At 53.9% G+C, this 57,261-nt stretch carries 57 protein-coding genes, 4 tRNA genes and 1 pseudogene (1 of these 62 running past the window's edge); 29 read left to right on the plus strand and 33 right to left on the minus strand.

The features are described 5' to 3' along the window. From fabF to yceD, 8 genes are all read right to left on the minus strand, one after another. A protein-coding gene (gene fabF / locus QZQ97_RS08600; RefSeq protein WP_311993101.1) for a beta-ketoacyl-ACP synthase II crosses the window boundary here: on the minus strand, window positions 1-951 show its 5' portion. 291 nt of this gene lie to the left of the window's left edge; 951 of the gene's 1,242 nt are visible here — the first part of the coding sequence; it begins with the start codon at window positions 949-951; its stop codon lies off the left edge, out of view. Window positions 952-1,032: 81 nt separating this feature from the next. Further along, window positions 1,033-1,269 carry an acyl carrier protein gene (gene acpP, locus QZQ97_RS08605; protein WP_004719003.1) on the minus strand — a complete coding sequence of 79 codons (237 nt, stop codon included), beginning with the start codon at window positions 1,267-1,269 and terminating at the stop codon, window positions 1,033-1,035. A 154-nt stretch (window positions 1,270-1,423) separates the two neighbouring features. Further along, entirely contained in the window at window positions 1,424-2,158 is a 735-nt protein-coding gene (gene fabG, locus QZQ97_RS08610; RefSeq protein ID WP_311993102.1) for a 3-oxoacyl-ACP reductase FabG, read from the minus strand. Window positions 2,159-2,169: 11 nt separating this feature from the next. Then, window positions 2,170-3,099: an ACP S-malonyltransferase gene (fabD, locus tag QZQ97_RS08615; RefSeq protein ID WP_311993103.1), complete on the minus strand. Its 930-nt coding sequence runs from the start codon at window positions 3,097-3,099 to the stop codon at window positions 2,170-2,172. 16 nt (window positions 3,100-3,115) lie between these two features. After that, window positions 3,116-4,069, minus strand: a complete 954-nt coding sequence (locus tag QZQ97_RS08620) for a beta-ketoacyl-ACP synthase III (RefSeq protein ID WP_311993104.1) — start codon at window positions 4,067-4,069, stop codon at window positions 3,116-3,118. 6 nt (window positions 4,070-4,075) lie between these two features. Further along, window positions 4,076-5,110, minus strand: a complete 1,035-nt coding sequence (plsX, locus tag QZQ97_RS08625) for a phosphate acyltransferase PlsX (protein ID WP_311993105.1) — start codon at window positions 5,108-5,110, stop codon at window positions 4,076-4,078. A gap of 11 nt (window positions 5,111-5,121) precedes the next feature. Beyond that, window positions 5,122-5,289: a 50S ribosomal protein L32 gene (rpmF, locus tag QZQ97_RS08630; RefSeq protein WP_004943042.1), complete on the minus strand. Its 168-nt coding sequence runs from the start codon at window positions 5,287-5,289 to the stop codon at window positions 5,122-5,124. 16 nt (window positions 5,290-5,305) lie between these two features. Then, complete coding sequence (yceD, locus tag QZQ97_RS08635; RefSeq protein ID WP_006322514.1) at window positions 5,306-5,827, minus strand: 23S rRNA accumulation protein YceD; 522 nt, start codon at window positions 5,825-5,827, stop codon at window positions 5,306-5,308. Between the two features lie 142 nt (window positions 5,828-5,969). Between yceD and QZQ97_RS08640 the strand changes: the two genes are divergently transcribed. Beyond that, window positions 5,970-6,551: a Maf family protein gene (locus QZQ97_RS08640; RefSeq protein WP_311993106.1), complete on the plus strand. Its 582-nt coding sequence runs from the start codon at window positions 5,970-5,972 to the stop codon at window positions 6,549-6,551. A gap of 16 nt (window positions 6,552-6,567) precedes the next feature. On the opposite strand, the gene rluC is transcribed toward QZQ97_RS08640, so the two are convergent. Then, entirely contained in the window at window positions 6,568-7,530 is a 963-nt protein-coding gene (rluC, locus tag QZQ97_RS08645; RefSeq protein ID WP_311993107.1) for a 23S rRNA pseudouridine(955/2504/2580) synthase RluC, read from the minus strand. 552 nt (window positions 7,531-8,082) lie between these two features. Here rluC and rne point away from each other — a divergent pair. Beyond that, on the plus strand, window positions 8,083-11,466 hold the full coding sequence (rne, locus tag QZQ97_RS08650) for a ribonuclease E (protein WP_311993108.1): 3,384 nt from the start codon (window positions 8,083-8,085) through the stop codon (window positions 11,464-11,466). A 61-nt stretch (window positions 11,467-11,527) separates the two neighbouring features. Here rne and QZQ97_RS08655 read toward each other — a convergent pair whose 3' ends face one another. After that, a complete protein-coding gene (locus tag QZQ97_RS08655; RefSeq protein ID WP_311993109.1) occupies window positions 11,528-11,815 on the minus strand; it encodes a putative quinol monooxygenase in 288 nt (95 codons plus the stop codon). Window positions 11,816-12,039: 224 nt separating this feature from the next. On the opposite strand from QZQ97_RS08655, the gene pyrC reads away from it, so the two are divergent. From pyrC to QZQ97_RS08705, 10 genes are all read left to right on the plus strand, one after another. Next, window positions 12,040-13,086 (plus strand): dihydroorotase, encoded by a 1,047-nt coding sequence (pyrC, locus tag QZQ97_RS08660; protein ID WP_311993110.1) that lies wholly within the window; start codon window positions 12,040-12,042, stop codon window positions 13,084-13,086. Window positions 13,087-13,164: 78 nt separating this feature from the next. Next, window positions 13,165-13,404 carry a DNA damage-inducible protein I gene (gene dinI / locus QZQ97_RS08665; protein ID WP_126481938.1) on the plus strand — a complete coding sequence of 80 codons (240 nt, stop codon included), beginning with the start codon at window positions 13,165-13,167 and terminating at the stop codon, window positions 13,402-13,404. A gap of 137 nt (window positions 13,405-13,541) precedes the next feature. Then, window positions 13,542-13,820 (plus strand): hypothetical protein, encoded by a 279-nt coding sequence (locus tag QZQ97_RS08670; protein WP_311993111.1) that lies wholly within the window; start codon window positions 13,542-13,544, stop codon window positions 13,818-13,820. 198 nt (window positions 13,821-14,018) lie between these two features. After that, window positions 14,019-14,273: a biofilm formation regulator BssS gene (bssS, locus tag QZQ97_RS08675; protein WP_004943025.1), complete on the plus strand. Its 255-nt coding sequence runs from the start codon at window positions 14,019-14,021 to the stop codon at window positions 14,271-14,273. Window positions 14,274-14,417: 144 nt separating this feature from the next. Beyond that, on the plus strand, window positions 14,418-15,533 hold the full coding sequence (gene solA / locus QZQ97_RS08680; RefSeq protein WP_311993112.1) for an N-methyl-L-tryptophan oxidase: 1,116 nt from the start codon (window positions 14,418-14,420) through the stop codon (window positions 15,531-15,533). Between the two features lie 221 nt (window positions 15,534-15,754). Further along, window positions 15,755-16,384, plus strand: coding sequence for a LuxR C-terminal-related transcriptional regulator (locus QZQ97_RS08685; RefSeq protein ID WP_311993113.1), 630 nt, complete (start codon window positions 15,755-15,757; stop codon window positions 16,382-16,384). 111 nt (window positions 16,385-16,495) lie between these two features. Further along, on the plus strand, window positions 16,496-16,612 hold the full coding sequence (locus tag QZQ97_RS08690) for a DUF2770 family protein (protein ID WP_126481928.1): 117 nt from the start codon (window positions 16,496-16,498) through the stop codon (window positions 16,610-16,612). A gap of 66 nt (window positions 16,613-16,678) precedes the next feature. Continuing rightward, window positions 16,679-16,918: a hypothetical protein gene (locus QZQ97_RS08695; protein WP_311993114.1), complete on the plus strand. Its 240-nt coding sequence runs from the start codon at window positions 16,679-16,681 to the stop codon at window positions 16,916-16,918. A gap of 285 nt (window positions 16,919-17,203) precedes the next feature. Further along, window positions 17,204-17,758 (plus strand): cytochrome b, encoded by a 555-nt coding sequence (locus QZQ97_RS08700; RefSeq protein WP_006322539.1) that lies wholly within the window; start codon window positions 17,204-17,206, stop codon window positions 17,756-17,758. A 23-nt stretch (window positions 17,759-17,781) separates the two neighbouring features. After that, window positions 17,782-18,360, plus strand: a complete 579-nt coding sequence (locus QZQ97_RS08705; protein ID WP_043913327.1) for a YceI family protein — start codon at window positions 17,782-17,784, stop codon at window positions 18,358-18,360. Window positions 18,361-18,431: 71 nt separating this feature from the next. On the opposite strand, the gene trhO is transcribed toward QZQ97_RS08705, so the two are convergent. Continuing rightward, window positions 18,432-19,499 carry an oxygen-dependent tRNA uridine(34) hydroxylase TrhO gene (gene trhO, locus QZQ97_RS08710; RefSeq protein ID WP_311993115.1) on the minus strand — a complete coding sequence of 356 codons (1,068 nt, stop codon included), beginning with the start codon at window positions 19,497-19,499 and terminating at the stop codon, window positions 18,432-18,434. Window positions 19,500-19,708: 209 nt separating this feature from the next. On the opposite strand from trhO, the gene QZQ97_RS08715 reads away from it, so the two are divergent. Beyond that, on the plus strand, window positions 19,709-20,806 hold the full coding sequence (locus QZQ97_RS08715; protein WP_311993116.1) for an NADH:flavin oxidoreductase/NADH oxidase: 1,098 nt from the start codon (window positions 19,709-19,711) through the stop codon (window positions 20,804-20,806). 18 nt (window positions 20,807-20,824) lie between these two features. On the opposite strand, the gene QZQ97_RS08720 is transcribed toward QZQ97_RS08715, so the two are convergent. Then, a complete protein-coding gene (locus QZQ97_RS08720; protein ID WP_311993117.1) occupies window positions 20,825-20,986 on the minus strand; it encodes a histidine kinase in 162 nt (53 codons plus the stop codon). Between the two features lie 278 nt (window positions 20,987-21,264). Between QZQ97_RS08720 and QZQ97_RS08725 the strand changes: the two genes are divergently transcribed. From QZQ97_RS08725 to QZQ97_RS08740, 4 genes are all read left to right on the plus strand, one after another. After that, window positions 21,265-22,185 carry a Kdo(2)-lipid IV(A) acyltransferase gene (locus QZQ97_RS08725; protein WP_004943010.1) on the plus strand — a complete coding sequence of 307 codons (921 nt, stop codon included), beginning with the start codon at window positions 21,265-21,267 and terminating at the stop codon, window positions 22,183-22,185. Between the two features lie 112 nt (window positions 22,186-22,297). Then, the gene (locus QZQ97_RS08730; protein WP_311993118.1) at window positions 22,298-22,582 is read left to right on the plus strand and encodes a YciI family protein; all 285 of its coding nucleotides are present in this window, start codon (window positions 22,298-22,300) and stop codon (window positions 22,580-22,582) included. A gap of 245 nt (window positions 22,583-22,827) precedes the next feature. Then, window positions 22,828-24,066, plus strand: coding sequence for a multidrug efflux MFS transporter MdtG (gene mdtG / locus QZQ97_RS08735; protein ID WP_311993119.1), 1,239 nt, complete (start codon window positions 22,828-22,830; stop codon window positions 24,064-24,066). 473 nt (window positions 24,067-24,539) lie between these two features. Beyond that, window positions 24,540-26,093 carry a peptide MFS transporter gene (locus tag QZQ97_RS08740; RefSeq protein WP_311993120.1) on the plus strand — a complete coding sequence of 518 codons (1,554 nt, stop codon included), beginning with the start codon at window positions 24,540-24,542 and terminating at the stop codon, window positions 26,091-26,093. A 48-nt stretch (window positions 26,094-26,141) separates the two neighbouring features. Here the strand turns inward: QZQ97_RS08740 and QZQ97_RS08745 are convergent, their stop codons facing one another. From QZQ97_RS08745 to QZQ97_RS08760, 4 genes are read right to left on the minus strand one after another with little or no spacing between them, the layout of a single operon-like run. Then, window positions 26,142-26,540, minus strand: a complete 399-nt coding sequence (locus QZQ97_RS08745) for a VOC family protein (RefSeq protein WP_311993121.1) — start codon at window positions 26,538-26,540, stop codon at window positions 26,142-26,144. Continuing rightward, complete coding sequence (locus QZQ97_RS08750) at window positions 26,540-26,959, minus strand: YeeE/YedE family protein (RefSeq protein ID WP_311993122.1); 420 nt, start codon at window positions 26,957-26,959, stop codon at window positions 26,540-26,542. Before QZQ97_RS08750 ends, QZQ97_RS08745 begins: the two co-directional genes overlap by 1 nt. A 4-nt stretch (window positions 26,960-26,963) precedes the next feature. Continuing rightward, window positions 26,964-27,398: a YeeE/YedE family protein gene (locus tag QZQ97_RS08755; protein WP_311993123.1), complete on the minus strand. Its 435-nt coding sequence runs from the start codon at window positions 27,396-27,398 to the stop codon at window positions 26,964-26,966. After that, the gene (locus QZQ97_RS08760; protein ID WP_311993124.1) at window positions 27,395-27,706 is read right to left on the minus strand and encodes an ArsR/SmtB family transcription factor; all 312 of its coding nucleotides are present in this window, start codon (window positions 27,704-27,706) and stop codon (window positions 27,395-27,397) included. Before QZQ97_RS08760 ends, QZQ97_RS08755 begins: the two co-directional genes overlap by 4 nt. A gap of 140 nt (window positions 27,707-27,846) precedes the next feature. Here QZQ97_RS08760 and QZQ97_RS08765 point away from each other — a divergent pair, with 140 nt between their 5' ends. After that, window positions 27,847-28,608, plus strand: coding sequence for an AraC family transcriptional regulator (locus QZQ97_RS08765; protein ID WP_311993899.1), 762 nt, complete (start codon window positions 27,847-27,849; stop codon window positions 28,606-28,608). On the opposite strand, the gene leuA is transcribed toward QZQ97_RS08765, so the two are convergent. Then, window positions 28,593-30,263: a 2-isopropylmalate synthase gene (leuA, locus tag QZQ97_RS08770; protein ID WP_311993125.1), complete on the minus strand. Its 1,671-nt coding sequence runs from the start codon at window positions 30,261-30,263 to the stop codon at window positions 28,593-28,595. The two genes, QZQ97_RS08765 and leuA, sit on opposite strands and share 16 nt — an antisense overlap. A gap of 211 nt (window positions 30,264-30,474) precedes the next feature. Here leuA and QZQ97_RS08775 point away from each other — a divergent pair, with 211 nt between their 5' ends. Then, entirely contained in the window at window positions 30,475-30,852 is a 378-nt protein-coding gene (locus tag QZQ97_RS08775; protein ID WP_311993126.1) for a MysB family protein, read from the plus strand. Window positions 30,853-30,922: 70 nt separating this feature from the next. Continuing rightward, window positions 30,923-31,483 (plus strand): GNAT family N-acetyltransferase, encoded by a 561-nt coding sequence (locus QZQ97_RS08780; protein ID WP_311993127.1) that lies wholly within the window; start codon window positions 30,923-30,925, stop codon window positions 31,481-31,483. Here the strand turns inward: QZQ97_RS08780 and QZQ97_RS08785 are convergent. The 3 genes from QZQ97_RS08785 to mdoG all read right to left on the minus strand — a co-directional run bounded on the left by QZQ97_RS08785 (window position 31,474) and on the right by mdoG (window position 36,003). Then, window positions 31,474-31,671: a YceK/YidQ family lipoprotein gene (locus QZQ97_RS08785; protein ID WP_042437287.1), complete on the minus strand. Its 198-nt coding sequence runs from the start codon at window positions 31,669-31,671 to the stop codon at window positions 31,474-31,476. The genes QZQ97_RS08780 and QZQ97_RS08785 overlap by 10 nt on opposite strands. 209 nt (window positions 31,672-31,880) lie before the next feature. Beyond that, entirely contained in the window at window positions 31,881-34,442 is a 2,562-nt protein-coding gene (mdoH, locus tag QZQ97_RS08790; RefSeq protein WP_311993128.1) for a glucans biosynthesis glucosyltransferase MdoH, read from the minus strand. After that, on the minus strand, window positions 34,435-36,003 hold the full coding sequence (gene mdoG / locus QZQ97_RS08795; protein WP_193378402.1) for a glucans biosynthesis protein MdoG: 1,569 nt from the start codon (window positions 36,001-36,003) through the stop codon (window positions 34,435-34,437). The genes mdoH and mdoG overlap by 8 nt, the downstream gene beginning before the upstream one ends. 259 nt (window positions 36,004-36,262) lie before the next feature. Here mdoG and mdoC point away from each other — a divergent pair, with 259 nt between their 5' ends. The 4 genes from mdoC to QZQ97_RS08815 all read left to right on the plus strand — a co-directional run bounded on the left by mdoC (window position 36,263) and on the right by QZQ97_RS08815 (window position 40,232). Further along, entirely contained in the window at window positions 36,263-37,393 is a 1,131-nt protein-coding gene (gene mdoC, locus QZQ97_RS08800) for a glucans biosynthesis protein MdoC (RefSeq protein WP_311993129.1), read from the plus strand. Between the two features lie 311 nt (window positions 37,394-37,704). Then, on the plus strand, window positions 37,705-37,929 hold the full coding sequence (locus tag QZQ97_RS08805) for a hypothetical protein (RefSeq protein ID WP_006322571.1): 225 nt from the start codon (window positions 37,705-37,707) through the stop codon (window positions 37,927-37,929). A gap of 296 nt (window positions 37,930-38,225) precedes the next feature. Next, window positions 38,226-39,947 (plus strand): potassium/proton antiporter, encoded by a 1,722-nt coding sequence (locus QZQ97_RS08810; protein WP_311993130.1) that lies wholly within the window; start codon window positions 38,226-38,228, stop codon window positions 39,945-39,947. Between the two features lie 162 nt (window positions 39,948-40,109). Continuing rightward, window positions 40,110-40,232, plus strand: a complete 123-nt coding sequence (locus QZQ97_RS08815) for a hypothetical protein (protein ID WP_311993937.1) — start codon at window positions 40,110-40,112, stop codon at window positions 40,230-40,232. 350 nt (window positions 40,233-40,582) lie between these two features. On the opposite strand, the gene QZQ97_RS08820 is transcribed toward QZQ97_RS08815, so the two are convergent. The 5 genes from QZQ97_RS08820 to cho all read right to left on the minus strand — a co-directional run bounded on the left by QZQ97_RS08820 (window position 40,583) and on the right by cho (window position 42,919). Continuing rightward, on the minus strand, window positions 40,583-40,714 hold the full coding sequence (locus QZQ97_RS08820) for a hypothetical protein (RefSeq protein WP_004942970.1): 132 nt from the start codon (window positions 40,712-40,714) through the stop codon (window positions 40,583-40,585). Between the two features lie 69 nt (window positions 40,715-40,783). Beyond that, entirely contained in the window at window positions 40,784-41,287 is a 504-nt protein-coding gene (locus QZQ97_RS08825; protein WP_311993131.1) for a YlaC family protein, read from the minus strand. Between the two features lie 125 nt (window positions 41,288-41,412). Beyond that, window positions 41,413-41,712: a hypothetical protein gene (locus QZQ97_RS08830; protein WP_311993132.1), complete on the minus strand. Its 300-nt coding sequence runs from the start codon at window positions 41,710-41,712 to the stop codon at window positions 41,413-41,415. A gap of 174 nt (window positions 41,713-41,886) precedes the next feature. Next, window positions 41,887-41,983: transfer RNA gene (locus tag QZQ97_RS08835), tRNA-OTHER, on the minus strand. An 84-nt stretch (window positions 41,984-42,067) separates the two neighbouring features. Further along, window positions 42,068-42,919, minus strand: a complete 852-nt coding sequence (cho, locus tag QZQ97_RS08840) for an excinuclease Cho (protein WP_311993133.1) — start codon at window positions 42,917-42,919, stop codon at window positions 42,068-42,070. Window positions 42,920-43,161: 242 nt separating this feature from the next. Between cho and QZQ97_RS08845 the strand changes: the two genes are divergently transcribed. From QZQ97_RS08845 to proP, 4 genes are all read left to right on the plus strand, one after another. Then, a complete protein-coding gene (locus QZQ97_RS08845) occupies window positions 43,162-44,346 on the plus strand; it encodes an efflux RND transporter periplasmic adaptor subunit (protein ID WP_311993134.1) in 1,185 nt (394 codons plus the stop codon). Further along, complete coding sequence (locus QZQ97_RS08850; protein WP_311993135.1) at window positions 44,343-46,283, plus strand: MacB family efflux pump subunit; 1,941 nt, start codon at window positions 44,343-44,345, stop codon at window positions 46,281-46,283. The genes QZQ97_RS08845 and QZQ97_RS08850 overlap by 4 nt, the downstream gene beginning before the upstream one ends. Before the next feature lie 3 nt (window positions 46,284-46,286). Next, the gene (locus QZQ97_RS08855) at window positions 46,287-47,651 is read left to right on the plus strand and encodes a TolC family protein (protein WP_311993136.1); all 1,365 of its coding nucleotides are present in this window, start codon (window positions 46,287-46,289) and stop codon (window positions 47,649-47,651) included. A gap of 416 nt (window positions 47,652-48,067) precedes the next feature. Next, window positions 48,068-49,570 (plus strand): glycine betaine/L-proline transporter ProP, encoded by a 1,503-nt coding sequence (gene proP / locus QZQ97_RS08860; protein ID WP_004942953.1) that lies wholly within the window; start codon window positions 48,068-48,070, stop codon window positions 49,568-49,570. A gap of 206 nt (window positions 49,571-49,776) precedes the next feature. Here the strand turns inward: proP and QZQ97_RS08865 are convergent. Continuing rightward, a pseudogene (locus QZQ97_RS08865) lies at window positions 49,777-49,947 on the minus strand (30S ribosomal protein S5 alanine N-acetyltransferase); the annotation flags it as partial. A gap of 113 nt (window positions 49,948-50,060) precedes the next feature. Further along, window positions 50,061-51,713, minus strand: a complete 1,653-nt coding sequence (gene eptB / locus QZQ97_RS08870) for a kdo(2)-lipid A phosphoethanolamine 7''-transferase (RefSeq protein ID WP_311993137.1) — start codon at window positions 51,711-51,713, stop codon at window positions 50,061-50,063. 462 nt (window positions 51,714-52,175) lie between these two features. Here eptB and QZQ97_RS08875 point away from each other — a divergent pair, with 462 nt between their 5' ends. After that, window positions 52,176-52,490, plus strand: a complete 315-nt coding sequence (locus tag QZQ97_RS08875; protein WP_311993138.1) for a hypothetical protein — start codon at window positions 52,176-52,178, stop codon at window positions 52,488-52,490. Window positions 52,491-53,407: 917 nt separating this feature from the next. Here the strand turns inward: QZQ97_RS08875 and QZQ97_RS08880 are convergent. From QZQ97_RS08880 to uvrY, 6 genes are all read right to left on the minus strand, one after another. Next, window positions 53,408-53,493, minus strand: a tRNA-Leu gene (locus QZQ97_RS08880). A gap of 10 nt (window positions 53,494-53,503) precedes the next feature. Further along, window positions 53,504-53,577, minus strand: a tRNA-Cys gene (locus QZQ97_RS08885). A 57-nt stretch (window positions 53,578-53,634) separates the two neighbouring features. Beyond that, window positions 53,635-53,710, minus strand: a tRNA-Gly gene (locus QZQ97_RS08890). A 145-nt stretch (window positions 53,711-53,855) separates the two neighbouring features. Beyond that, window positions 53,856-54,404 (minus strand): CDP-diacylglycerol--glycerol-3-phosphate 3-phosphatidyltransferase, encoded by a 549-nt coding sequence (gene pgsA, locus QZQ97_RS08895; protein WP_004942945.1) that lies wholly within the window; start codon window positions 54,402-54,404, stop codon window positions 53,856-53,858. Between the two features lie 57 nt (window positions 54,405-54,461). Beyond that, entirely contained in the window at window positions 54,462-56,294 is a 1,833-nt protein-coding gene (uvrC, locus tag QZQ97_RS08900) for an excinuclease ABC subunit UvrC (RefSeq protein ID WP_311993139.1), read from the minus strand. Next, window positions 56,287-56,943, minus strand: a complete 657-nt coding sequence (uvrY, locus tag QZQ97_RS08905) for a UvrY/SirA/GacA family response regulator transcription factor (protein WP_004942941.1) — start codon at window positions 56,941-56,943, stop codon at window positions 56,287-56,289. Before uvrY ends, uvrC begins: the two co-directional genes overlap by 8 nt. Between the last annotated feature and the right edge of the window lie 318 nt (window positions 56,944-57,261).

Genomic DNA, 57,261 nt, shown 5'->3' on the forward strand with positions numbered 1-57,261 from the left:
CTGAGTTTCGGCGGTATCACCGGCCGGCGTAGAGGTGCCGTGCGCATTGATATACCCGATTTGTGACGTGGTCACACCGGCGTCAAGCAAAGCGTTTTCCATTGCCAGCGCGGCGCCCGCGCCGTTTTCCGGCGGAGACGTCATGTGATAGGCATCGCTGCTCATCCCAAAACCGACAACTTCGGCGTAAATCTTGGCACCACGTTTCTTGGCGTGCTCGTACTCTTCCAGCACCATCATGCCGGCGCCGTCGCCCAGGACGAAACCGTCACGGTCTTTATCCCATGGGCGGCTGGCCGCCTGAGGGTTTTCGTTGCGGGTCGAGAGCGCACGCGCTGCACCGAAACCGCCAACCCCCAGCGGAGTACTGGCTTTCTCTGCTCCACCGGCCAGCATAACGTCGGCATCATTGTAAGCAATGATACGCGCGGCATGGCCAATGTTATGTACACCTGACGTACAGGCGGTGGCGATCGAAATACTCGGGCCACGCATACCGAACATAATGGTCAGGTGACCTGCAATCATGTTCACGATGGTCGACGGCACAAAGAACGGACTGATTTTCCGTGGGCCACCGTTAACCAGTGAACTGTGGTTTTCTTCAATCAAACCCAGGCCGCCGATACCGGAGCCGATAGCGGCACCAATGCGGCTGGCGTTAGCCTCGGTGATATCCAGCCCCGCATCCTGCATGGCTTGCATGCCGGCAGCGATCCCGTACTGGATGAAGGCGTCCATCTTGCGCGCATCTTTGCGAGAGATGAAATCCTCTGAATTAAAGTTCTTTACCAGGCCAGCAAATTTGGTCGCATAGGCAGTGGTATCGAAATGGTCGATCAGGCTGATGCCACTCTGACCGGCAAGAAGAGCGTTCCATGTGGACTCTACAGTATTGCCGACAGGAGACAACATGCCCAGTCCGGTCACAACTACTCGACGCTTAGACACGTTTGTCCTCCAAGGAGGGAAAATATGACACTAGGGATAGAAAAAACTTAGGCGGTCGAATGACCGCCTAGATATGTTCTCTTACTGCTGGCTAGCGTTGATGAAATCAATAGCTGCCTGAACAGTAGTGATTTTCTCAGCTTCTTCGTCTGGAATCTCAGTATCGAATTCTTCTTCCAGTGCCATTACCAGTTCAACGGTGTCAAGAGAATCAGCGCCCAGATCTTCAACGAAAGAAGCGTTATTTAAAACTTCTTCCTGTTTAACACCCAGTTGCTCAACAATGATTTTCTTAACGCGTTCTTCGATAGTGCTCATACTCTTAAATTTCCTATCAAAACTCGCTTTCGCGATGGTTTTCGTAGTGTATAAAATGTTGAAAAAGATGCAACTAAATCCCGGCTGGTCAAACCACGATTTTACGCTATTTTGCGGTTTTTACCCCAAATAACGCAAATAGTTTTCGCATTTTTTAAATCATGTACATGCCGCCATTGACATGTAACGTTTCACCGGTGATGTAGCCAGCCTCATCAGAGGCTAAAAATGCAACAGCGCTGGCGATTTCTTTAGCATCCCCCAGCCGATTGGCTGGAACTGATGACAAAATGCCTGCACGTTGATCATCTGTCAACGCCCGTGTCATGTCCGTCTCAATAAAGCCAGGTGCCACGACGTTGACCGTAATGCCACGCGAAGCAACTTCACGTGCCAAAGACTTACTAAAGCCAATCAGACCGGCTTTAGCCGCCGCGTAATTAGCCTGCCCTGCGTTCCCCATGGTACCAACTACGGAACCGATGGTGATGATCCGGCCAAACCGCTTTTTCATCATAGCTCGCATTACCGCTTTTGACAGACGGAATACGGAAGTCAAATTAGTGTCCAGGATATCCTGCCACTCATCATCCTTCATGCGCATCAGCAGGTTATCACGCGTAATGCCGGCATTATTCACTAAAATGTCGATTTCGCCAAATTCAGCACGAATAGATGTCAGAACGCTGTCGATAGATTGAGCATCAACCACGTTCAGCGCAAACCCTTTGCCGTTTGCACCCAGATAGCTGCTGATAGCCTCAGCACCGCTTTCACTGGTGGCGGTGCCGATCACTTTAGCGCCACGTGCTGCAAACGACTCTGCAATAGCCCGGCCAATACCCCGGCTAGCGCCGGTGACCAGAACAACTTTACCTTCGAAGCCCATTATTTTCCTCTTTATTGTTCAAGCGCCGCTGACAGGCTGGCCGCGTCATTAACCGCTGCCGCCGTCAGGGTGTCAACAATACGTTTAGTCAGACCGGTCAGAACCTTACCCGGACCAACCTCTAGCAGCGACGTAACGCCCTGTGCTGCCATAAATTCTACGCTCTCGGTCCAGCGCACCGGGCTGTACAGCTGGCGTACCAGCGCACTGCGGATGGCTTCTGGATCGGTTTCAGTGCGCACGTCGACGTTATTCACCACCGCTACCTGCGGCGCGCTGAAGGTAATTTCCTGCAACGCGACGGCCAGTTGATCTGCCGCCGGCTTCATCAGTGCGCAATGCGAAGGTACGCTCACCGGTAACGGCAACGCACGCTTGGCGCCAGCGGCTTTACAGGCAGCGCCTGCGCGCTCAACCGCTTCTTTGTTGCCGGCGATGACAACCTGTCCCGGCGAGTTGAAGTTCACCGGAGACACGACCTGCCCTTGAGCGGACTCTTCACAGGCTTTGGCGATAGCATCGCTATCCAGGCCGATAATGGCGAACATCGCGCCAGTGCCTTCCGGCACCGCTTCTTGCATCAGTTTGCCGCGCAGCTCAACCAAACGAATCGCCGCCTGGAAATCCAGCACGCCCGCACACACCAGCGCCGAGTATTCACCCAGGCTGTGGCCCGCCATCATCGCAGGCGCTTTACCGCCCTGTTGCTGCCAGACGCGGAAAATCGCCACGGAAGCGGCCAGCAATGCCGGCTGCGTCTGCCAGGTTTTGTTCAGCTCTTCCGCCGGGCCTTGCTGCACCAACTGCCACAGGTCATAACCCAGAACGGACGAAGCCTCGCTGAAAGTTTCTTCAACGATCGGAAATTGCGCCGCCAAATCGGCCAGCATGCCAAGGGACTGAGACCCTTGACCAGGGAAAACAAAAGCAAATTGCGTCATTTTTTCTTCCTGTTAATCAGAAACGGACCAGCGCCGAGCCCCAGGTAAAGCCGCCGCCAAAGGCTTCCAGCAGCACCAGTTGGCCGCGCTGGATCCGCCCATCACGCACAGCTTCGTCGAACGCTGCCGGGACCGAAGCGGCAGAAGTGTTGCCGTGACGATCGAGCGTCACCACCACTTTCTCCATTCCCATACCCAGTTTTTTCGCCGTCGCACTGATAATGCGCAGGTTGGCCTGGTGTGGCACCAGCCAATCCAACTGCTCGCGGTCCAGATTATTGGCTTGCAGCGTTTCTTCCACAATGTGAGCCAGTTCGGTAACCGCAACCTTGAATACTTCATTGCCGGCCATGGTGACGTAGGCCGGCTTGTCTTGATCCTGACGATCCTTGAACGGCAGCGTCAACAGGCCACCGTAAGTCCCATCGGCATGCAAATGGGTAGACAGAATTCCCGGCTCTTCAGACGCGCCCAACAACACCGCACCCGCGCCATCACCGAACAGAATGATGGTGCCGCGATCTTCAGGATCCAGCGTACGCGACAGCACGTCCGCACCGATCACCAGCGCATGTTTCACAGAGCCATTCTTGACGTACTGATCGGCCACGCTCAGCGCATAGGTAAAACCGGCGCAGGCCGCCGCCAGATCGAAGGCCGCACAGTCTTTAATGCCCAGCATCTGCTGCACCTGGCAAGCAGAGCTGGGGAATGCGTGGCTCGAGGTGGTAGTCGCAACTACGATCAACCCGATGTCTTCTTTAGCCACACCTGCCATTTCCAGCGCTTTTTCAGCAGCATGGAAGCCCATCGTCGCCACGGTTTCATCGGCGGCAGCGATACGGCGTTCACGGATACCGGTACGCGTGACGATCCACTCGTCAGAAGTATCCACCATTTTTTCAAGGTCAGCGTTGGTGCGCACTTGTACGGGTAAATAACTCCCCGTACCGAGAATCTTTGTATACATGTACGATCAGTCACTCTTAGGTAATACAGCTTCAAGGCGCGCAGCAATCCTTTCAGGGACTTGCCGCTGCACCGCCTGCACAGCCTGTTCGATTGCTACTGCAAACGCGTGTGGGTTCGCAGCGCCGTGGCTCTTGATTACGGTGCTGCGCAATCCTAACAGACATGCGCCATTATACTGGTCGGGGTTCAGGTGGCCGAACCGCTTTACCACCCGTTTTTGCAACCAACGGCCTAACAACTTTAACCACCACGCCTGCTTGCCACCGTCTCCGGATGATTTCAACAGCGATAAAAATACTCTTACCACCCCTTCCATGGTCTTCAGGGTGACGTTACCCACAAAGCCGTCGCAGACCATTACATCGGTTTTACCGGTGAGCAGGTCATTACCTTCCAGGTAACCAATATAGTTGATTGCCGGAGTATTTTTCAGGACGGCGGCCGCTTCGCGAATATTATCCAGGCCTTTGGTCTCTTCTTCACCGATATTCAGCAGCGCCACACGAGGCTGCGCAATACCCACCACCTCTTCGGCCATCACCGCGCCCATTACCGCAAACTGCACCAGCATGGTGCTGTCGCATTCAACGTTGGCGCCCAGATCCAGCACTACGGTTTTGCCGCGCTGCTGGTTCGGGATCACGGTCATCAGCGCCGGACGTTCAATACCGTCCAACGGCTTAATCAGCATTTTCGCCAGGCCCATCAACGCACCGGTATTACCTGCACTGACGCAGCCCTGCGCATCACCGTTTTTGGTCAGTTCCAGCGCAATGCGCATAGACGTGCCACGGCTGGCGCGTATCGCTTGTGAGGGTTTGGCGTCGCCGGCAATGACTGATTCAGCAGGCACGACTTGCAAACGCTCCAGAAGAACCGGATCGGCTTTGGCAAGTAAAGGAGAGATGGCGTCGGGATCGCCGACCAGCAGGAGATGAAGCTGTAAATTAGAGGCCAGTGCCTGCAATGAAGCAGGCACTGTGACGCAGGGACCGAAGTCCCCGCCCATTGCATCTAACGCCAGGGTTAGACGAGTCAAGGTACCGCTACTTAGCCGATAACCTTGCGACCGCGGTAGAAACCGTCGGCAGTGATGTGGTGACGACGATGAGTTTCACCAGAAGTCGCATCAACAGACAATGTGGTGGTGGTCAGAGCATCGTGTGAACGACGCATGCCACGCTTGGAACGGGTTGGTTTATTTTGTTGTACGGCCATGGACCTTACTCCTTAATTACTTACGCTTTAAACTGGCTAATACGGCAAATGGATTCGGTTTCTCCGCCTCTGCAGGCAGTTTGCCAAATACCATGTCCGCTTCGGACACTTCACAGTGTTCAGATTCATGTAACGGGACGACAGGCAGAGAAAGAATAATTTCGTCTTCAATCATTGCCAACAGATCGACTTCGCCAAACTCATCGACTTCGATCGGTTCGTACGCTCCCGGTAATGCCTCAGCCTGCTCATCATTGACGACCGGGCTAAAACAATATGTTGTGTGGATATGACGTTCAAACGGGACGCCACAGCGTTGGCACATCAGGGTTACCTGAACGTCCGAATGCCCTGTTATCACCGCGAGGCGTTGGTTATCAATATCGAACGATAACGAAACCTCAACATCACTATCCACACTGACCACGGAGTCGGCAACACGTGTAACCTGCTCAGGCGCATAGGAACCAACATAGTCCAGGCGTTTCTGAGCGGTACGTACCGCATCAATGGTCAAGGGTAATTTTACCTTTTGCATAGGGCGCGCATATTAACTTTGTAACGACGTAGAGTCAAAGAAAAAGGCCGTAAAACGGCACCTTTCACCAATATTCGCTTCCTCAGCGGCGGACAGTTTAAAATGCTCACTCTATTTACGCTACGGTTTGCGAAAAAATATTATGCAAAGACTTCTTCTTGCCTCCACCTCGACCTATCGCCAGATGCTCTTGGAAAAGCTGCACCTGCCCTTCGTTTGCGCTGCCCCGCAGGTGGATGAAACCCCGCTGGCCGGGGAAAGCGCCGAGGCGCTGGTGTTGCGATTGGCCACAGCGAAAGCCCAGGCGCTGGCTGCCGCCTACCCCGAACATCTGATTATCGGCTCCGATCAGGTCTGCGTGATCGAGGGAAAAATCACAGGAAAACCGCACACGGAAGAGAACGCCTGCGCTCAATTGCGCCAGGCCAGTGGCCAAAGGGTCACCTTTTATACCGGATTGGCGTTGTATAACAGCCGCAGCCGGCATCTGCAGGTGTTGTGCGAACCCTTTCACGTACATTTTCGCACGCTGAGCGAGGCTGAAATTAGCGCTTACGTGCACCTTGAGCAGCCACTCAACTGCGCAGGCAGCTTTAAAAGTGAGGGATTGGGGATTGCGTTGTTCGAGAAACTGGAGGGACGGGACCCCAATGCGCTGATCGGTCTGCCGTTGATCGCACTGCTGGAAATGCTGCGGGCTGAGGGCATCAACCCGCTGGCATAGGGTAAAAAGGGCTGCGTTATTTGCCCTGTGACTGTTTGCGCAACACCAGCAGGCAGTGACGCAACTCGTCATCCATCGGCGCTTCGATACGCATCGTTTCGCCGGTACCCGGATGTTCGAAACGCAAAGCAGCCGCGTGCAGGAACAAGCGCTTGAGCCCGGTGCCTGCCAGTTGGCGATCGAACTCGCGATCGCCATAACGATCGTCAAAGGCTATCGGATGCCCCGCATGCAAAGTGTGCACACGGATCTGATGGGTGCGCCCGGTGATCGGGCTGGCTTTGACCAGCGTTGCATGCTCAAAGCGCTCTTCCACCTTGAAGCGGGTTTCCGACGGTTTACCTTCGCTGTTGACGCGAACGATGCGCTCACCGCTCTGCAGAATATTTTTCAGCAATGGCGCCTGCACCGTTTTGCAATGTGATTGCCACTGGCCGCGAACCAGCGCCAGGTAATCTTTTTGCATCCCTTTCAGGCGCAGTTGCTCGTGCAGCGAACGCAACGCAGAGCGTTTTTTCGCCACCAGCAGCACGCCTGAGGTGTCGCGGTCCAGGCGGTGAACCAGCTCCAGAAAGCGGGCTTCGGGACGAAGCGCACGCAGACCTTCGATCACGCCAAAGCTCAGGCCGCTGCCGCCATGAACTGCCGTACCTGATGGCTTGTTAAGCAGCAGCAGGTGATCGTCTTCATACAATATGCAATCTGCCAGCGCAGCCACTTTATCCAGTTTGGCGGAAACCGGCGCCTCTTCACGTTCGGCAACTCGCACCGGCGGTACGCGCACCACGTCGCCGGCAGCCAGTTTATATTCTGCCTTGATGCGTCCTTTATTAACCCGCACCTCGCCTTTACGCACGATGCGGTAAATCATGCTCTTCGGCACGCCTTTCAGGCGGGCAAGTAAAAAGTTGTCGATTCTCTGACCGGCTTCGTCGTCAGAAATCGTGATTAATTGTACTGCGGGAATGTTCGTTTTCATGGAGCGGGATTCTAAATAGAGCGAGTAAATAGCGCCACTTCTTTTTCTGTGCTTAACTGTCTCTCAGACTACAGATGAAACCCTTGCGAACAATAAGGCAGCAAGCCGATTTGAACGTTTGCGATTTCTTCCGCAGTTAAGGAAAAGTCACCTTGCTATAACGGTATCAGCAGTGGAATAATGCGTTTACTTTCCACGTTGATTCTCGTTAAACAGGGAAAACGGTGGAATTATAAAATTTGTCTGATGGCGCAAAAACGCAGCAATGGCGTAAGACGTAATGCGAAATCAAACAATTAGCGGGCTGCGGGTTGCAGCTTGGCCGGCAAACGGAATCAGATCTGTCGACGTAAATCAGAGGCTATTCCCCTAGTAAAAGTGCTGTTTTTCACAAAGAAATACAGGCTTACCGAGATAATGCGCCCCTATGCAGGCGACAACCGTGAGGTTGACGACTTTGCGAGAAGACACGGGGTTTTCGGTTTTAACCCGGCCATGAGGTTATTTTGCCCGCAGCTTTGTCGATAATGTAAAAATAACGAGTAAGTTAAGATGAAAAGAATGTTGATTAACGCAACTCAGCAGGAAGAGTTGCGTGTTGCCCTTGTAGATGGACAGCGGCTGTATGATTTGGACATTGAAAGCCCAGGTCATGAACAGAAAAAAGCGAATATTTACAAAGGCAAAATCACTCGTATTGAACCAAGTCTTGAAGCAGCGTTCGTTGATTACGGCGCAGAACGACATGGTTTCCTCCCTCTTAAAGAAATTGCCCGCGAATACTTCCCAAGTAACTACTCTTCCCATGGCCGCCCGAACATCAAAGATGTGCTGCGCGAAGGCCAGGAAGTTATCGTTCAGATTGATAAAGAAGAACGTGGTAACAAAGGCGCAGCCCTGACCACCTTCATCAGTCTGGCCGGCAGTTATCTGGTGTTGATGCCGAACAACCCGCGTGCCGGTGGCATTTCCCGCCGCATCGAGGGTGACGACCGCACCGAATTGAAAGAAGCGCTTTCCTCCCTGCAATTGCCGGACGGTATGGGCCTGATTGTTCGCACCGCGGGCGTTGGCAAATCTGCCGATGCGCTGCAGTGGGACCTGTCTTTCCGTCTGAAGCATTGGGAAGCCATCAAGAAAGCCGCCGAAGGCCGCTCTGCCCCGTTCCTGATCCACCAGGAAAGCAATGTGATCGTACGCGCATTCCGCGACTACCTTCGCCCGGACATCGGTGAAATCCTGATCGACAACCCTAAAGTTCTCGATTTGGCCAAAGAGCACATCGCTGCACTGGGTCGCCCGGATTTCAGCAGCAAAATCAAACTGTACAGCGGTGAAATCCCTCTGTTCAGCCATTACCAAATCGAATCTCAGATCGAATCCGCCTTCCAGCGTGAAGTGCGCCTGCCTTCCGGCGGCTCGATCGTTATCGACACTACCGAAGCGTTGACCGCCATCGACATCAACTCCGCGCGAGCAACCCGCGGCGGCGATATCGAAGAAACTGCGTTCAACACCAACCTGGAAGCGGCAGACGAAATCGCTCGCCAGCTGCGTTTGCGTGACCTTGGCGGCCTGATTGTTATCGACTTCATCGATATGACTCCGGTGCGCCACCAACGCGAAGTGGAAAACCGCCTGCGTGACGCAGTGCGCCAGGACCGTGCGCGTATCCAGATCGGCCGCATTTCCCGCTTTGGTCTGCTTGAGATGTCGCGTCAGCGCCTCAGCCCGTCACTGGGTGAATCCAGTCATCACGTCTGTCCGCGCTGTAATGGTACCGGCACCATCCGTGATAACGAATCGCTGGCACTTTCCATTCTGCGCCTGATCGAAGAAGAAGCGCTGAAGGAAAATACCAAAGAAGTTCACGCTATCGTGCCAGTTCAGGTTGCCTCTTACCTGCTGAACGAGAAACGTGAGTCGGTAAGCGCGATCGAAAAACGTCAGGGTGGCGTGAAAGCGATCATCGTGCCGAACGATCAGATGCAAACCCCGCACTACTCTGTGTTGCGTGTACGCAAAGGCGAAGAAACACCAACCCTGAGCTACCTGTTGCCGAAACTGCACGAAGAAGAGATGGCCCAGCCACTGGAAGATGCGCCGATGGAGCGCAAACGTCCGGAACAACCGGCTCTGGCCTCGTTCTCTCTGGCTGCTGACGCACCGCCGCCTGCCGAAGAACCTGTGGCAACACAAGCTGCAACAGCCGCTGTAGCGACCAAACCAAGCGCTGCAACCGCTGCCAAACCAGGCCTGTTGGGCCGCCTGTTCGGTGGATTGAAAGCGCTGTTCGCCAGTGAAGAACCACCTGTTGTTGAAGCCAAACCTGCCGTTGAAGCACCTAAGGCCGAAGGCAACGGTGAAAACCGCCGCCAGGATCGCCGTGGTCAACGCCGTCAGGGTACAGGCCGTAAAGAACGCGGTGAGCGTGGGGAACGCGGTGAGCGTGGGGAACGCGGTGAGCGTGGGGAACGCGGTGAGCGTAGCGATCGTCCTGAACGTGGCGAACGTAAAGAACGGGGCGAAGGCCGTGATAATCGCGAGCGCGATAACCGTGAACCACGTGAAAATCGTGAACCGCGTGACAACCGTGGTGAAGGCCGTGAAGCGCGCGATGAACAACGCCGTAACAACCGCCGCAATGCGCCGCAGGTTGCACCGGTTGCCGAGGAGCCGCAATCTGAAGAGGCAGCCAAGGCACAGCGTGAAGAGCAGCAACAGCGCCGTGACCAGCGCGCAGAACGCCAACGCCGTCGTCAGGAAGAGAAGCGTCAAGCTCAGCAGGAAGTGGCTGCACTGGAAAGTGTAAACACCAGCACCAACGTTATCAGCGATGAAGATCAGGAAGAACGCCAGCAGCAGAACATGCAGCGTCGCCAGCGTCGTCCTCTGTCGCAGAAAGTTCGCGTACTGTCCGCGGAAGAAGAACTGCATCGCGCCGCGGAAGAACTGCTGGCACCTAAAGCGCCGGTTGTGAAAACCCAAGACGTGAAGCCTGCTCTGGAAGAAGACAGCGTTAAACTGCTGCCTGAAACCCTTGATGCAGCAGTCGACGATGATGTTCAGGGCGACAACCGTAACGGTGAAAATGGCATGCCACGCCGTTCACGCCGCTCACCACGTCATCTGCGCGTGAGCGGGCAGCGCCGTCGCCGTTACCGTGATGAGCGTTACCCTGCCCAGTCACCAATGCCGCTGGCCGGGGCTTTCGCCTCGCCGGAAATGGCTTCTGGCAAGGTATGGGTGAGTTACCCTGTAACACAAGCTGCGCAAGTGACTGAAGAAGTTGACGTTCAGACTGAAGCTACCGAAATCGCTGCCGACAATGTGATGACGCAAGAAGCCGTCAGCGTAGCCGCTCCGATTATCGCTGAAGCTGCCTCACAAACCCTCGCACCGGTAGAAACTGCTGAAGTTGTCATTGCAGAAGAAGCCCAGCCGAAAGTTGAAACTGTTGAGCCGGCCATTGCAGCTCAATCTGAGGAATCGACAGTGGTACCGCAGACCGATACTCCAGTAGTTGAAGAAGCTACCTTGGTTGAAGAGACTACTGCAGTTGAAGCAGCACCGGTGGCTGAAGCAACGCCTGCTGTTGCGGAAGAGGCTGTCACTGTTGTTGTAGAGCCTGTCGCAGAACCAGCGCCAGTCATCGTTGAGGCCGCACCTGTTCAGGAAGCGGCTGCCCCGGTAGCTGTTGCAGAAAAACCGCCGGTTGTTCTGCAGCCAGCGCCGGTACAAGATACGCTCTATAAGCATATCGCCACGGCACCAATGACCAAGGCTCCTGCGCCGGCTTACGAGCCGGAAGAACAAAAACGCAGTGATTGGCAACGCCCTTCCTTCAGTTTCGAAGGTAAAGGCTCAGCGGGTGGTCATGCTGCGGTAAATCAAGCCACAGCGCCGGCAACCAAACCGCAGCCAGTTAACGAATAATTAATCTGCTCCGATAAAAAAACCCGCCAAATGGCGGGTTTTTTCTTGCCGAAAAATCGGTTCAGGCAATTTTTTTCAATTGCTTGATATCCAGCAAATCCAGCTTGCCGTCGAGCTGGCTGACAAACCGCTTAAAATGCTCGGTAGCGTTGTGTTTCTCCAGCGCTTCCGCACTTGCCCAACGCTCGAAAAACACGAAAAGACCAGGCTGTTCCAGATCGCGGTGCAGATCATACTGCAGGTTACCCAGTTCCTGGCGGCTTGGCTCTATAATCTCATGCAGCGCATCGCTTACGGCGGACACAAATTCAGGTTTCGCCTGCAGGGTGGCAATAACACGCACTTCCATTTCGTTCTCCCATTCCACTTGATAAACGTTGATTACCCGGCAGTTAGAAGGCGGGAATCGTTAAAATCCCTGTCACTATGCGCCCGATAGCCAATTGATTTCAACTTGCAGTGAACAAACAGATGCATCGGCGACGCTTTCCGCTTATCCTTACACCCCGGCGTGAATAACCCCCATTATTCGCTTTTATATAGACGTGTTTCTGACCGCCGGAGCCTTGCAACATGACCGCACAACCTCAAGCCCTGAAAATCCGCCGCCCTGACGACTGGCACATCCATCTGCGTGATGACGACATGCTGAAAACGGTTCTGCCCTATACCAGTCAGGTATTTGGCCGGGCGATTGTGATGCCTAATCTGGCTCCGCCAATCACTACCGTAGACGCTGCCCGGGCTTATCGTGACCGCATTCTGGCCGCTGTTCCTCAGGATCATGACTTCACCCCGCTGATGACCTGCTACCTGACCAACTCATTGGCCGCCGCTGAACTGGTCAACGGCTTCGAGCAGGGCGTGTTCACCGCAGCCAAGCTGTACCCTGCCAACGCGACCACCAACTCCAGCCACGGCGTCAGCGATGTGAAAGGCATTTACCCGCTCTTCGAACAAATGCAGAAAGTTGGCATGCCGCTGTTGATCCACGGTGAAGTGACTGACGCCGCCGTCGATATTTTCGATCGCGAGGCACGCTTTATTGAGCAGGTTATGGAGCCAATCCGCCAGCAGTTCCCGGAACTGAAAATCGTCTTCGAGCACATCACGACCAAAGAAGCGGCTCAATATGTGCAGGAAGGCAATCGTTTTCTTGGCGCCACTGTCACGCCACAGCACTTGATGTTTAACCGCAACCATATGCTGGTTGGCGGCATCCGCCCGCATCTTTTCTGTCTGCCGATCCTGAAACGCAATATTCACCAAGAGGCGCTGCGTAAAGCCGTCGCCAGCGGTTCGGATCGCTTCTTCCTCGGCACCGACTCAGCGCCGCATGCCAAGCATCGCAAAGAATCAAGCTGCGGGTGCGCAGGCGTATTTAACGCCCCTAATGCAATTCCGGCCTACGCCAGCGTATTCGAGCAATTGGGCGCGCTGGATCATCTGGAAGCCTTCTGCTCACTGAACGGTCCGCGCTTTTATGGCCTGCCGGTCAATGCCGATTTTATCGAACTGCAGCGTGTCCCGACGACGCAGCCGGAAGAGATCACCATCGGCCAGGAAACGGTTGTGCCGTTCCTGGCCGGAGAGAGCCTGAGCTGGTCAGTGAAAGCGTAAAATCTTTTTTAACGCAACCTCTTGCCCCTACGCGAAGTTAACTGTATAAATAACCAGTAAATCGCTTCGGGGGCAATAATGCGTGTTGAAGTCACTATAGATAAAACCAGACCGCTACCGCCAGGGGCTATCGAAGCCCTGACCGGCGAGCTGGGCAAACGGGTCAAGCGCCAATTTCCAGACGCCGTGGTTCAGGTCCGTTATGCCGGTTCCAACGGGCTTTCTGTGCTTGGCGGCCTAAAAACGGATAAAGATCTTATCGCTGAAATCCTCCAGGAAACCTGGGAAAGCGCAGACGAGTGGTTCAGCGCAGAATAACACTGCAATGCTGTTTTTGCCGGGGGTCGCTCCCCGGCTTTTTTGTCTTTGAAACCTCCCCCCTCTCTTCACAATTTTATTCTGGAAGAAAAGCCTTATCTGGTCTGTACTGAATGTTTTAACAGGAGGTGTTTGAAATGGCCCCGGACAAGATAAAGTCTGAAGAAACGATGACCTTTGGCGAGTTGCTGGCGCTGATAGGCGATCAAAAAAGGCGCTTGAGTGTACTGGAAGTCGCTTTCTCCTATCTGGCTTTTGGTCTGGATGACAAAGCCAATCAGTTGCTGATCCACAGCCTGAAACTGGAAGCGCAAAATCAGAATCGCGATGCTGAAACGCAGCAGCATTTCGCGCACCTGGCCGCCGAGCTGGAGAAACGCTTGCACGGCGCCCCGCCGCCGCTCGATAGTGAATGACTGCCACATGCCCGCCACGCTGGTTTTCTCAAGCCAGCCTGTAGAATAATGACTCAAATAAATATTTATTTTGCAAAAAAGGATGGAAAATCCCCACCATAGAAAGCATATGCGTATACTGTAATTGCTCACATGATGATGAGCCGCATTGATCCTCGTTAGTCACTCACGTTAGTTACTACTCAATAAGGGGTCTTTATGGACAGAAATGATGAAGTAATTCAGACACACCCGCTTGTTGGTTGGGATATCAGTACTGTCGACGTTTATGACGCCATGATGATACGCCTTCATTACCTGTCTTCACTAGACCAGACGCCGGAAGAAGCCCAAGTAGACAGAACGCTTTGGTTAACTACAGATGTCGCACGCCAATTAATCAATATCTTAGAAGCCGGCATTGCCAAGATTGAAGCAACGGATTACCAGGACCTTGATCGTAAAAAACACTAATTTACCGCCCCAAAAAGCCTAAGGCGCCAGCGATTATCTCTGGCGCCTTTTTCTTTGCCGGCACAGCAGCGCAACGGGTGCATTGCTGCACTCAACCTTTTATCATAGCGTGATAAGAAACGTATATCAGAGGGGTTACGGCACGTGGAATATGACTTGATTGTTGTGGGCAGCGGTTCGGTAGGGGCAGCGGCAGGTTACTATGCGACGCGATCCGGCTTGAAAGTATTAATGATCGACAGCGCGATGCCTCCACACCGCAACGGTAGCCACCACGGCGATACACGAATCATCCGCCATGCCTATGGTGAAGGCGAAAAATATGTACCACTAATTTTGCGCGCCCAGGCGCTGTGGAACGCGCTGATTCAACAAACCGGTGAAGAGCTGTTTCAGGCCTGCGGAGTACTGAACCTGGGGCCACAGCATTCCGAATTTATCAGCAATGCCCAACGCAGTGCGCAAAAATTCCGCCTTAACACGCAAAACCTCAGTGCAGAACAGATTAACCAGCGTTGGCCCGAATTCAACGCACCTGAGGGCTACATTGGCGTGTTTGAACCCGATGCCGGGTTCCTGCGCTCAGAACAGGCCGTCACCAGTCTGATCAAACTGGCTAAAGAGGCCGGTTGCAGCCAGCTGTTCAATTGCCCGGTCAGCGCAGTGGAGCCTGTCGATGGCGGTGTGGAAGTCGTCACCTCTGAAGGCCGTTTCCGGGGCCGAAAAGCGGTAGTCACCGCGGGCACCTGGGTAAAGGCCCTGCTGCCGCAGTTACCGATCGCACCTCTGCGGAAGGTGTTTTCGTGGCATCAGGCGGATGGCCGTTACAGCGTCAACAACCGCTTCCCGGCGTTTACCGTTGAGGCTCAAGACGGCAACCATTATTACGGTTTTCCTGCCGATAACGACGGGCTGAAAGTAGGTAAGCATGACGGCGGCCAGGAGATGGATGCGCCAGAGCAACGCAAACCTTTCGGCAGCTTCGCCAGTGATGGCACTGAAGTCTTCCAATTCCTGCGCCAATTTTTACCCGGTGTAGGGGTATGTTTACACGGGGAAGCCTGTAGTTACGATATGAGTCCGGATGAAGATTTTATTATCGATACCGTCCCTGGATGCGATCGACTCATGGTCATCAGTGGTTTGAGCGGCCATGGCTTCAAGTTTGCCAGCGCGTTAGGTGAGATCGCCGCCCTATTTGCCGAAGATAAGACCCCGCCGGTGGATGTCTCACCCTTTACGCTAAAGCGTTTTAACTAACCTTTTCCCATTCAGTAACCGCACCCGCTGACCCCCGCGGGCTGCGGCTTATCCCCAGTTACAATTCACACCCGCATAACCCATTAAAATTTAATATAAAAAATCTGGCAACGGAAATTTCTGACGCATGTATCCGGATTTCCGAATTGATCCCCTATGGTGTAAGTTCTATTTTACAGCTGATATGCCCAAGTAATTTTTCGATCAACAAGGACGTGACCATGAAACTGCTTGTCGTGGACGAATGCTGCTTTACCCGGGTCGGAATTGACAACTATTTTACTGACTATGTTTTTGCTCAAATCACCTGTTGTCACAGCATTGAACAGGCTATACCGCTGCTGAGCAGTTACCAGCCGAGCCACATCCTGATCAACCTGACCAAACATTGCCGCTATAACGAAGATGATGCTCGACTGCAGGCTTTTATTGAAGCCAGCCCCGCGGCACTACTGTTTATTTATCTGGACACACCCTATCCCTACAGCGAAACGCCGATGCGCATCGCTGACAACGCCTTCCTGTTCAACAAAAGCATATTGCCTGTCACCTTGCGCATGCTGAGGGAAAAGCCGGTCACTCTGATGGACAGCGGCGTCGAACACTCTCTGTTCAGCCCGCAAGAGTTGACGGTAATGAAACACTGGATGGCGGAAATGCCGAATTACCGCATCGCCAAAAAGCTGCAAATCAGCTCACATACGGTTTATGTTCACAAACGCCACATCACGGAAAAAATCAACGCCCGCAACCGGCTGGAGTTTTATTCTCTCTATAACGTGCTGCGTTATTTCTACCCGCCGAGCTCGCCATCGGTTACCCCGATGCCACTGTCTCTGCTGGCCGTATAATTTATTTAAGAGGTGAAATTCACCTCTATCTCCATACTTTACTCTTTCAAAGTATTAACACCGGCTACAAAAATACTATAATCAGCGGTCCTTACCTTTTGGCTGCTTAGAATGCTAAACAAAATACTGTCGGCGATCGTCAACAATGTACGCGAACACCTGGTGCTGTATCTCTGTCTGTGGCTGCTGGTACTGGTGCTGGATGTCTATTTCTTCTTTATGACCTGACTCATGCCGCTAACCTTCTCCGTTCGTGTTTTCGCCGTTTCGGCTACCCGGAACAGATGATCGGCCTTGAACAATCCGCCATATTCTCTCCCCCACCGACTGTTGCTGCAAAGGCGTTATGCGCCGATCACCCCTTCTGATTTGATCCCGATGCAAGGCCACATCGCTCTACCCCAGGTTTCGGGTTATAAAGGCACCGGCGAGGTTATCGATCCGGCAACCCATAGGCCAACGGGCAAACGCGCGCTGGCAGTGATGAGCCAGAACAGCAAACCATCAATCTGGTTAAAACCAAACTGGAAATAATCGACATTGTTTGCTAACGGCTTATTTGTTAAAAAAAAGCCATATTTACGCAAAATGACAAAAGCTGACGTAAATAAATAAAATGCTTTAATTTCAAATCCTAATGTGAAATCGCGTTCAAATGACGATATTCACTACGACGATTTCACTGACTAACTTTCGCTATCTTCCGCAAATTCACTGATTAATATTCTAAAGAAGTAACATAGTTAAATTTATTATTGATTTTATGTTTCTTAAAGTTTAATTATTGCATCCAGAAAATGAAGAACGTAAGGAAACAAGATGCTTTGGAAAAATACCGCCAGCCGTTTTGGTCATATTTCAGTGCTAATCCATTGGCTGGTTGCCCTGACGGTTTACGGCATGTTTGCCCTGGGCCTGTGGATGGTCACGCTGGGCTATTACGATGTCTGGTATCACCAGGCACCGGAAATTCATAAAAGCATCGGTACACTGTTGTTCATCGTCATGGTGGTTCGGGTGATCTGGCGTTTCGTTTCACCTCCGCCAAAACCGCTGGCCAGCTACAGTCGCTTTACTCGCGTCAGTGCGATACTGGCTCATATCGCGCTGTACGTCGTGTTGTTCAGCATCCTGATCAGTGGCTATCTGATTTCCACCGCCGACGGCCAGGCGATCAGCGTTTTCGGCTGGTTCGACATCCCCGCCACCGTCACCGGCATGGCTGAACAGGCCGATACCGCCGGCACTATCCACCTTTATCTGGCCTGGACCGTCGTCGTGCTCTCGCTACTGCACGGCCTGGCTGCGCTTAAACATCACTTTATTGATCGTGATGTGACTTTGAAACGGATGCTGGGTAGCAGCGCCGATTAACCTTTGGATTTATGGAGATTGCTATGTTGAAGAAAACCGTATTGGGCCTGACCGCAGGCGCACTGCTGCTGAGCGCCGGTTCCGCGCTGGCTGCCGACTACAAAATTGACAAACAGGGGCAACACGCCTTTATCGAATTCCGCATCCAGCACCTGGGTTACAGCTGGTTGTACGGCACCTTCAAAGACTTTGACGGCGGCTTCACCTTCGACGAAAAAGATCCGTCCAAGGACAAGGTTAACGTCACTATCAATACCGCCAGCGTCGACACCAATCACGCCGAACGCGACAAACACCTGCGCAGTGCAGAGTTTTTGAACGTGGAAAAGAACAAACAGGCCAAGTTTGAATCCACCGAAGTGAAAAAGAGCGGTGACGGTTATGCAGTGGTCGGTAATCTGACGCTGAACGGCGTTACCAAACCGGTCACGCTGGACGCCAAACTGATCGGCCAGGGTAATGACCCATGGGGTGGCTACCGCGCCGGCTTTGAAGCCAACGGTAAAATCAAGCTGAAGGATTTCGGCATCACTACCGATCTCGGCCCGGCGTCGCAGGATGTTGAGCTGATTATTTCTGTCGAAGGCGTACGCGCGAAGTAAGACTACGGCCTGTAAGTTGCTTGAAGGCGACGGGTATGAAGCGCGGCAAACCTGCCGCGCTTATCATTGGCTCAGCTTACCGGGCCTTCATCTTCCGGTGCAGGAATGTGCATCGTGGTCTGCAACAACCCTTTCGACTTATTGAAAATCTTGACGCCATTTTCTCGGCCGGCTCGGCGAGCGCGCTGTTCTTCACGCGGCAACTTCAGCTCTTCGCGGCAGATCTCGCTGCAACAACCTTCAAATTTGGCGGCGCAGGTCGGGCATTGAATAAACAATAAATGGCAGCCGTCATTCTTACAGTTGGTGTGAGCATCGCAGGCGGTGCCGCACTGATGGCAATGGGCGATCACATCGTCAGAAATCCGCTCGCCCATGCGCTCGTCGAACACAAAGTTCTTGCCGACAAACTTCAGCGGCAGCCCCTGTTCTTTCGCCTTGCGCGCGTACTCGATAATCCCGCCTTCCACGTGGTACACGTTTTTGAAGCCATTATGCAGCATGTAGGCGCTGGCTTTTTCACAGCGGATACCGCCAGTGCAGTACATAACAATATTTTTGTCTTTATTGTCCTGCAGCATCTCGACCGCCATCGGCAGTTGGTCGCGGAAAGTGTCCGAAGGCACTTCGATGGCGTTTTCAAAGTGGCCGACTTCATATTCGTAATGGTTACGCATATCCACAAACAGCGTATCTGGATCGTCAATCATCTGGTTGACGCGATCGGCCTGCAAATACTCACCCACATTCGCCGGGTTGAAGCTCTCATCGTCAATCCCATCGGCGACGATGCGATCGCGCACCTTAAGGCGCAGCACCCAGAAGGATTTACCGTCATCTTCCAAGGCGATATTCAGGCGCACCTGATCCAGCGCCGGATGCGAGGCAAACAGCGCGGTTTTAAACGCGTCGAACTTGTTCTGCGGCACGCTGATCTGCGCGTTGATGCCCTCTTTGGCCACATAAATGCGGCCAAACACCTTCAGCTTGTCAAACTGAACGTACAGGCTGTCGCGAAACGCTTTGGGATCGTCGATGGTGAAGTATTTATAAAAAGAAACTGTGGTGCGTGGCTCTGTTTCCGCCAGCATGCGCGCCTTCAGCTCCTCATTAGAAATTCGGTTATGTAACACTGGCATGGTGTACTTTCCTGTCTTTCGGGAGGTGGTTTGTTTTGCATGCGCGCAGGCCGCTGGCCCACGCGCGGCGCACATAATACCCGAAAATGTCGCTCAAGACAGCCCTAACCCCGCGACGACATTGAGCACTGGAAACTTGACGCCGGTCACAAACACCGATAAGCCTAATGGTAGTTTACTTTCTCTTTACCATGGATCCGGAGGACGTCATGAGTCAGTTATTTACCCCGATTTCGCTGGGGGAGCTAGATTTACCCAACCGTATTATTATCGCCCCCATGTGCCAATATTCGGCCGACGAGGGCAAAGCCACCGAATGGCATACCATGCATCTTGGTCAGTTGTCATTGTCCGGCGCAGGGTTACTGATCGTCGAAGCCACCTCAGTGGCGCCCGAAGGGCGCATCACACCCCGCGATCTCGGCCTGTGGGACGACGCTACCGAACAGGCGTTGGCGCAGGTAGTGCAGGCAGTGAGAAAACACGCCTCCATGCCATTAGGCATCCAACTCTCCCATGCCGGCCGCAAGGCCTCCTGCGCCATTCCCTGGGAGGGCGGTGGGCAACTCAACACAGCCCGCGGTGGCTGGCAAACCTGGTCCGCTTCCGCCGTGCCCTTCGCATCGCATGATGCCCTTCCCGCGGCCATGAGCCAGGCCGATATCGACCACTTGAAAGCGCAGTTTGTTGCAGCAGCAAAACGCGCCGACCGCCTGGGCTTTGAGTTAATTGAGCTGCATGGCGCACACGGTTATTTACTGCACCAGTTTCTTTCCCCCCTGTCCAACCAGCGCAACGATCAATACGGCGGTTCCTTGCAAAATCGCATGCGCCTGTTGCTGGAGATTTTCAGTGAAGTGCGCGCGGTGTTCCCGGCGAACAAAGCGCTCGGTGTGCGGATTTCAGCAAGTGATTGGGTGGAGGGCGGTTGGGATGAACGGCAGTCGGTGGCGCTGGCGAAAGCGCTGAAAGAGTTGGGTTGCGATTATATCCACGTTTCCAGCGGCGGCCTTTCACCTCAGCAGAAGATCCCCGTCGGCCCGAATTATCAGGTGCCGTTCGCAGAAGTCATCAAGCGGGAAAGTGGCCTGCCGACCATCGCCGTGGGGCTAATCACCGAGCCGGAACAGGCTGAGGCGATTGTCGCTACCGGCCAGGCAGACATGGTGGCGTTGGCACGCGGTATTTTGTACAACCCGCGCTGGCCATGGCACGCGGCCGCCAGGTTGGGTGAGAAGGTCATTGCCCCCCCACAATACTGGCGTTGCGAACCTCACGTATTGAAAGGACTGTTTAAAAACGACTGACAGACCTGGCTTGGGCGCTCAGCGCCCAAGCCGACATTCGGTAAAACCGGAAATCACCATCCCCGCCGTCAGCGAAATACCCGCAACCGCCAGCATAGGGTTAAACTGCAGGTGCGCGCCCAGACTGCCCAATAATGCCCCAAGGATCAGCAACCCGGCACTTAACCATGATGCCCACATAACTTCCCCTCTGAATAATTGCGCAGTCATAATACGCATCTCTTGTGCGCAAGCCTTATCCTTTAGAGCGATTCAGCTGAATTAATAATCATATCATGCCAAATCATCACTTAAAATTATGTATTAATGCGGTGCCTTTTCACGTTGCGCGAGAAAAATGTCACAATGGTGGTTATAAACGGCAGAAAAAGTAGGGTGAATAAAATATCCTTCTGGAGGATAAACCCTACTATTACTCTGTTATTATTGTTAAATGACTGCTTCTAAGCTGAGAACACATGACTCAAGTTCCTTCTTTTAATCGCACTTTATTGCACCCGCGTTACTGGTTGACCTGGTTCGGTATTGGCCTGCTTTATTTGCTGGTATTACTGCCTTACCCGATTATCTATCGCCTCGGGACCTCGCTGGGCCGTTTTTCCATGCGTTTTCTCAAGCATCGCGTGGCGATTGCCCGGCGTAACCTGACGCTGTGTTTCCCGGACATGCCGCAGGCCGAACGCGAAGCGCTGCTGGTGCAAAATTTTGAGTCCGTCGGCATGGGACTGTTTGAAACCGGTATGGCTTGGTTTTGGCCAAACTGGCGTATCGAACGCTGGTTCCACGTCAGCGGGCTGGAACACATTCAAAAGGCACGCGACAACCATCAGGGCGTTTTGCTGATCGGCTTGCATTTCCTTACGCTGGAACTGGGCGCACGTATCTTTGGCATTCATAACCCGGGTATCGGCGTTTACCGCCCGCACGACAACAAGCTGATGGACTGGCTGCAAACCTGGGGCCGCATGCGTTCCAACAAGTCCATGCTGGACCGTAAAGACGTGAAGGGCATGATCCGCGCGCTGAAACAAGGTGACATCATTTGGTATGCGCCGGATCACGACTACGGCCCGCGCAGCAGCGTGTTCGCCCCACTGTTTGCCGTGGAGAAGGCCGCTACCACCACCGGCAGTTACATACTGGTGCGGATGGGCAAACCGGCGATCATTCCCTTTACCCCGCGTCGTCTGCCGGATGGCAAAGGTTATGAGTTGATTATGCAGCCGGCAGTAGAAAACTTCCCACTGGACAATGAGTTCGTGGCCGCCGCGTTTATGAATAAAGTGGTGGAAAAAGAGATCCTGATGGCCCCGGATCAGTACATGTGGCTGCACCGCCGCTTCAAGACCCGCCCCGAAGGCGAGCCCTCGCTATATTGACCACAACCCGCCTTATGGCGGGTCATTTTGTGCTCTGGGGATTGAGAACCGGGGATAATGGTGAGAGGGTAATCGTCCTGATCGTCCTCACTATTTTCACCCTGGAGCCATTATGTATATCGTTAACCTGACTTACCATCGCCCGATAGAAGAAGTTGACAGCCATCTCGAGGGACATGTCGCCTGGCTGAAAAAATATTTTCAGGACGGTACCTTCATCGCCTCCGGACGTAAAAATCCGCGTACCGGCGGTGTGATTCTGGTGAAAGGCATTGACCGTGCGCAGTTGGATACCATCGTGGCACAGGATCCGTTCAATGCCGTAGCCCACTACGACATTACCGACTTCACCCCCTCCACCACCGGCAACGGTTTTGACGTGCTCGCCGGGCTGTAAATCCCGCTAAACTTTAAGTTGTCGCAAACAACGACGCAGCTAGAAACGACGGACATATTCCGCGCAGCCGGCGCGGAATACCGGCAAAGCGTTATTTTTAAAACTTTATTTCATTCTTCAGGCCGTCCTCCCACATCAATTGATGCCATCTATAATTAGGCGCATACTTACCAGGCTAACTTTCTTGCTTTGCCCCCTTGTTTTCGCCTGCGAGCAAAGCGCGCCACCTTCTGCAATGGTAATTTATGGCTTCGGCATCAGAACCAGTAAACTGGAAACGCAATCTTTTCGTCGTCTGGCTGGGGTGCTTTCTCACCGGGGCTGCCTTCAGTCTGATCATGCCCTTCCTGCCGTTATACGTAGAAACGCTCGGCGTGACCGGCCATGAAGCGCTGAACATGTGGTCCGGCCTGGTGTTCAGCATCACCTTCCTGTTCTCCGCCATTGCTTCCCCCTTCTGGGGTGGGCTAGCCGATCGCCGTGGGCGCAAACTGATGTTGCTGCGTTCAGCGTTGGGTATGTCGATTGTGATGCTACTGATGGGGATGGCACAGAATATCTGGCAGTTTTTAGCTCTGCGCGCGGTACTTGGCCTGCTCGGCGGCTTTATTCCCAACGCCAATGCGTTGATTGCCACCCAGGTACCGCGCAATCGTAGCGGTTGGGCGCTGGGCACCCTGTCCACCGGCGGCGTTAGCGGCGCATTGATTGGGCCGCTGATAGGGGGTCTGCTGGCCGACCAATATGGCCTCAGGCCGGTGTTCTACATCACCGCCGCCGTGCTGTTGCTCTGCTTTGCGTTGACGCTGTTATGCGTTAAAGAACAGTTCACCCCGGTGCAGAAAAAAGACATGCTGCACGCACGCCAGGTCTTCGCTTCACTGAAAAACCCCAAACTGATACTCAGCCTGTTCGTCACCACCATGATTATCCAGATTGCCACCGGATCAATCGCGCCAATTTTAACGCTGTATGTACGCGATTTGGCCGGCAACATCCACAATCTGGCTTTTATCAGCGGTCTGATCGCCTCTGTGCCCGGTGTTGCCGCCCTGATGAGTGCACCGCGGCTGGGCAAACTGGGGGACAGAATTGGCCCTGAGCGCATTCTGGTATTTATGCTGATTGTCTCAGTGCTGTTATTGATCCCCATGGCTTTCGTACAAACGCCGTGGCAGCTCGGCGTATTGCGCTTCCTGCTGGGTGCCGCCGACGGTGCGCTATTGCCGGCAGTACAAACGCTATTGATCTACAACTGCACCAATCAGGTCGCCGGGCGGATTTTCAGTTATAACCAATCGTTCCGCGACGTGGGGAACGTCAGCGGTCCGCTGCTGGGTGCTGCGGTCTCCGCCAGCTACGGCTTCCGGGCGGTTTTCTGCGTCACTGCCCTGGTCGTGCTGTTTAACGCCGCCTATTCCTGGTGGTGTTTGCAACGTCGGCCGGCATACATGAAGGAAGACACCTTGCAGGAAGAGCAATAACCCCATTTATCACCCACAGCTTCACTTAAGTGGGTCTACGGCCCGTTTACCTTACTTTTAGTATTGATACCCTTCGCGACTTCTTTTTCTGCGCAAACCAGAAAATTCTTAATGTAATACTCTGTTTTAAAAACAGTAATTAACTTTTTGCGCAATAAAACCGCTGTCAATAACATTCCCGCACAAACCAACATAAAAACCAAGAAAGTAGATGTTTGTCGACTTTTCATCTAAAAAATGGGATACAGGGACTAGACAAAACCACCATCCAGTTATCAAATGGTTAAATAATATCACGCCCAATGTAAATCATTGGCCAAGTGAAAAAAGGCCGACGCGCTTTCCACGGTTAACGGGCGCTACGGCTGCGGTTTTGTCGGGTAATCCGCATTGGGTGGATCACCTTCCTTAAATACACATACATACCACAGTATAAGCCGCATCAATGCGGCGCATTTTATTGGGAAGACGTTATGCAATCCTCTGTTAATAACCAAGAAAGCCGGACCTTCTTCGGCCATCCTTATCCGCTGGGATCCCTGTTCTTTACCGAAATGTGGGAGCGGTTTTCGTTTTACGGCATTCGCCCATTACTGATTCTGTTTATGGCGGCCACGGTCTACGACGGCGGCATGGGCCTGGCACGCGAAAACGCCTCGGCGATCGTCGGTATTTTCGCCGGCAGCATGTATCTGGCGGCCTTGCCGGGCGGCTGGCTGGCGGATAACTGGCTCGGTCAACAAAAGGCGGTGTGGTACGGCTCCATTCTGATCGCACTCGGCCACCTGTCGATCGCGTTGTCTGCCATCATGGGCAACAATCTGTTCTTCATCGGCCTGATGTTTATCGTGCTGGGTTCCGGCCTGTTCAAAACCTGTATCTCGGTAATGGTCGGCACCTTGTACAAGAAGGGCGACAACCGTCGTGACGGCGGTTTCTCGCTGTTCTATATGGGCATCAACATGGGTTCATTCATCGCCCCGCTGATCTCTGGCTGGCTGATCCGCTCTCACGGCTGGCACTGGGGCTTCGGCATCGGCGGTATCGGGATGTTGGTGGCGCTGGTGATCTTCAGGGTATTTGCCGTTCCGGCAATGAAACGCTATGACAGTGAAGTCGGTCTCGATTCCACCTGGAACAGCCCGGTCGCCAAGAAAAAGGGCGTCGGTGCCTGGTTAATCGCATTGGCCGTCGGCGTGGCGGTGATCGTCACCCTGATTGCACAAGGCGTGATCGTGATTAATCCGGTAGCGGTGGCCAGCATGCTGGTTTACGTGATTGCCGCCTCGGTGACCCTGTACTTTATTTACCTGTTTGCCTTTGCCGGCCTGAGCCGCAAAGAGCGCGCTCGCCTGCTGGTGTGCTTTATCCTGTTGGTCTCCGCCGCCTTCTTCTGGTCTGCGTTCGAACAAAAACCTACCTCGTTCAACCTGTTTGCCAACGACTACACCAACCGTATGATTGGCGGCTTCGAAATCCCGGCGGTATGGTTCCAATCAATCAACGCCCTGTTCATTATCCTGCTGGCGCCGGTATTCAGCTGGGCCTGGCCGGCTCTGGCACGTAACAAAGTGCGCCTGAGCAGCATCACCAAGTTTGTGATCGGTATTCTCTTTGCCGCAGCGGGCTTTGGCTTGATGATGCTGGCAGCGCAGAACGTACTGGGCAACGGCGGCGCGGGCGTGTCCCCGCTGTGGCTGGTGGGTAGCATTCTGATGTTGACGTTGGGTGAGCTGTGCCTGAGCCCAATCGGTCTGGCGACCATGACTCTGCTGGCGCCCGAAAGAATGCGTGGTCAGATGATGGGCCTCTGGTTCTGCGCCAGCGCATTGGGCAATCTGGCCGCCGGTCTGATTGGTGGCCATGTGAAGGCCGATCAGTTAGAAATGCTGCCGAACCTGTTCGCTCGCTGCTCGATTGCGTTGCTGATCTGCGCCGCAGTACTGACGCTGTTGATCGTACCTATCCGTCGCATGATGGAAAACACCCAGGGTAAAAGCGAACAGAAACCGGCCACCAACGCCTGATCACCGTTCCGCTTTGCCCTTCAGCCAGCGCCCGGTGCGCTGGCTTTTTTATTCTCCCCACGCCTGCCGTTGCAGCACCACGCGGTAACCGTCCAGGTCTTCGAAGGTCTGCCCGCAGTTATCCCAATAAGGGTTGTAAGAAGGCACGTGCCGAAAGCCGGCGGCCAGCATACGTCGACATCCTGCAAGCCAGTCCCCCTCCTGCGGCAGATAAAACACCAGCAGGTGATCCTGCGTTGGCGCCAGCCCCACCCTTACGCCGCGATGGTGGGTAAACTCCAGGTGGTAGCCGTGCTGCGGATGCCCGACCATTACGCCGTCAAAACCCTGGTGATCGGCAAATTCACCCAACCGTTCGAACCCTAATCCCTGGCAATACATCGCAGCAATTTCCTGCAGACGATCGGTCGGGCGCGCAATACGCAGCACCGCGTTGGCTATCGGCATTATTTTCTCCGTATCATGATGAACTCATACAGCGCCATGCCCGCCAGCATCGCCGCCACGAACACCCCGCCTGGTAACGAGCCCGCCCCCGCGAGCACCCACGCCGGCCCGGGGCAGATACCCGCCATGCCCCAGCCAATGCCGAACAGCGCGCTACCCGCCAGTAAACGGCGATCCAGACGACGATTCGTGGGAATGAGCAACGTCTCGCCCAACAGCGTTCTCTGCCGACGCCGGGCCCACAAAAAAGCCGGCGCCGCTACCGCAATCGCTCCCACCATGACCAGCGCCAACGACGGATCCCAATGGCCGGTAATATCGAGAAAGGCCACCACTTTAGCCGGGTTGGCCATGCCTGCGATAATCAGACCCAAACCGAAAATGACCCCGCTCAGCAGCGCAAATAAAATCCTGAACATGGTTTTAGCCTCCCGCCAGATGACGAACAACCCAGACGGTGATAAATCCCAGCAACATAAATACCGCCGTGGCGACCAGTGAACGCGGTGCCAGCCTCGCCATGCCGCATACGCCGTGGCCGCTGGTGCATCCGCTCCCCAGCCGTGTCCCCAGACCGACCAGCAACCCGGCCGCCATCAACCACAGGCTACCGCCGCTGACCGTCATTTCCGGTAACGGGCCGGCAATACGATACAACCAGGGGGAAATCAGCAACCCGACAAGAAATGCGCCGCGCCACGCTTTTTCTGTACCGCCCGGCGTCAACAACCCGCCGGTGATACCGCTGATGCCGGCGATGCGGCCGTTAAACACCAGCAACAGCGCCACCGCAATGCCGATAATACCCCCGCCGGCCAGTGCGGAAAGCGGCGTGAAATGCAGCCAGTCGATGGTCATAGTATCGCTCCCGGTGCCGGACAATAAAGTTGATATAAGGTGCTGAGGACCGTCAGCGCTTTTTCATCGCTGACGGCATAGTAAATCTGCTTGCCCGCACGCCGTGTTGACACCAGTCCTTCCTGGCGCAATACGCCCAATTGCTGGGAAAGCGTCGGTTGACGGATCCCCAGCGTCTGCGCCAGTTCACCCACCGACATCTCATGCTGGCTGAGCTGGCACAACAACAGCAAGCGATCCTCGTTGCCCAGCGCCCGCAACAGCGCCCCGGCTTGCGCCGCGGCCTGCCGCATACTGTCGATATCCATAGAGCCCTCAAAACAATTCATAAAATTATATATTGTATTCTTATAGACTATAATCCGGCATCACACCATAGGCTGGTGTGAAATGTGCCGGCGTGGCATGCTGCATTACGCCGTTCCACCGCGCGGGGATACCGCTACAGATGCTGCTTTGCCATGACTTAATGCCAATCAACCGGTCGATTGTGCCGATCGCCAAAGATTATCAACACGGCGATTTCGAGCCCCTTCACCACCATAACTGTGCTCAACTGATCCACAGCCTTAGCGGCGTGGTGCAGGTAAACACTCGTCTGGGCAGTTGGGTGGTACCGCCTGGCCGCGGGGTCTGGTTGCCGGCACGGGTGGAGCATAGCCTGCGCATCACCGGTAAGGTGGCGGCCAGAGCGCTGTTTGTCGATCCGTTGGCACGTGCCGATCTGCCTGCGCAATGCGAGGTGGTGCAAATCTCACCGCTGTTGCGCGAGCTGATTATCTGCGCGATGGACATTAAGGTGGATTACCCGCCAGGCGGACGTGAAGAGCGGATAATGGAACTGATCCTTGACGAGCTGCGCGTCTTGCCTATTCTGCCGCTGCATTTGCCGGAGCCACGCGACGAAGCCCTGCTGACGCTGTGCCGGCATATTCAGCAATCGCTGGCGCAGCCCTGGGAGTTGGAGCAGGCAGCCGGTTATATCAGCGTCAGCGGCCGCACTTTGTCGCGCCGCTTTCAACGTGAAACCGGGCTGCGCTTTGGCGACTGGGTCCGCCGCGCCCGGCTGCTGGCGGCGCTGAATGCTCTGGCGGCCGGCCACTCGGTGCTGGAAGTGGCGCTGGACCTGGGCTATGACAGTCCCAGCGCCTTCAGCGCCATGTTCCGCCGCCTGCTGGGCGTCGCCCCGAGCGTTTATTTCGCCAGATAGCGCCCGGCGACGTTAAACAGCGCCTGCAGCGAGGCGCTGGCGGAATCGACATCGATTCCAACGCCATAAGCCGCCTCACCGTGTGCCAGAGTGCAGCGTATGTAAGCCACGGCGCGGCTGTGGCTCTGATGGCCCAGGGTATGTTCGTGATAATCCTCAATCGCCAACGTCAGGCCAAAACGCTGACGCAAAGCATCTACCGCGCTGGACAGCAAACCGTTCCCTACCCCCATCAGCCTCTGTTGTTGCTCTTCGAACAGTACCCGGGCGCCGAAACTGTAAGCCTCAACGCCATGGCTCTCGGTCTGATAACTCAGCAATTGCAGGCTCGGCTGTTCAACCAGCCCGTAAGTCGTGCGGAACAGCCGCCACAACTCGGCGGTGGTCATCTCTTTACCGCTGCCGTCAGTCGCCTGTTGCACCACCTTGCTGAAATCGATCTGCAGCCCGCGCGGCAACGACAGGCCGTGATTCTGTTCCAGCAGCCAGGCCGCGCCACTTTTGCCTGACTGGCTGTTAACCCGGATCACTGCCTCATAGCTGCAGCCGACATCACCCGGGTCGAGCGGTAAGTAAGGCACCTGCCACAAACCGTCCTGTCGCTGCTGTTGGGCAGCGAAACCTTTCTTGATGGCATCCTGGTGCGAACCGGAAAAGGCGGTGAAAACCAGTTCACCGGCGTAAGGATGGCGCGGATGCACCGGCAGCTGGTTGCACTGTTCAACCACCTCAACCACCTGTTTCAACTGGCTGAAATCCAGCCCCGGCGCAACGCCCTGGGTGTACAGATTGAGCGCCAGCGTCACCAAATCGACATTACCGGTACGCTCGCCGTTGCCGAACAGGCACCCTTCCACCCGATCGGCGCCGGCCAGCAACGCCAGTTCGGCGCAGGCCACCCCGGTACCGCGATCGTTATGCGGATGTACACTGATCGTCACCTGTTTGCGCTGGCTGAAGCGCCGGCAAAACCATTCGATCTGATCGGCATAAACGTTCGGCGTACTGACCTCCACCGTTGCTGGCAGGTTGATGATCATCGGCCGCCCCGGTCCAGGCTGCCAGACATCGGCCACCGCTTCGCAAATCTCCAGCGCGAACTCCAACTCGGTAAAGCAGAAGGTTTCCGGCGAGTACTCGAAGGTCCAGGCCGTTTCCGGCTGCAATTCGCACTGCTGACGGATGCGCAACGCGCCATTAACCGCCAAGGCTACCGTCGCCGCTTTGTCCTGTCTGAAGACAATCTCGCGGAACATGGGGGCGGTGGCATTGTACAAATGCACGATAGCGCGAGGGGCCCCGCGCAGCGATTCGAAGGTGCGATCGATCAGGTCGTCACGCGACTGAGTCAATACCTGAATGCTGACATCGTCCGGGATCAACTGTTCCTCAATCAGCGAGCGCACAAAATCAAAATCCGTTTGCGACGCCGAGGGGAACGCCACCTCAATCTCTTTAAACCCGCACTGCAGCAACAACTGGTAAAACTGGCGTTTACGAGCGTTATCCATCGGCTCTGCCAGCGCCTGGTTGCCGTCACGCAGATCGCTGGAGCACCAACGCGGCGCCTGCTCCAGGGTGCGGCCGGGCCATTGGCGATCCGGTAACGCCACCGGCGGGAACGGGCGATATTTGCTTGAAGGGTTGGTTAACATGGCGATCTCCTGGGATGGTCGTAAACAATGCCTTATTATTTCCCGCCACGTTATTCGTTGCTCCCGCTTAGCGGACAATCGTCGTCGCAAAACGGACAACAAAAAAATTTGCATCCTGCGCCAACGAGACAACAATTACTTCTGACGTATGTCATGACACTTTGGCGCTGCCAAAGCCCTTTCATTAACCTCACTGTGACTGGAGACGGACATGAGCCTGTATGCAACCCTGGAAGAAGCTATCGAAGCCGCGCGCGAGGAGTTTATTGAATCCGCCGAAGGCGGCAATGACGATGAAACGCCGGTACCGCAACAGTTCAATCTGCAAAAATACGTGATGTTGGACGGTGATATCATGTGGCAGGCCGAGTTCTTTGAGGAAGAAGGTGAATCGGTCGAGTGTTTCACACTACGCAGCGGCGCTGCCGCCCAGGCTATTTTTGACGGCGACTACGACGAAGTGGAAATCAGCGCGGAATGGATAGAGGAAAATACGCTGCACGAGTGGGAGGAAGGTGATTTCCAGCTTGATCCGCCGTTGGATACCGAAGAGGGCCAGGCTGCCGCCGACGAGTGGGACGAACGCTGAACAATGTCGGGCAGGTGCCGGCCGATATCCGCTCCTGCCCGAGTCCCATCATGTTCCCCCAGGAGGCTTAATGATCGTTCGCCAGGCATGTCGCGCCGATTATCCCGCGATCTTGCAGTTGCAGTCGAAAAATACCCCGGAAAACCTTAGCGAGAGCCAAAAACGGCAAGGTTTTATCGTCTCGCGCATGGATGAGGCTCAGTTAGAAAGCATTAACCGGCGTCTGGGCATTCTGGTGGCGGTGGAAGATCGCGCGCTAGTGGGCTTTGTCTGCCTGATGCCCACCGATATGCAGCCGCGCCCGCCGGTGGTGGATGCGATGCTGGATACGCTCAGCAATCAGTCATTCAACGGCCGGGCGCTCCGTGAGCAGAGGGTATTTTTGTATGGTCCGGTGTGCATTGATACCGCCTGGCGCGGCAAAGGGGTGCTTAAACAGTTGTTCTCTGCCGTCAAGGCATGCACCCGCGATGAGTTCGATGTCGGCGCGCTGTTTGTTGACGACAACAACCCGCATTCACTGACCGCCCACGAACAAGGGTTGAAGATGACGGTGCTGGCGCCCTTCCGCTGCGGCCGGCACGGATATCAGTTGCTGGTGTTCGCCACACGGGATCCGATTTATTCGTAAGGCCCGTGCTGCGCATCAAACGGCAACATAAAGGTATCCACCACCATCGATAACGGTACGTCGATCACCGTGATGTAGCGCCAGGGCGTATCACGCAGGTCCCATTGCACGCCCGGGTAATATTGATGACCATGCCCGGCGCCGGGCACCGTGCGGCTGATGATGCTGCCGCAGCCGGTTAACGCCATGACGCCTGCCGCCAGCAACGCCAAGCGGATTAAAGAAGAAAAGTTCACCAAATTGACTCTTGAACCTGGTTGTTTTGAAAATAAACAACGCCCCGCGCGGATGTTAGCACAGTTTCTCACCGGCAGTTTGTCAGCATTGCGTAAGCAAAAGACCAAAAAAACGGGGAACACGCAACGCGCATTCCCCGCTTGGGCTAACCGGTCAGCGACTAACGCCGTCCGACAGGATGAGCCAGTTCGTTATGCGGCAGTTGCTGATAGAATTCACGCCACGCTTTGCCTTCCGGCAGCAACCAGACGCGCTGATGCAGACGCGACAGCGCCACGGGATCGCTCAGCAGCTCCAGACGTTTACCCTTCACCAGTTTTTCCGGCCCCAGTTGCAGCGCTTCCGTCACCCGCTCTTCACGGTTACGCTCAATCGCCCCGCGCAGATGGTGACGCGCCGTCGCCAGCGCCGTTGCCAATGCGTTGAATGACGGGTTAACCACGGCGTGCATAAAGCCATTGGCCAGCGCGCGCTCACGGTTAAGCTGCAGATACTCTTCGGTCGCCAACAGTTCGCGCGGCGGTGAGTATTCTTCCGGGATCAGGAACAGTTTGGCGCGCTTGCTTTTCATGCCCAAGGTCGCGCGGCTCGACAGCGCCGACACGATAGGTGACAGGATCAGCGAGAAGACGATCGGCGACAACCACCACAGGAAACGCAGATCCAGCCAGGCCATACCGCCGGCCCAGACCAGGCCCAACAGCATCTGTGAACCGTGACGCTTAAAGGCTTCGCTCCATGGCGTGTCATCATCGTCACGCTGCGGAGAGTTCCATACCACTTCCCAGCCCAGGAAAGCGCTGACCACGAACACGGTATGGAACAGCATGCGCACCGGTGCCAGCAGCACAGAGAACAGCATTTCCATCAGCATCGACAGCAGCAAGCGCAAAGCACCACCGTATTCTTTGGCGCCTTTGGCCCAGATCAGCACTATGCTGAGCAGTTTAGGCAAGAACAGCAGTATCAGGGTGGTGGAGAACAGCGCTATCGCCAGCTCTGGACGCCACTGCGGCCATACCGGGAACAGCTGGCGCGGCTGCAGGAAGTACTGCGGCTCCATCAGGGTATGCACCACCTGCAACGCGGTCGACAGCGCCAGGAACATAAACCACAACGGTGCCGACAGATAAGACATTACGCCGGTAAGGAACACCGCACGGTGTACCGGGTGCATGCCTTTGACCAGGAACAGGCGGAAGTTCATCAGGTTACCGTGACACCAGCGACGGTCGCGTTTCAGCTCATCCAGCAGGTTCGGCGGCAATTCTTCATAGCTGCCCGGCAGGTCATAAGCAATCCACACGCCCCAACCGGCACGACGCATCAGCGCGGCTTCCACGAAGTCATGCGACATGATGGAACCGGCGAAAGAGCCTTCGCCCGGCAGCGGTGCCAGCGCACAGTGTTCGATAAACGGCTTCACGCGGATAATCGCGTTATGGCCCCAGTAGTGCGACTCGCCCAACTGCCAGAAATGCAGGCCGGCGGTGAACAGCGGCCCGTAGACCCGGGTGGCAAACTGCTGCACGCGAGCATACAACGTATCCATGCCCGAGGCTTTCGGCGCGGACTGGATGATACCGGCGTTCGGGTTGGCTTCCATCAAGCGTACCAGACCGGTGAGACACTCACCGCTCATCACGCTGTCGGCATCCAGAATCACCATGTAGCTATAGTCGCCCCCCCAACGACGGCAGAAGTCGTCGATATTGCCGCTTTTGCGTTTCACGCGGCGGCGGCGGCGGCGGTAGAAGATACGACCATGACCGTCTACATCGCGGCACAGTTCCATCCAGGCCTTCTGTTCCGCCATGCAGATATCCGGATCGTAGCTGTCGCTCAGCACGTAGATATCGAAATGCTCCAGCTGGCCGGTAGCGGCGACGGACTCATAAGTTGCACGCAGGCCGGCGAACACGCGTTCGACGTCTTCGTTACAGATCGGCATGATCAACGCAGTGCGATGCGCCGGGTTAATCGGCTCATCGCCTTTGATGGTGGAAGATATGCTGTATTTATCTTTGCCAATCAGCAGCTGCAGGAACCCCATCAGCGCGGTCCAGAAACCGGCAGATACCCAGCAGAAAAGAATGGCGAACAGGATCAGAATGCCGGTTTGCAACACATAAGGCAGCAGTTGCAACACCGATTGCATCAGATCCTGATCCAGCATGGCCAGCGGATCGATCAGCGCCCAGCCCTGATACGGCAAAATGGTTTTCATGTACCAGGTGGCGATGCCGGTTTGCACCAGCATCAGCACCAACAGTACATAGCGACGCATCGACCCGACCACGCGCCAGCGATTTTCCGCCTCGGCTTCCTCTTTGGAAGCGTGGCGATTGTGCGGCGAGCGCCCCAGCAAAGAATCCCAAAAGCGCGCCACCGGGTTGGTGCGCCAGGCCTCCGGGAACATGCTGGTACGTTTGATTGGCGGCATCGCCTTCAGCACGGTACGGCCTTCGGCATCGGTATCGAAATCGTCGTCGCTGACCGCATCCGGCCAAGCGCTTTCGATACGCGTTTTGACCGAGGCCAGCGCTACGTCATCCGCCGGCAGCGTATTAACGTTGGCATCGGCGGCGCCCATCTTGCGATGCAGCGCCTCCAGTGCCTGGCCGTCATCTGCCGTCGGCTGTGGTTTAAGCGCCTCTGACCGCTCAGCGGTCAGAGGCATTGCCGCAAGATAATCCTGGGCAGATTGAGTAAGCTTATTCATTGGCAGGTAGCTGATAGCTCCAGGTTTCCGACAGGGTCTTATCACCATTGACCAGCGCAGCGCGCATTTCTACCGGCTTCTTGTCGTCTTTCACTTTAAGACGCAGCGTCAGGCGCCAGCCTTTGGTCACTGGATTATAGCGGACATTGTTTTCGACCACTTCACCGTTATCGCCGATGCTCACCTGAGAGGCGACCGGCGTAGCGCCGTCCAGACCTTTCAATACCGGGCCAACGAAATCAACCAGGAACGCCACGCTGCCGTCAGGCTCGCGGATCAGGTTGGACTGCTTCACGTCACCGGTAGAACGCATCGTCTGGCTTACATAGGCGATATCCTGTGAATGCAGCTTGTCTTCATCACGGGTGAAGTGCAGACGGTAGTTCAGCGCCAGCGGGGTTTTGGCATCCGGCAATACGTCCGGGGTCCAGAAGGCAACGATGTTGTCGTTGGTTTCATCCGCAGTAGGGATTTCCACCAGCTCGACTTTGCCCTTGCCCCAGTCGCCACGCGGCTCGATCCAGGCGCTTGGGCGCAGATCGTAACGGTCGTCCAGATCTTCGTAATCCTTGAAGTTACGGCCGCGCTGCAACAGACCGAAACCTTTCGGGTTCTCGATCTGGTAGGTGCTGACGGACAGGTGCTTCGGATTATTCAGCGGACGCCAGATCCACTCGCCGTTGCCGGCATGGATCGACAAACCATTGGAATCATGCAGCGCCGGACGGTAGTTCAGCGTAGGCGATGGCTGGCTTGGCCCGAACAGATACATGCTGGTCAGCGGTGCCATGCCCAATTTGCCGACCTTGTCGCGCAGGAACACTTTGGACTCGACATCCACCGTGGTATCGCGGCCCGGATAGACCACAAAACGATAAGCCCCGGTAGCACGCGGTGAATCCAGCAGTGCGTAAATGACCAGATGCTTGTCGCCCTGCTTCGGACGCTCAACCCAGAATTCGCGGAAACGCGGGAATTCTTCACCGGACGGCAAGGCGGTATCAATTGCCAGGCCACGAGCGGAAAGCCCGTAAACCTGCCCTTTACCCACCACGCGGAAGTAGCTCGCGCCGAGCAGGCTCATAATTTCGTCGTTCTTATCCGCACTGTTGATCGGATAAATCACCTTGAAACCGGCAAAGCCGAGGTTTTTTACCGAATCCGGATCGTGCTTCACCGAACCAAAGTTGAAATACTCCGGACTGTACTTGATCTGTTTTACGCTGGTTGCAGTGACTTCATTGATTTTCACCGGCGTGTCGAAGTACATCCCCTGATGATAAAATTCAAGTTTGAATGGGGTTTTCAGCTTGTTCCAATAGGCTTTATCGTGATTGAACTGAATCTGCTGATAGTCCGCGAATTTCATTTCACGGAATTGAGAAGGAAGGTTGCTCTTCGGAGCCTCAAAGCCTTTTCCTGCCAGATCCTGTGCCTGTTTGGCCACATCGTCGATGGAAAAAGCCCATGCCTGCGAAGTAAACAGCGTGAACAATACGGTAGCACCTAACCAACGAACGCTCGCGGCGCGTGGTTTACTGGATAATATATTAACTAGCACATCCCCCCCTATTCGTGTGCTCAAATCATTTAAATCCATATTAATGGATTATTCAGCTTTCCGACAACATGATAAATGGATGGTTCATGTTTATGGCTCATTGTTTAAGCAGCTGATGAAACACCAGCGTAGCAAGCCGCGCAACAAGACGCTATGGAAAAATGTGAATCGGTATAGTAGGGTTTGGGATTGCGATTTAACCATTGCCGACTTATTAAGCGTGTTAATGACCACTCGACAAAATGACTAGCGGTAACCTATGACTAAAGGCAACAATCAACGAGAGTTTTTCCTCGATTCGATCCGAGCTTATTTGATGTTGCTCGGCGTTCCTTTCCACCTCTCCCTGATCTATTCCAGCCACGCCTGGGCGGTGAACAGCGCTACGCCCTCGTTTTCGCTGACGGTGCTGAACGACTTCATCCATGCCTTCCGCATGCAGGTGTTCTTCGTGATATCCGGCTACTTCTCCTTCATGCTTTACGAGCGTTACGAGCGCCACAAGTGGTTGAAGGTGAGGCTGGAGCGGGTGGCGATCCCCCTGCTGAGCTCGATACCCTTAATAACCGTACCGCAGTTTTTCATGCTGAAATACTTCACGGATAAATTAAACGGCTGGGGCGATTTTTCGATCTATCAGAAAATAAATGTAACAATTTGGGAACTGGTTTCTCACCTGTGGTTTTTATTAACTCTGTCATTGCTGACCGCGGCCTGTTTTTATCTGTTCAAAAAAATTAAGGCGTTAAAAAGTAACGTTGCTCCTGACCCGATAAATAAAATGACGGGATTAGGAAACATCTCACTGTTCTTTCTTCTATATGCGTTATGCTATTCGGCCGCGCACCGTATTATTTTAATTTTTGCGCCGTATTTACTCTCCAACGGCCTGTTCAATTTTGTGGTGATGGAGACGATGTTCTACCTGCCGTTCTTCATTCTCGGCGCTTACGCGTTTAAGTACGCGTGGCTGAAAGAGATTTTTCTTAAACCCTCTCCTCTGGCGGTGCTCGGTTCGCTGCTGTTGTTGGTTGCCTACATGCTGAATCAGAGGTTGCTGGCCCACAGCAGCTATATGTTTGAGCTGGAAGTCGTGATCAAAACCCTACTTGGCATCCTGATGACAAACGTAGTGTTTTCATTCGGGCACCGATTGCTGAATTATCATTCGCCACAAATCACTTATCTGGTCAATGCGTCGCTGTTTATATATCTGGTGCATCATCCACTGACCTTGATATATGGCGCTTTTGTGACGCCCTATATCAACAATAACCTGCTGGGTTTCCTGATTGGTCTGGTGTTCGTCTTCTCCTGCGCCTTTGCCTTATATGAGTTGCACAAGCGCGTCCCTCTGTTGCGCTTCCTGTTCTCCGGCAAACCACAGTAATACTGCTCCGGTAAAGCCTTTGGCTTGCCGGGGTCTCTTCTGTCACACCATAGTCCCCCACAAAGGTTATAGATTGATTTGTTTCCAGTATTGATTGCTGAGCACACATTGCTCAGCTCAATGGCGAAAGTTAGGGCAAAGTTATGCTGGAGCATATTGCCGCTAGTTGTTATAACTGCAATGCATAAGTGGAAATCCACATCCCTGCCTTACGGTAGCGATTGGGCTCAATGAACCCTGAGGGACGACGTTGTTGTTGGTACGACAATGTTGGCATCATCTCCCTTCCGTCACGACAGAGAGGATTTTTAATGACTGATAAAGACACTTCGGCTCAGGAAGCCGTACCAGAAAACGCCACCCTCCTGAAAATTCTTGGCCGTTTGCTGTCCGCACTGGATTCGTCGATCAGCGGCAAGGATCGCAGCATTCTGGTGACCGAACTTTCCAGCCTCAATCTGGACGGCATTTCAGAGTCGGAGCGAAAATTGGCCGCTGAACTGATCAAGCGAGCCTTGCAATCGCTCGATCATTAACGACACTGCGCCTACAAACCATTAAGCCTCCCGACGGGGGTTTAATGGTTTTTCTCCCTCAGTCGCCTTCCGATGATTATTGCCCAAGTAAATATTCAGTCTTCTGATAATCATAGATAAAAGCAGGAACTTATCTTCTTCCCCTCGCTTTATCTATCCGTCCCCACCAAATGGCAATAAATGCCAAAAATGTTTTCTCAATCAGCTTTAGCGTTTTACCCACTAAACACGTTATCATCACGGGGTATCTGCGCCCCTGCGCAACGCCTTTCCCCCAGCCTCAGGAGAACGTCATTTTGGATGCCAGCACGATCAACAGTTTATTCATCATCGGTGCCGTGTTGGTGGGGGCAAGCATTCTACTCAGTTCATTCTCTTCGCGCCTGGGCATTCCCATTTTGGTGATTTTCCTGGCAATCGGCATGCTGGCAGGGGTAGATGGCCCGGGCGGCATTGTTTTCAGCAATTATCCTGTAGCCTACCTGGTCAGTAACCTGGCGCTGGCGGTGATCCTGCTGGACGGAGGTATGCGCACCCGCGTCAGTTCCTTCCGCGTTGCGCTGTGGCCGGCACTCTCACTTGCCACCTTCGGCGTGGTGATCACTGCGGGGCTTACCGGTCTGGCGGCTGCCTGGTTATTTGACCTTGATCTGCTTCAGGGCATGCTGATTGGCGCCATTATCGGTTCTACCGATGCCGCAGCCGTGTTTTCATTGCTGGGCGGTAAAGGGCTTAACGAGCGGGTTAGCGCTACACTGGAAATTGAATCCGGCAGCAACGATCCGATGGCGGTATTCCTCACCATCACTTTGATTGCGATGATCGCCGCCGGCGAAACAGCGCTGAGCTGGATGTTCCCTCTTCATTTGTTGCAGCAGTTTGGCATGGGGATCGTCTTTGGCCTTGGCGGTGGCTGGCTACTGTTGTGGTTGATCAACCACATTAAATTGGCCGAAGGCCTGTACCCGCTGCTGGCCGTGAGCGGCGGCATTTTGATTTTTGCCCTGACCACCGCACTGGACGGCAGCGGTATTCTGGCGGTATATCTGTGCGGCCTGACCCTGGGTAATCGGCCAATCCGCAACCGCCACGGTATAGTCCAGACCTTTGACGGGCTGGCCTGGCTGAGCCAGATCGGCATGTTCCTGGTACTGGGGCTGCTGCTCAATCCGCACGAGTTGCTGCCTATTGCCATCCCTGCCCTGCTGCTGTCATTGTGGATGATCTTGTTCGCCCGGCCGCTTTCGGTATTTATCGGGTTGTTGCCGTTTCGCAGTTTTACCCTGCGCGAACGCAGTTTTATCTCGTGGGTCGGCCTGCGCGGCGCTGTACCGGTCATTCTGGCCGTCTTCCCGATGATGGCAGGATTGCCGAACGCGCAGTTGTTCTTCAATGTGGCTTTCTTTGTGGTATTGGTCTCGCTGCTGCTGCAAGGCACCACGCTCTCTTTCGCCGCCAGAAAGGCCAAAGTCATAGTGCCGCCGGCACTGGCCCCCATCTCGCGGGTCGGGCTGGACGTGCATCCGGAAAACCAATGGGAGCAGTTTGTTTACCAACTCTCGTCGGAAAACTGGTGCGTGGGTGCCGCGCTGCGTGAGCTGAAAATGCCGCCCGGTACACGTATTGCCGCGCTGTTCCGCGGCAAGGAACTGCTGCATCCAAGCGGCAGTACGAGGCTGCGTGAAGATGACATCCTGTGCGTAATCGGCCATGAACACGATCTGCCGGTGTTGGGCAAATTGTTCAGCCAGGCGCCGGTGGTCACACTGGACGAACGCTTCTTCGGTGACTTTATCCTGCAATCAGACGCACGCCTGAGCGATATCTCTCAGGTATACGGGCTTAACCTGCAGGAAGGCGTGGACGAACAGCAAACGCTCGGCCAGTTCGTCCTTCAGTTGATCGGCGGTGCCCCCGTGGTGGGCGATCAGGTGGAATGGGACGGTTTGACCTGGACTATTGCCGAAATGGACGGTAATTCGATTAGCAAGATTGGCGTAAAAATCGTTACTGACTGATCCTCCCGCAGCACCCGCCCGCTGCACTGTAACGCGTGCTGCGGGCCCCCACAATAATGACGGAACTTATAGGCCCGGAAAGGTTCTTAAACTCTGAAATTATCAAAATCGGGGCTTTCAGCCTCGTCGTTTTAACCTTTACTCTGGGAACACCACACCGCGGTGATGGGTATCGATTTGAACAGCAAAACTCGATTTTTATCTGTCATGGTGCTGCTGGCGCTGGTGGTCACCGCACTGGATCTGGGCATCGCCGATTTGGTCCATAGCTTCTTAATTGGATAACGTTAACGTGACACAGCAGCATCAAGAAAAAGATATTCTGGGAAAAATACTGGTTACCGTATCTGCACTTTGCCTGGTTGTCGTGGCGGGGTTGTTGGTTTGGTGGTTTGTGCTGGATTAATCGTTTGGCTGACGTAGGTAACGCGGAAACACAACAACAACCATTTTGTTACAATGCTTCGACATCTCTTTCTTGTCACAGGGCGTATGCTTAACGGACATGGAAATAAAAATTATACCCTCATACTACTTAAGTGTTAGCCCGCCTGAAACGGGCTTTTTTTTGCCCGCCGCACCCCATTCCAGACACAAAAAAACCGCCGCAGCGGTTTTTTCGTCAGCAATGGCGATCAGATTTTGCACCCTTCGCAATCCGCTTCGTCCTCAAGGATCTCAGGCACTTCTTTCGCTTTCTGCGCCGCTTTTTCTTCCGCTTTCGCTAATTCGGCATCGATATCAAAATCGAAAATATCATCACTCATTGCAAACTCCTCACGCTTAACTGGCTTCGAAGAGTGAGTATAATCGACAACCGCACAAGCGAAAACCCTTCAGTTAAGCACCGCCACCTGCGGCTGTTCGCCCTGCGGCTTCTTTGAATACGCCAGATCGTAGACATCATAGAAATCGATCTCGCCTTTATTGGCGATGATTTCCTGCATACGCGTTTTCAGCGTCGCGCCGATCGATGGCTCATCCAGCAGCGCTTTCACCGACTGCGGCGACAGCGCTCGGGTGAAATACCACTCGCCGTTATAACATACGCGCAGATCCAACACGCCGATATCCTCAAAACGATACACCGGTTTGATTTCAATCAGCAGCATTGCAAACATGAACAAGACGAAGACGGTAAAAGCAACAAATGAGAAAAAACCCATGTAAGGAACTTGGTACATCACGGCAACCACGGCGAAATAGCCGGCGAACATGGCAAGACACAAATAGAGGTGATCGCGTGCAAATTCGCTGTTAAAACGCAGTTTGCCGTCGCGTCCTTCCTGCCGGTTGATCCGCTCGATTTCTTTTACCAAGATGCTTTTAATCGCGTCCATACTTACAACCTTATGCTTGGGAGCATTACGCTAGCAATAATCTTTCCTCAAACTATCACAAGTACAGTTTGCCCAGGTAGATCAGTTCTTCAATTTAAAAACGTCAACTGTTATACCTGCGACGTCTAACGCTGCAGGGAGTTTTTACCTTGTGCGAACATGAACATGCGCTGAGCAATATCGTCAGCCTGTTTGATTTTTTGCTTCTGAGGCTCATTACAGCGCTGAATAGCGCGTGCATAGGCAATCTCATGCGCCTGGTCGATCATCGCAATAATCTTGTCGCGTTCCTGTTTATCCAGGTTACCGAGCAGGGTGGTGATTATCGCCTGATAGGCGTTGGAGGCAGCTGTCAGCGACTTCTCTCTGGCTTCGAGTACTGCTACGCGCTGCAATAATTCCTGCAGTTGATCGGACTCGGACATATCGACCTCCTGTTGCCGGGCAGCGAACCTGCCTGATTACAGTCTAGCAAAGATCGATAACAACATAGGCAGGAGAACCGGTTACGGTAAAGCACACCCGAAAACCCAACGAGGAGCCGATAGTGCAAATCAACCCGGGTGCGCTTTACGATAACCGCTGTTAAAGGAGGAAGCTGGCGCGCTATGCAGGACTCGAACCCGCGTCTATCAATTTTGTAGCCAATACAAGCCATTAAAAAACCAATCACTCTGCCAACTGAGTTAATAGCGCATTCCTTCGCTTCGGGGCGTCATTATCCATACCAATGCTATGGGATCAAGCGATCGCCTGATTTTACAGATAAATCTGACCCACTCAGCAACCCAGTTCAATGATTGGATAATGCCCGCTCATCAACGGTTTGCACAGGATCTTGTAGCCATCACTGTCAAAATGGCTCGCGGTTCGCTGTAGAGAATCGGCCTGTTGCAACGTGCCGACGCTCCCCAAATAGAACCAATTATGAATCACATGATACTGGCGCAAAGACGCCCCCTGCTCTTCCAGAGCCACTCGCCCGGCATAAGGCCATGTGGTGATCCGCATCTGTTGCAGCGCCGCCGCCAACCGTTGCTCATGTTGCAGCTCCGATTCGACACCGCAACAGGCACCAGCACATTTTCGCAGGCTATAACGGAAACAGGCGCGCCCGACGGGCAGTTTATCAATACCCAACTTACCGTAGCACAGACGCTGCTCATCAGCGATGACCCGTAACTTTTCCAGCGCGGCAGTTCGGTTGGCAAACAGCCCATGCAGATTGGGCGTGGCGGCAAAATCGATGTTTTTGGCATGTACAATGCCCACTCGGCCGCGATCCAGATGCAATGAACAGAGTTGCTTCGAACGTCGCAGGCGCTTGTTGAACAGCGGCTGTTGCTGTTTGATCAACTGTGCCTCCAGCAGTAAAGCCCCTACTTCACCGGCCGTTTCATGAAAGCTGATGCGCTGAGTTTGCCGCAGCAGGCGAGCTTCATCCTGCGTGCGAAAATGCGCCATCACCCGGCTGCGGATATTAACGCTTTTGCCGATATACAGCGGCATGCTGTCGCTCAGGCCATGAAACAGGTACACGCCCGGTGACTTGGGCAACAGCTCAAGGCTGGTGCGCAGATGTTCCGGATATTGATAAATGTCGAGCTCCGGCTCGAGTCGGTTTGGCATCATAGTGACGAATCGCGATCTTTGTTAATCGACATAACTGGTTTTTTATACAGCAAAACGCTTACAGGCTCAAATTGCACGCATGATAAATTTTCTTTGATGATGTTTATGAGAATAATATTTATTATCGGCACTGCGGCGAAAATACGTCACGTGTTTATCGCCAGTTAAAGCTGAGGGTGCCACCATGGCACCTCTTGGAATCACGGCTTTACCGCTGTTAGGGAAAACGAAGGCAAACCACCATGAAACTCACTTCACGCCGCTTGGCGTTTGTCGCGGCCGGCGCTTTGCTTGCCGTGTTGCTCATCGCTTTGACGAGCTATCTGCAGCGCCCCCCGCAGACACACTATGTCACCGCGCCGGTTCGTCTGGGCGATATAGAAAATGCCGTACTGGCAACCGGTAAAATGGACGCGATTGAACGAGTCAACGTCGGCGCGCAGGTTTCAGGCCAGGTCAAATCCCTGAAGGTCAAACTGGGCGACCGCGTCACCCAGGGCCAGCCGATTGCCGACATCGATGATCTGCCGCAGCGCAACGATCTGCGTAACGCCGAAGCGGCGCTGAACGTCGCCAAGGCAGATTTGCAGGCCAAACAGGCGCTGCTGAAGCAGGCCGAATCCCGCTTTAAACGCCAAAAACGCATGCTGAACGATGAAGCCAGTTCACTCGAAGATTTTGAGGCCGCCGAAGCCACGCTTACCACCACCCGTGCCGAACTGATTGCCCTGAATGCGCGTATCGTGCAGGCGCAGATTGAAGTGGATAAGAAAAAGGTCGATCTGAGTTATACCCGCATTCTGGCACCGATGGATGGCATCGTGATTGCGGTAATTACCCAGCAAGGCCAGACGGTCAACGCCAACCAGAGCGCGCCCACCATCGTCAAACTGGCTCGGTTGGAGCTGATGACCATCAAAGCGCAGATCTCCGAGGCCGACATTACCCGCGTTTCCCAAGGGCAAAAAGCCTATTTCACTATTTTCTCCGAGCCGGAAAAGCGTTATGACGCCACGCTGCGCACCGTCGAACTGGCGCCGGAATCGGTGATGAAAGACGACTCGCTCTCCGGCAGCAGTTCTGCCTCCGGCTCCGGCACCTCCAATGCTTCGGTGTATTACAACGCGCTACTGGACGTGCCCAACCCGGATAACCGGCTGCGCATCGCCATGACCGCGCAGGTTTCACTGCTGCTGGGCGAAGCGAAAAACACGCTGCTGGTCCCCATTCAGGCAGTGCGTAAAACCGGAGATAAAAAACAGCAGGTGCAAGTGCTGACCGGTAATGAACGGTTGGAAATGCGCGAGGTAAAGACCGGTATTACCAACAACGTCGATATACAGATCCTTTCCGGGCTCAAGGCCGGTGAAACCGTCGTGCTGATGCAAGAAAGCGCCAATCCGGGCGGGGATGGCATCTTATTGTGAACAATATCATTGAACTGAAAGGCATAAGCCGTACCTATACCAACAGCACCCAACCGCTGACGGTGCTCAAGGACATCAACCTGACGATCGCCGCCGGGGAACTGGTCGCCATCATAGGTGCATCCGGCTCCGGCAAATCAACGCTGATGAATATCATGGGTTGCCTGGACGTGCCGGATCGGGGCGATTATTACATCGGCGGCCAGAACGCCGCACACCTTTCACCGGACGAACTGGCCAGGCTGCGCCGCGAACACATAGGTTTTATTTTCCAACGCTATCATCTGATGCCGGATATCAGCGCGCTGGGCAATGTCGAGATACCGGCGATTTACGCCAACAGCAAGCGCGATCAACGCCGCCTGCGAGCGGCGCAATTGCTGGCGCGGCTGGGCCTGGAAGGCCGTGAGAACCATAAGCCCGGCCAGCTCTCCGGCGGCCAGCAACAGCGTGTCAGCATCGCCCGTTCCTTGATCAACGGCGGCGAAATTATTCTGGCGGATGAACCGACCGGCGCACTGGACTCCAAATCCGGCCAAGAAGTGTTGGGGATCCTGAGCGAACTGAACCAACGCGGCCATACCGTGGTGATCGTCACCCACGATATGAAGGTAGCCCAACACGCACAGCGCATTATTGAACTGCAGGACGGCGAGGTTATCGCAGACAGCGGCCGCAAATCTCCCGCCCCGCCGATGGTCCAATCAAACACCATCCGCGCAAGGCAGGGCTACTGGCAAAGTTTGCTCGATCGCACCCGCGAATCCTTGCAAATGGCGCTGAAATCGATGAATGCCCACCGTTTGCGCACCGCATTGACCATGACCGGCATCGTTTTCGGCATTGCAGCGGTGGTGACGGTGGTCGCTCTGGGCGAGGGAGCCAAACAGCGCACGCTGGCCAGCATCAAAGATCTTGGCACCAATGTCGTCAGCATTTACCCCGGTCGCGATTTCTTCGACGACGCCATCGACAGCATACGCACGCTGGTACCGGCAGACGCCGATGCGCTGGCCAGCCAGAGCTTTGTCGACAGTGTCAGCCCCGAAGTCAGCGCCTCGGACTCCATTCGTTTTCGCAGCAAATCGGCGACAGCCTCAATCACCGGCGTCGGGCGCGACTATTTCCGGGTCAACGGCCTTACTTTATTGCAGGGCACCACCTTCCGTGACGACCGTAATGCGCTGCAGGAAGTGATCATTGACGAGAATGCACGCAACTCGCTGTTCGGGGATTTCGGCATAGAACCGCTGGGCCAAATCGTGTTTCTCGGCGCGGTGCCGGCCCGGGTGGTCGGCGTAGTCAAAAGCAACCAGGATTCCGCACCGAACCGCATCAGCGTGTGGATGCCCTATACCACGGTGATGTACCGCATGGTGGGCAAGCCGACGCTAAGCAGTATCGGCGTGAGATTGAAGGATAACGTCGATAACGAAGCCGCCGTCGGTGCCATCAGCCAATTGTTGACCCAACGCCATGGCGTTAAAGACTTTATGTTGTTCAACCGCGACAAGTTTCGCAAATCGATCGAGCATGCTTCGATGACCTTGAGCCTGTTGATCCTGATGGTGGCTTCGATCTCCCTGATCATCGGCAGCCTCGGCGTGATGAACATCATGCTGGTTTCGGTCACCGAGCGAACGCATGAGATTGGTGTACGCATGGCGGTAGGCGCCAGGCGTAGCGACATCATGCAACAATTTATGATTGAAGCCGTACTGGTCTGCCTGATCGGCGGCGCATTGGGCATTGCGTTGTCGTTCGCCGCCGGTTCGTTGTTTACCGCGCTGGCGGGCGGCATGCTCACCGCCATCTATTCCTGGCAGGCCGCCGTCGTGGCCTTTTGCTGCTCCACCCTGATCGGCATGATCTTCGGTTATCTCCCAGCCCGTAAAGCGGCGCGGATGGATCCGGTCAATTCACTGGCCAGCGAGTAACTTATGAAAATTTTGACACCAATGGCGTTATGCCTCGCAGCCCTGCTCAGCACTGGTTGCGGCAACGCATTGAAAAGCGATTATCAAACACCACAGGTGAACTACCCGGAACACTGGCAGGAAAGCGCCGATGCCGCAGGCCCGGTCCCCTTTGACTGGCGCGACTTCCGCGATCCTCAGCTTGACCGCTGGTTACAGCAGGTCACGGCCGGCAATAATGATTTGGCCGCCGCCGCGCTACGCGTTTACCAGGCCCAGCTAGAGGCTCAACGGGCCGGTATCGTCACCGCTCCGGGCGTGACCGCAACGCTTAATAGCGCCGCCAACACTTCGCTTTCTCACTCCTCTCCCTGGAACAAAAGCAGTGGCGCCAGTTTAGGCGCCAGCTATGAAGTCGATCTGTGGGGTAAGCTGGCGCGTCAGCGTGACGCCGCCGAATGGAGCCGACAAGCCACGCAGCAAGATCTGCAAAGCGCGCGCTTGGTGTTGCTCGCCAATGCCAGCAAGAATTATTGGCGGTTAGGTTTTATCAATCAGCGAATCAGCGTCAGCCAGCAGAGCATCTCCTACGCTCAGGAGACTCTGCGGTTGGTTAATGCCCGTTACCTTGCAGGCAGCGTCTCATCACTGGACGTGGTGGATGCCGAACAAAACCTGGTTAGTCAGGAGAGCGGCCATCTGGCGCTGCTGCACGAACGTCAGCAGGCGTTGAACGAACAAACGCTGCTGCTGGGCGCGCCGCCAGGTAATGCCGTGGTTATCCCCTCACGCCTGCCGATGGGCCGGCTGCCGCAGATCAATGCCGGCATTCCGGTCAATGTGCTGCGACATCGCCCGGATATCAACGCCAAAGAGTTGCGGTTGCACGAGGCGTTAGCCAACGTTGACGTGAAGCGCACCCAGTATTATCCGGCCTTCAGCCTGACCGGTTCATTGGGTGCCAGCAGCACCGCGCTGCTGGAGTTTCTGCGTAATCCGGTGGCATCGGTGGGCGCGGGTTTGTCGCTGCCTTTTCTCGAGTGGCGGCAGATGAACGTTGACATCAAAATCGCCCGCAACGATTACGAATTGCGAGTGTTGGAATTCAAACAAGCGCTATATAAAGCCATGGCCGACGTAGACAATGCTTTATCGTTACGCGCCCAGTTGATGGCGCAGGAACAACGTTTGCAGGCGGCGTTGGCGCTGGCACGTAAATCTGAACGATTGAATGAAATTCGCTATCGCCAAGGCGCCGTATCTATTACCTTCTGGTTGGATGCACAGAATCGCCGCCGGCTGGCGGAGCTGGCGCTGGATGAAAACCGCTTTGAGCAGTACCAGAATCTGGCGCAAATCTACCTGGAGTTTGGCGGTTCATCCCAATAACTCAACGGCCTGGCACCTACGCCAGGCCTTGATCCACAGCAACAAAACGCATTAATTTTACCCGTATCCTTTCCGGTTCCTCCTATACTTTAGCCATCCCGTCTTCCGACAAAAAAACATCAACATGCTCAAATATCAACCTGTTTTGGCGCTATTTTGGTGAAAATGTATAAGATAAACTGCTAAATTTGATCGTCAGCAGATATAACGTTAAGCTATAGATGCAAAATAATTAGTCACCTAAATGACATATTCTCGCTAAAAACGGGCACATTATGTGATTCGCATCACACAAAAATGGCAGCATGGAACCTCTTTAAATGGAGCTCCGATTAGCCACACTGATAACTGGGCAGAAGAAAGTGAACAAGGATTGCGAATTCACGTACGACTAAAATTGATTAAGGGATGATTATATGAAGTTAAGAAAAAAACGACATAAGCCGATGCATATTAATGACATCACCATCATCGACGACAGCAAACTGAAGAAAGCGATTACCGCGGCTGCATTAGGCAACGCGATGGAATGGTTCGACTTCGGTGTCTACGGCTTCGTAGCCTACGCCCTTGGGCAAGTGTTTTTCCCTGGCGCCACCCCCGGCGTACAGATGATTGCCGCACTGGCAACGTTCTCCGTTCCCTTCCTGGTACGTCCGTTAGGCGGTCTGTTCTTTGGTGCCATGGGTGATAAATTCGGCCGCCAGAAAGTCCTTTCCATCACCATTATCATCATGGCGGTGAGCACTTTCTGTATCGGCCTGATCCCTTCATATGCCTCGATCGGCATCTGGGCGCCGGTGCTGCTGCTGCTGGCCAAACTGGCGCAGGGCTTCTCGGTGGGTGGCGAATACTCGGGCGCGGCGATCTTCGTCGCAGAATACTCACCTGACAGAAAACGCGGCTTTATGGGCAGTTGGCTTGATTTCGGCTCTATTGCCGGCTTCGTGCTCGGCGCAGGCGTAGTGGTGCTGATTTCCAGCATCGTAGGGGAAAGCAACTTCCTCGACTGGGGCTGGCGTATTCCGTTCTTTATCGCTGCACCGCTGGGCCTGATCGGCCTGTATCTACGCCATGCGCTGGAAGAAACCCCGGCGTTCCAGCAGCATGTGGAGAAGATGGAGAAAGAAGATCGCGATGCCATCGGAAACCCGCCGAAGACCTCGTTTAAAGAGATCGCGGCCAAGCATTGGCGAAGCCTGCTGGTATGCGTCGGTATCGTGATTTCCACCAACGTAACCTACTACATGCTGCTGACCTACATGCCGAGCTACCTGTCGCATAACCTGCACTACTCGGAAGATCACGGCGTACTGATCATCATCGCCATCATGATCGGCATGCTGTTTGTGCAGCCGGTGATCGGCCTGGCCAGCGACCGCATTGGCCGCAAGCCATTTATCATTGGCGGCAGCATCGGGCTGCTGTTGCTGTCGATACCCTGCTTTATCCTGATCAACAGCAACGTGATTGGCCTGATCTTTGTCGGCCTGCTGGTATTGGCGGTGCTGCTGAATTCCTTCACCGGTGTGATGGCCTCTACCCTGCCGGCGATGTTCCCGACGCATATTCGTTACAGCGCACTGGCGATTTCGTTCAACATCTCGGTTCTGGTCGCCGGCGCTACGCCGACGGTGGCTGCCTGGTTGGTCGAGTCGACCGGTAACCTGTATATGCCGGCGTACTATCTGATGGTGGTGGCGGTGATTGGCCTGATCACCGGCCTGTATATGAAGGAAACCGCCAACAAACCGCTGCGCGGTGCCACCCCGGCCGCCTCGGATCGTACGGAAGCCAAAGAACTGCTGCAGGAAACTTACGACAACATCGAACAGAAGGTTGAGGATATCAACGAGCAGATTGCCGAGCTGGAGAGGAAAAAGCAGACGCTTGTCGACCAGCATCCGAAACTGGACTAAAGCCCTCCCTCGGGGTTGATGCCACTCGGTCAGGTACTACATGATCGATTGAACGATCCCATTGATCGGTAAAAATCCGTAATCTCACTGAAGATTACGGATTTTTTTATGCCCATGACGCTGTCAAAGCAAACCTGGACAAGAAACCTGAATACCGGCTTCAAAAGGCCGAGTCGACGCAGCGCCCCGTCATTCCCACCGGCTTGCTACTCTGTGTGCTGTGGATTAATCAGTGAGGTCAATACGTGATCCTGCCAGCGGCCGGCAATCTTCAGATAAGACTTTGCATAGCCTTCTTTCTCGAAGCCGAGGCGCAGCAACAGCTTTTCGCTGCGGCCGTTCGTCGGGATATAGGCCGCCATAATGCGGTGCAGACCACCCGCTTTTCACGCTTCTTCCACTGGATTGAAAGCCAGCGCTAACGCCCCCCTACCGCATAACGCTCCAAAAAAAACCGCCTTACGGCGGTTTGAACATTTATCCCAATGGCTCAGTTCACCTGACACCAGTTGTGCGGTTTCACGATACCGCCGTCCGGTGAGGTATAACCTATGCAGCCCAGTACGCTGTCGAACAACTTCTCATGGAACACCGGCGTTTTGGCCTGTTGCAGCGCCTTCAACTGATTAAACGCCGCTTGGTGATCGGGCTGGCTGAGAAATTTGTCGGATGCCCAGACCATGATGGGAACGGTACGCTGTTCCTTCGGCGCGTGATCGCGCGGGGTGCCGTGGAAATGCATATTTTCCGAGATCGACTCCCCGTGATCCGAGGCGTAAAACACGATGGCGTTACGGTTACGCAATTGATTGAAGACCTGCTCGAGAAAATAATCGGTGTACAGCAAACTGTTGTCATACGAGTTGATCATCTCTTCCGTAGAGCAGGCATCATCAATGCCCTGGCACTCCGGCTTGTAACGGGCGAAAGCGCGAGGATATCGTTCGGTATACATATAGTGTGAGCCTTTGGTATGCAGGATGACCAAATGCTTACCTTGCGGATGACGACCCAACGAATCCTGCAGCTCGTCGATCAGCGCCATATCATCTACCGGCTTACCGACGTTACGTTTTTCCGCCTGAATGCTTTCTCTCAGAGCATAATCATCCGCCTGAGTTTTGTTATAGAACCAGGCTTCGCTTTGCATCGAAAACAGCTCCGACGAAAAGCCCTGTTTTTTCAGCACTGAAAAGACGTTCATTTCTTTCAGCGTCCGCTGTGGCTCTTCAGCAGCACCGCCTTCGCGCACGAACATGCAACGCAGAGAAAGTTTGGTCGAGGTGTCGCAGGAATAGCCTTGCAGCACCGCCAGGTTGGTTTCTTTATCAAGATAGGGCGTGTTGTCGCGTTGGTAACCGTAAACCCCCATGTGATCACGTCTGGCGCTTTCACCAATCACAAACACCACATAGAGATCATTAACGTCTTTCGGCGGCTGATAGGTAAAATGCGCGGCCGGATCAAACAGATTACGGCTGTCTTCCGCCTGGCTGTAAGAGCTGTAGGTCAGCAGCCCCAACGCAGAGAGCCAGTTGGACGGCGAATAGCTGCCGGCGACCACACCGCCATAGCTGGCCATCAGTTGGTTATTTTCCCGATCGTGGCGATCCTGCACCTGCCCCATCAGTTGAAGTGGCAACCAGCAGCACAGCCCGGCGGCCAGCATGATACCGCCCTTTTTAAACAGTACCGGCCAGTTACTGCGCTTCAGTGCGGCTTCGTGCATCGGCGCCAGCCAGATGAACAGCAACGGCAGCAGGCTCACCACCACCATCCACACGCCAAAATGCCAGCCGACCGATTCTTTGGACAGATCAACATCGGTAGTCATCACTGCCGCCAGGATGCCGTAGCCGATATCAACGTGGAACAGCACCATATAATAGCTGGCGGCAACCGAACTCAACACCAGCAATGATGCCAGAACGCGGAACAGCCGACGCCCCAAAAACGAGATCAGCAGAGTGATAAAGCACACCAGACTAAAGGCCGCGACGACCTCAATGCCGATCGACAGTAAATTGTCGTAATTGAGTTGCTGATAACGGCGATAAAATATGGGGATATTGAGCAATACACCGAGATAAAACGCGATAAAGAAAGAGACCTGCAATTGGGTCCAACGTCGGAACTTCTGCATTATTAATACCATTCTCGCCAAAGTGAATTCATAACTGCTTACTGACACAGGTTGTGGTTGAGGGCTACGCGCCCATCCTGCTATTGAATGGTAATCTGACAGATAATTTGAGCCGACGTTGCTGCCGCAAGAAAATTTATCGTTGTTATACTGTAACAAACCGTGTGTAAAGGGGATTGCCCGTCAAAAACCTCGCCGGGCCAGCCTGCGGTTCGAGCTGGCGGATAAGGGATTCGCGCCAAGCGTGTTTGCCGCTTCTGGAACCGCCGCTCAAGAGTTTTGGCGCACAGCCTGATGTTAATCAGTCCCCCAACGCCTTCCCAGTGATTCATCTTAACAAGTCCAGATCGCCGAGGCTGTTACATGAGGTTATTCCTAATTAGCCATCTGGATTGCCGCTGCCTATTGATAGGAATATTCTTATTACGTTATCGTTAACATACCGCGAAGGCATGTACCTAAGTGGAATTTGCACTATTTAATTTTTTAATGGCTTCTCAGCCCGCTTCGGGCGGCGCTTTAAATTTCACCAGCGGTAAAAACACTATGATTGATTACTCTCTTTACGGTCTCGACGATAAAGACGTCGAGTTGTACCGTGAACAAATATACAACCTTGTCGGCAAAAGCGTTGTCCAGGTGCTCTTATCCAACAGACCCATCACCAAGCAAAGCATTCTCGCCTACCTGATCAAAGAGGTCGAAAGACAGCCCGATGACTATTACCAAAAGCTGCACAGAGCCGCTATCGAAGTCATTGGGGTTAACGGTCGTTAGCGAGAATGTGTGCGGAAATAGAGCCTGTGCGCCGTCACCGTTCGGGCAGTTTTAGCCCCGGTGTTGCACCACAAAGGTACCGATGCCTGAAACTCTGTAAGAGGGGCGAAGGGTTAGTTATGAGGGAAAACAATATCCGACTATCGGAACAACGTTAAAATAGTCGGATATCGTCTCAATCGTGTGACCTGGCGGGTGTCAGGTTAAGCGATATATCCGGGTGTCCACGGTTGACGGCATTGTTAGTCAGACCGATATTCAACCTGATCAAAGCAATATGGGCCGCTGGCGGAAAAGATGTTGAACACGGGTAACTCTCATTTTTTCAAAAAGTTACCGCTAGCGGCACTCACCAGAAATCGCATCTTTCCCCTGAGGACAAACATCGGAACTTTGCGGAATAACACCCAATAGAGATCCCAAAGACCCTGAGCACCCAGATAGCATTACAATAACCAATAAAAATAATCCCCCTCTCATCCAACGCCCCTTATCTTCCTTTTACTCTCTGGTTATATATCACTTATCGTTAACCGTCTTAAAAAACTGCCAGATTTTATGAAAAAATGAGGCATCCCTGACATTTAGCATTATGGCATGCTTGCTGATTCCCCAGCATTTCGAGCCGAAGATTACTCCAACGGCCGTCTGGAATGCCCATAAGCCTGGACGATTGGAAGCGGCCATCAGTGAAGCTAAAGCGCTGCCTTCGAAAATAAGGGGGAAACAGCACCTATGTCTAGGCCATAAGACATCTTGAAGGTGATCTATACGGCAAGTAGGCGATTTCTGGCCACAAAAACGTTGAACAAACGGCGAGGAATATTATGAAATGGAATTTCAGGCACAAAAAAACCGCCTTCCGGCGGTCACGACATTACTACTTATTGCTTTGATTATTCTGGAATTATTTTCCCTGGTACCCGGGGCGGGACTTGAACCCGCACAGCCATAAGCCGAGGGATTTTAAATCCCTTGTGTCTACCGATTTCACCACCCGGGCTCGGGAAAATTGGAGGCGCGTTCCGGAGTCGAACCGGACTAGACGGATTTGCAATCCGCTACATAACCGCTTTGTTAACGCGCCTTAATTCTGCTGCCTTCTTCTAGGCCAAAGCTCGTGAAACACCAGCTTTGTTTAATTTGGAGCGGGAAACGAGACTCGAACTCGCGACCCCGACCTTGGCAAGGTCGTGCTCTACCAACTGAGCTATTCCCGCATCAATCAGAACTTACTGATTTTTTTGCTATCTTTCGGCGATTCATCGCTGCCGTCTGATGCGATGCATTCTACTGACCTGACGTAATGAGTCAATAAAATTGTTGTCTCATCACGTTTGTTTGACGATTTTTGCAGCGCTTTGATCAGGGTTCAAGCAAATCTTTCCGGGCGGCGTTCAAATATTGGAACATTGACCAGAAAGTCAGCACCGCCGCAATATACAGCAGGCCGAAGGATGCATATTCAACCGTACGTTCCGGGCGCCAAAGCAGCCCCACCAGCGACATCATCTGCGCCATGGTTTTGACTTTGCCAATCCAAGACACCGCCACACTGCTGCGTTTACCTATCTCCGCCATCCACTCACGCAGCGACGAGATGATAATTTCGCGGGCAATCATGGTCGCCGCAGGCAAAGTGATCCACCAGGTGTGGTAGTGCTCCGCGACCAGCACCAGTGCCACCGCCACCATCACTTTGTCCGCTACCGGGTCGAGGAAAGCCCCGAAACGAGTGGTTTGCTTCCAGCGACGGGCCAGAAACCCATCAAACCAGTCGGTTATGGCAGCAAATACAAAGATGACGGCGCAAACCATCGGAGCCCAGGTGAACGGCAGGTAAAATGCCAGAACAAAGAATGGGATCAGAACTACGCGAAACAGAGTAAGCCAAGTCGGTATATTCAATTGCATATGCTACGGTAACTATCTGGCTGGAGTGGGAATTAAGAGTATGTTGCTACATTGCCCTCAGTGTTTCAATGCATTGTAGATCTTTTCTGCCAATGCTTGTGAAATACCCGGCACTTTTGCAATTTCCTCAACGCTGGCGTTCAATAATGGTTGAAGTCCGCCCATATACTTCAACAATACCTGTCGTCGTTTTGGCCCAACGCCGTCGATTAGCTCCAAAGCGCTGGTATTTCTAACTTTTGCCCTTCTCTGCCGATGCCCGGTGATCGCATGGTTATGCGAATCATCGCGGATATGCTGGATCACATGCAGCGCCGGCGAGTCCGAAGGCAGAGAAATCCCCTCTCCCTCAGGTACAAAGAACAGCGTTTCCAGGCCGGCTTTGCGATCGGCACCTTTGGCAATACCAATCAGCAAAGGTTTGTTTTTATCCCAGGTGACATTCAGTGAGTTGAACACGTCTATCGCCATGCCAAGCTGCCCCTTGCCACCATCGATAAAGATAACATCCGGGATTTTTTTCTCTTCAAGAGCTTTACCATAGCGTCGTTTCAGCACTTGCGCCATGGCGGCATAGTCATCCCCCGGCGTAATGCCGGCGATATTATAACGCCGATATTCCGAACGCAGCGGCCCGTTGCCATCAAACACCACGCAGGAAGCTACGGTCTGTTCACCCATGGTGTGACTGATGTCAAAACACTCCATGCGATTAATCTCGGAGAGATTCAGCGTCTTCGCCAATTCCGCCAAGCGCTGATGAATCGTTGACTGTTGCGAGAGCTTGGTTGTCAGAGCGGTCGCAGCGTTGGTACGCGCCAGTTTTAGGTAACGTGCACGATCGCCACGCGGTTTGCTTTGGATCTGGATCTTGCGGCCGGCCAACTCGGAGAGCGATTCCGCCAACAGGTCTTTTTCCGGCAGATTGAAGTCCAGCAAAATTTCCGCCGGCAGGGTGCGTGACTGACTCCCCTGTAAATAAAACTGTCCGACAAACGTCTGCACCACTTCGCTCATCTCGGTACCGCCCGGCACCTTCGGGAAGTAACTGCGGCTGCCCAACACTTTACCCTGACGGATAAACAACACGTGCAAGCAGGCCATGCCTGCTTCAAACGCCACGCCTATCACATCCAGATCGTCGCTATTGCCCGAAACGAACTGACGTTCAGTCACACGCCGCACCGCCTGGATTTGATCGCGTATACGCGCCGCATCTTCGAAGTTCAATGCCTTACTGGCGTTTTCCATCCGCTCGATCAACTGATGCAGCACTTGCTGATCTTTTCCGGACAGGAACAGGCGCACATAGTCCACCTGCTGTTGATATTCTTCCTCACTCACCAACCCGGCGACGCATGGCCCCAGACAACGGCCGATCTGATACTGCAAACAAGGGCGCGAGCGGTTGCGATACACGCTGTTCTCGCACTGGCGTATCGGGAATAGCTTCTGCAGCAGCGCCAACGTCTCGCGCACGGCGTAAGAGTTGGGAAACGGGCCGAAGTATTCACCCTTGGCATGTTTGGCACCACGATGAACGGCCAGCCGCGGATGACTGTCGGCACTAAGAAAGATAAGTGGATAAGATTTATCGTCACGCAAAAGAACATTATATCGCGGCTGGTATAACTTTATGTAGTTATGTTCCAGTAATAGCGCTTCTGTCTCGGTGTGCGTAACAGTAACATCTATTTGTGCAATATTTTTAACCAACGTCTCGGTTTTTCGGCTTCCTACCTGCTGACGGAAGTAACTGGCGAGACGTTTTTTCAGGTCTTTGGCTTTACCGACGTAGATAACCGTACCAGTAGCGTCATACATACGATAGACGCCGGGCTGGCTGGTAACGGTGCTTAAAAATGCTTTGGCATCAAAACGGTCACTCACTGCTTAACAACGTCTCCGCATTGAACAATCCGTGTCGGATAGCCAAGTGTGTCAGTTCGACATCACCACTGATATTCAGTTTGCTGAACATACGATAACGGTAACTGTTCACCGTTTTAGGGCTGAGATTCAGTTGCTCCGAGATCTCATTAACCTTTTTGCCTTTGGTGATCATCAGCATTATCTGCAGTTCACGTTCAGACAGGCAGCTGAACGGGGTTTCCGTCTGTGGCTCCAGCTGGCTCAAAGCCATCTGCTGGGCAATATCCGACGCGATATAGCGCTGGCCTGCCTGCACCGACCGTATGGCGTTAACCACATCCTGCGGCGCGGCCCCCTTGCTCAGATAGCCAGCTGCACCTGCCTGCATCACCTTGGCAGGCAACGGGTTTTCAGTATGAATAGTCAACATGATGACTTTAACGTCGGGCGCATAACGTACAATTTTGCGCGTAGCTTCCAGCCCGCCAATGCCCGGCATATTCATATCCATAAGAACGATATCTACAGCATTGCCACGGCACCATTTCACGGCATCTTCACCGCACTGGGCCTCCCCGACAACTTTTATACCTTTGATATCTTCAAGAATGCGTCGTATCCCTGCGCGCACCAGTTCGTGGTCATCAACAAGAAGAACGCTAATCAAGGAAAAATCTCCAAAAAAAGGGAGTAACGCAGTCAGCCTCTGTTATAGCCTGAGATATTACTTGTTTTTCGGCCAAGAATGAACACAGATTAATACTAACTCCCGATTAACTTTGCGAAACGGCGCTGATTTTTGAATTTTAGTCATCTACACCACCCGATAAAGCTGTTCTCTGCGGCTCAAAACCCCACAGTGCAAATATTACTGAGTGCGACTCCACCTGAGGATACCGCACCCATCATCAGATGTGGGTAAAATCAGTGTAAGCAATAGCGACATGGATAATATTAACACGAACACAGTTACGTTGTAATTTAT

This window comes from Serratia sp. root2 (assembly GCF_031931805.1).
In the GTDB taxonomy this organism is placed as follows: domain Bacteria; phylum Pseudomonadota; class Gammaproteobacteria; order Enterobacterales; family Enterobacteriaceae; genus Serratia; species Serratia inhibens.

Coding starts and splice junctions, on each gene's coding strand:
- QZQ97_RS08750 (WP_311993122.1), bottom strand. CDS start 26,959: ATGTTCAGGATTTTATTTGCGCTGCTGAGCGGGGTCATTTTCGGTTTG.
- QZQ97_RS08855 (WP_311993136.1), top strand. CDS start 46,287: ATGAAAATTTTGACACCAATGGCGTTATGCCTCGCAGCCCTGCTCAGC.
- QZQ97_RS08740 (WP_311993120.1), top strand. CDS start 24,540: ATGCAATCCTCTGTTAATAACCAAGAAAGCCGGACCTTCTTCGGCCAT.
- acpP (WP_004719003.1), bottom strand. CDS start 1,269: ATGAGCACTATCGAAGAACGCGTTAAGAAAATCATTGTTGAGCAACTG.
- cho (WP_311993133.1), bottom strand. CDS start 42,919: ATGATGCCAAACCGACTCGAGCCGGAGCTCGACATTTATCAATATCCG.
- QZQ97_RS08830 (WP_311993132.1), bottom strand. CDS start 41,712: ATGTCCGAGTCCGATCAACTGCAGGAATTATTGCAGCGCGTAGCAGTA.
- bssS (WP_004943025.1), top strand. CDS start 14,019: ATGGACAGAAATGATGAAGTAATTCAGACACACCCGCTTGTTGGTTGG.
- mdoH (WP_311993128.1), bottom strand. CDS start 34,442: ATGAATAAGCTTACTCAATCTGCCCAGGATTATCTTGCGGCAATGCCT.
- QZQ97_RS08690 (WP_126481928.1), top strand. CDS start 16,496: ATGCTAAACAAAATACTGTCGGCGATCGTCAACAATGTACGCGAACAC.
- QZQ97_RS08685 (WP_311993113.1), top strand. CDS start 15,755: ATGAAACTGCTTGTCGTGGACGAATGCTGCTTTACCCGGGTCGGAATT.
- QZQ97_RS08700 (WP_006322539.1), top strand. CDS start 17,204: ATGCTTTGGAAAAATACCGCCAGCCGTTTTGGTCATATTTCAGTGCTA.
- QZQ97_RS08705 (WP_043913327.1), top strand. CDS start 17,782: ATGTTGAAGAAAACCGTATTGGGCCTGACCGCAGGCGCACTGCTGCTG.
- fabD (WP_311993103.1), bottom strand. CDS start 3,099: ATGACGCAATTTGCTTTTGTTTTCCCTGGTCAAGGGTCTCAGTCCCTT.
- mdoC (WP_311993129.1), top strand. CDS start 36,263: ATGACTAAAGGCAACAATCAACGAGAGTTTTTCCTCGATTCGATCCGA.
- mdtG (WP_311993119.1), top strand. CDS start 22,828: ATGGCTTCGGCATCAGAACCAGTAAACTGGAAACGCAATCTTTTCGTC.
- QZQ97_RS08765 (WP_311993899.1), top strand. CDS start 27,847: ATGCTGCTTTGCCATGACTTAATGCCAATCAACCGGTCGATTGTGCCG.
- QZQ97_RS08780 (WP_311993127.1), top strand. CDS start 30,923: ATGATCGTTCGCCAGGCATGTCGCGCCGATTATCCCGCGATCTTGCAG.
- QZQ97_RS08715 (WP_311993116.1), top strand. CDS start 19,709: ATGAGTCAGTTATTTACCCCGATTTCGCTGGGGGAGCTAGATTTACCC.
- QZQ97_RS08820 (WP_004942970.1), bottom strand. CDS start 40,714: ATGAGTGATGATATTTTCGATTTTGATATCGATGCCGAATTAGCGAAA.
- yceD (WP_006322514.1), bottom strand. CDS start 5,827: ATGCAAAAGGTAAAATTACCCTTGACCATTGATGCGGTACGTACCGCT.
- QZQ97_RS08640 (WP_311993106.1), top strand. CDS start 5,970: ATGCAAAGACTTCTTCTTGCCTCCACCTCGACCTATCGCCAGATGCTC.
- QZQ97_RS08755 (WP_311993123.1), bottom strand. CDS start 27,398: ATGACCATCGACTGGCTGCATTTCACGCCGCTTTCCGCACTGGCCGGC.
- QZQ97_RS08775 (WP_311993126.1), top strand. CDS start 30,475: ATGAGCCTGTATGCAACCCTGGAAGAAGCTATCGAAGCCGCGCGCGAG.
- QZQ97_RS08785 (WP_042437287.1), bottom strand. CDS start 31,671: ATGGCGTTAACCGGCTGCGGCAGCATCATCAGCCGCACGGTGCCCGGC.
- QZQ97_RS08805 (WP_006322571.1), top strand. CDS start 37,705: ATGACTGATAAAGACACTTCGGCTCAGGAAGCCGTACCAGAAAACGCC.
- dinI (WP_126481938.1), top strand. CDS start 13,165: ATGCGTGTTGAAGTCACTATAGATAAAACCAGACCGCTACCGCCAGGG.
- QZQ97_RS08620 (WP_311993104.1), bottom strand. CDS start 4,069: ATGTATACAAAGATTCTCGGTACGGGGAGTTATTTACCCGTACAAGTG.
- rne (WP_311993108.1), top strand. CDS start 8,083: ATGAAAAGAATGTTGATTAACGCAACTCAGCAGGAAGAGTTGCGTGTT.
- QZQ97_RS08845 (WP_311993134.1), top strand. CDS start 43,162: ATGAAACTCACTTCACGCCGCTTGGCGTTTGTCGCGGCCGGCGCTTTG.
- pgsA (WP_004942945.1), bottom strand. CDS start 54,404: ATGCAATTGAATATACCGACTTGGCTTACTCTGTTTCGCGTAGTTCTG.
- fabG (WP_311993102.1), bottom strand. CDS start 2,158: ATGGGCTTCGAAGGTAAAGTTGTTCTGGTCACCGGCGCTAGCCGGGGT.
- rluC (WP_311993107.1), bottom strand. CDS start 7,530: ATGAAAACGAACATTCCCGCAGTACAATTAATCACGATTTCTGACGAC.
- rpmF (WP_004943042.1), bottom strand. CDS start 5,289: ATGGCCGTACAACAAAATAAACCAACCCGTTCCAAGCGTGGCATGCGT.
- QZQ97_RS08745 (WP_311993121.1), bottom strand. CDS start 26,540: ATGCCGATAGCCAACGCGGTGCTGCGTATTGCGCGCCCGACCGATCGT.
- QZQ97_RS08655 (WP_311993109.1), bottom strand. CDS start 11,815: ATGGAAGTGCGTGTTATTGCCACCCTGCAGGCGAAACCTGAATTTGTG.
- trhO (WP_311993115.1), bottom strand. CDS start 19,499: ATGCCAGTGTTACATAACCGAATTTCTAATGAGGAGCTGAAGGCGCGC.
- QZQ97_RS08720 (WP_311993117.1), bottom strand. CDS start 20,986: ATGTGGGCATCATGGTTAAGTGCCGGGTTGCTGATCCTTGGGGCATTA.
- pyrC (WP_311993110.1), top strand. CDS start 12,040: ATGACCGCACAACCTCAAGCCCTGAAAATCCGCCGCCCTGACGACTGG.
- eptB (WP_311993137.1), bottom strand. CDS start 51,713: ATGCAGAAGTTCCGACGTTGGACCCAATTGCAGGTCTCTTTCTTTATC.
- QZQ97_RS08670 (WP_311993111.1), top strand. CDS start 13,542: ATGGCCCCGGACAAGATAAAGTCTGAAGAAACGATGACCTTTGGCGAG.
- leuA (WP_311993125.1), bottom strand. CDS start 30,263: ATGTTAACCAACCCTTCAAGCAAATATCGCCCGTTCCCGCCGGTGGCG.
- proP (WP_004942953.1), top strand. CDS start 48,068: ATGAAGTTAAGAAAAAAACGACATAAGCCGATGCATATTAATGACATC.
- QZQ97_RS08730 (WP_311993118.1), top strand. CDS start 22,298: ATGTATATCGTTAACCTGACTTACCATCGCCCGATAGAAGAAGTTGAC.
- QZQ97_RS08825 (WP_311993131.1), bottom strand. CDS start 41,287: ATGGACGCGATTAAAAGCATCTTGGTAAAAGAAATCGAGCGGATCAAC.
- QZQ97_RS08725 (WP_004943010.1), top strand. CDS start 21,265: ATGACTCAAGTTCCTTCTTTTAATCGCACTTTATTGCACCCGCGTTAC.
- QZQ97_RS08760 (WP_311993124.1), bottom strand. CDS start 27,706: ATGGATATCGACAGTATGCGGCAGGCCGCGGCGCAAGCCGGGGCGCTG.